This window comes from Hahella sp. CR1, assembly GCF_029813005.1.
Classification (GTDB): Bacteria; Pseudomonadota; Gammaproteobacteria; order Pseudomonadales; family Oleiphilaceae; genus Hahella.
Window position 1 is genome coordinate 519,045 of the sequence record NZ_JAPELK010000002.1, and the last position, 57,671, is coordinate 576,715.

The 57,671-nt window shown below is 53.9% G+C and carries 46 protein-coding genes and 1 tRNA gene (2 of these 47 cut by a window edge); 14 read left to right on the forward strand and 33 right to left on the reverse strand.

Annotated features, from left to right (window positions below; translation table 11 throughout):
- Positions 1-168, forward strand: the end of a protein-coding gene (locus ONV78_RS07845) for a CBS domain-containing protein (RefSeq protein WP_279502375.1). It extends 408 nt beyond the left edge of the window; the window shows 168 of its 576 coding nt (coding positions 409-576); its start codon lies beyond the left edge, outside the window; it ends in the stop codon at positions 166-168.
- Positions 169-181: 13 nt separating this feature from the next.
- On the opposite strand, the gene ONV78_RS07850 is transcribed toward ONV78_RS07845, so the two are convergent.
- The 4 genes from ONV78_RS07850 to smc all read right to left on the reverse strand — a co-directional run bounded on the left by ONV78_RS07850 (position 182) and on the right by smc (position 10,311).
- Positions 182-2,866: a hypothetical protein gene (locus ONV78_RS07850; RefSeq protein ID WP_279502377.1), complete on the reverse strand. Its 2,685-nt coding sequence runs from the start codon at positions 2,864-2,866 to the stop codon at positions 182-184.
- Positions 2,867-3,112: 246 nt separating this feature from the next.
- Complete coding sequence (gene ligA / locus ONV78_RS07855; RefSeq protein WP_279502379.1) at positions 3,113-5,164, reverse strand: NAD-dependent DNA ligase LigA; 2,052 nt, start codon at positions 5,162-5,164, stop codon at positions 3,113-3,115.
- A gap of 178 nt (positions 5,165-5,342) precedes the next feature.
- Positions 5,343-6,701, reverse strand: a complete 1,359-nt coding sequence (zipA, locus tag ONV78_RS07860) for a cell division protein ZipA (RefSeq protein WP_279502380.1) — start codon at positions 6,699-6,701, stop codon at positions 5,343-5,345.
- Positions 6,702-6,822: 121 nt separating this feature from the next.
- Positions 6,823-10,311, reverse strand: a complete 3,489-nt coding sequence (gene smc / locus ONV78_RS07865; protein WP_279502382.1) for a chromosome segregation protein SMC — start codon at positions 10,309-10,311, stop codon at positions 6,823-6,825.
- A 251-nt stretch (positions 10,312-10,562) separates the two neighbouring features.
- Between smc and ONV78_RS07870 the strand changes: the two genes are divergently transcribed.
- Positions 10,563-10,760 (forward strand): DUF6316 family protein, encoded by a 198-nt coding sequence (locus ONV78_RS07870; protein ID WP_127969476.1) that lies wholly within the window; start codon positions 10,563-10,565, stop codon positions 10,758-10,760.
- Positions 10,761-10,779: 19 nt separating this feature from the next.
- Here ONV78_RS07870 and ONV78_RS07875 read toward each other — a convergent pair whose 3' ends face one another.
- Positions 10,780-11,445 carry a GntR family transcriptional regulator gene (locus ONV78_RS07875; RefSeq protein WP_011398496.1) on the reverse strand — a complete coding sequence of 222 codons (666 nt, stop codon included), beginning with the start codon at positions 11,443-11,445 and terminating at the stop codon, positions 10,780-10,782.
- A 178-nt stretch (positions 11,446-11,623) separates the two neighbouring features.
- On the opposite strand from ONV78_RS07875, the gene ONV78_RS07880 reads away from it, so the two are divergent.
- Positions 11,624-12,745, forward strand: coding sequence for an alkane 1-monooxygenase (locus ONV78_RS07880; protein WP_279502384.1), 1,122 nt, complete (start codon positions 11,624-11,626; stop codon positions 12,743-12,745).
- Positions 12,746-12,907: 162 nt separating this feature from the next.
- The gene (locus tag ONV78_RS07885) at positions 12,908-13,948 is read left to right on the forward strand and encodes a GGDEF domain-containing protein (RefSeq protein WP_279502386.1); all 1,041 of its coding nucleotides are present in this window, start codon (positions 12,908-12,910) and stop codon (positions 13,946-13,948) included.
- 19 nt (positions 13,949-13,967) lie between these two features.
- On the opposite strand, the gene rluB is transcribed toward ONV78_RS07885, so the two are convergent.
- From rluB to sdhC, 13 genes are all read right to left on the reverse strand, one after another.
- Positions 13,968-14,939, reverse strand: coding sequence for a 23S rRNA pseudouridine(2605) synthase RluB (gene rluB / locus ONV78_RS07890; protein ID WP_216737750.1), 972 nt, complete (start codon positions 14,937-14,939; stop codon positions 13,968-13,970).
- 35 nt (positions 14,940-14,974) lie between these two features.
- Positions 14,975-15,604, reverse strand: coding sequence for an SMC-Scp complex subunit ScpB (scpB, locus tag ONV78_RS07895; RefSeq protein WP_279502389.1), 630 nt, complete (start codon positions 15,602-15,604; stop codon positions 14,975-14,977).
- Positions 15,594-16,472, reverse strand: coding sequence for a ScpA family protein (locus tag ONV78_RS07900; protein WP_279502391.1), 879 nt, complete (start codon positions 16,470-16,472; stop codon positions 15,594-15,596). The genes scpB and ONV78_RS07900 overlap by 11 nt, the downstream gene beginning before the upstream one ends.
- Before the next feature lie 2 nt (positions 16,473-16,474).
- Positions 16,475-17,689 carry a tryptophan--tRNA ligase gene (locus ONV78_RS07905; RefSeq protein ID WP_279502393.1) on the reverse strand — a complete coding sequence of 405 codons (1,215 nt, stop codon included), beginning with the start codon at positions 17,687-17,689 and terminating at the stop codon, positions 16,475-16,477.
- Positions 17,690-17,905: 216 nt separating this feature from the next.
- Positions 17,906-18,781, reverse strand: coding sequence for a succinate--CoA ligase subunit alpha (gene sucD, locus ONV78_RS07910; protein ID WP_216737754.1), 876 nt, complete (start codon positions 18,779-18,781; stop codon positions 17,906-17,908).
- Positions 18,781-19,947, reverse strand: coding sequence for an ADP-forming succinate--CoA ligase subunit beta (gene sucC / locus ONV78_RS07915; RefSeq protein ID WP_127969468.1), 1,167 nt, complete (start codon positions 19,945-19,947; stop codon positions 18,781-18,783). Before sucC ends, sucD begins: the two co-directional genes overlap by 1 nt.
- Before the next feature lie 319 nt (positions 19,948-20,266).
- Complete coding sequence (gene lpdA, locus ONV78_RS07920) at positions 20,267-21,700, reverse strand: dihydrolipoyl dehydrogenase (protein WP_127969467.1); 1,434 nt, start codon at positions 21,698-21,700, stop codon at positions 20,267-20,269.
- 113 nt (positions 21,701-21,813) lie between these two features.
- On the reverse strand, positions 21,814-23,049 hold the full coding sequence (gene odhB / locus ONV78_RS07925) for a 2-oxoglutarate dehydrogenase complex dihydrolipoyllysine-residue succinyltransferase (protein WP_216737755.1): 1,236 nt from the start codon (positions 23,047-23,049) through the stop codon (positions 21,814-21,816).
- A 31-nt stretch (positions 23,050-23,080) separates the two neighbouring features.
- A complete protein-coding gene (locus ONV78_RS07930) occupies positions 23,081-25,921 on the reverse strand; it encodes a 2-oxoglutarate dehydrogenase E1 component (protein ID WP_216737756.1) in 2,841 nt (946 codons plus the stop codon).
- A gap of 292 nt (positions 25,922-26,213) precedes the next feature.
- On the reverse strand, positions 26,214-26,918 hold the full coding sequence (locus tag ONV78_RS07935; protein ID WP_216737757.1) for a succinate dehydrogenase iron-sulfur subunit: 705 nt from the start codon (positions 26,916-26,918) through the stop codon (positions 26,214-26,216).
- Positions 26,919-26,939: 21 nt separating this feature from the next.
- Positions 26,940-28,712, reverse strand: a complete 1,773-nt coding sequence (gene sdhA / locus ONV78_RS07940) for a succinate dehydrogenase flavoprotein subunit (RefSeq protein WP_216737758.1) — start codon at positions 28,710-28,712, stop codon at positions 26,940-26,942.
- Positions 28,713-28,715: 3 nt separating this feature from the next.
- Positions 28,716-29,063 (reverse strand): succinate dehydrogenase, hydrophobic membrane anchor protein, encoded by a 348-nt coding sequence (gene sdhD / locus ONV78_RS07945; protein ID WP_216737759.1) that lies wholly within the window; start codon positions 29,061-29,063, stop codon positions 28,716-28,718.
- Entirely contained in the window at positions 29,057-29,431 is a 375-nt protein-coding gene (gene sdhC, locus ONV78_RS07950) for a succinate dehydrogenase, cytochrome b556 subunit (protein ID WP_216737760.1), read from the reverse strand. Before sdhC ends, sdhD begins: the two co-directional genes overlap by 7 nt.
- 617 nt (positions 29,432-30,048) lie before the next feature.
- On the opposite strand from sdhC, the gene gltA reads away from it, so the two are divergent.
- Together gltA and ONV78_RS07960 are read left to right on the forward strand one after the other, a co-directional pair.
- Positions 30,049-31,323: a citrate synthase gene (gene gltA / locus ONV78_RS07955; RefSeq protein WP_216737761.1), complete on the forward strand. Its 1,275-nt coding sequence runs from the start codon at positions 30,049-30,051 to the stop codon at positions 31,321-31,323.
- A gap of 105 nt (positions 31,324-31,428) precedes the next feature.
- Positions 31,429-32,316 carry an NAD(P)-dependent oxidoreductase gene (locus tag ONV78_RS07960; protein WP_279502399.1) on the forward strand — a complete coding sequence of 296 codons (888 nt, stop codon included), beginning with the start codon at positions 31,429-31,431 and terminating at the stop codon, positions 32,314-32,316.
- Positions 32,317-32,407: 91 nt separating this feature from the next.
- On the opposite strand, the gene topA is transcribed toward ONV78_RS07960, so the two are convergent.
- Complete coding sequence (gene topA / locus ONV78_RS07965) at positions 32,408-35,023, reverse strand: type I DNA topoisomerase (RefSeq protein WP_279502401.1); 2,616 nt, start codon at positions 35,021-35,023, stop codon at positions 32,408-32,410.
- Between the two features lie 224 nt (positions 35,024-35,247).
- Here topA and ONV78_RS07970 point away from each other — a divergent pair, with 224 nt between their 5' ends.
- The gene (locus ONV78_RS07970) at positions 35,248-35,946 is read left to right on the forward strand and encodes a hypothetical protein (protein ID WP_279502402.1); all 699 of its coding nucleotides are present in this window, start codon (positions 35,248-35,250) and stop codon (positions 35,944-35,946) included.
- A 119-nt stretch (positions 35,947-36,065) separates the two neighbouring features.
- Here ONV78_RS07970 and fadA read toward each other — a convergent pair whose 3' ends face one another.
- Positions 36,066-37,241 carry an acetyl-CoA C-acyltransferase FadA gene (gene fadA, locus ONV78_RS07975; RefSeq protein WP_127969457.1) on the reverse strand — a complete coding sequence of 392 codons (1,176 nt, stop codon included), beginning with the start codon at positions 37,239-37,241 and terminating at the stop codon, positions 36,066-36,068.
- Positions 37,242-37,275: 34 nt separating this feature from the next.
- Positions 37,276-39,423 (reverse strand): fatty acid oxidation complex subunit alpha FadB, encoded by a 2,148-nt coding sequence (gene fadB, locus ONV78_RS07980; protein ID WP_279502404.1) that lies wholly within the window; start codon positions 39,421-39,423, stop codon positions 37,276-37,278.
- 564 nt (positions 39,424-39,987) lie between these two features.
- On the opposite strand from fadB, the gene ONV78_RS07985 reads away from it, so the two are divergent.
- Complete coding sequence (locus ONV78_RS07985) at positions 39,988-40,818, forward strand: hypothetical protein (protein ID WP_279502406.1); 831 nt, start codon at positions 39,988-39,990, stop codon at positions 40,816-40,818.
- A gap of 46 nt (positions 40,819-40,864) precedes the next feature.
- On the opposite strand, the gene ONV78_RS07990 is transcribed toward ONV78_RS07985, so the two are convergent.
- A complete protein-coding gene (locus ONV78_RS07990) occupies positions 40,865-41,341 on the reverse strand; it encodes a hypothetical protein (protein WP_279502408.1) in 477 nt (158 codons plus the stop codon).
- Positions 41,342-41,542: 201 nt separating this feature from the next.
- Here ONV78_RS07990 and ONV78_RS07995 point away from each other — a divergent pair, with 201 nt between their 5' ends.
- On the forward strand, positions 41,543-41,971 hold the full coding sequence (locus ONV78_RS07995; protein WP_279502410.1) for a universal stress protein: 429 nt from the start codon (positions 41,543-41,545) through the stop codon (positions 41,969-41,971).
- Positions 41,972-42,008: 37 nt separating this feature from the next.
- Here ONV78_RS07995 and ONV78_RS08000 read toward each other — a convergent pair whose 3' ends face one another.
- The 7 genes from ONV78_RS08000 to ONV78_RS08030 form a co-directional block, all read right to left on the reverse strand.
- On the reverse strand, positions 42,009-42,698 hold the full coding sequence (locus ONV78_RS08000) for a hypothetical protein (protein ID WP_216737769.1): 690 nt from the start codon (positions 42,696-42,698) through the stop codon (positions 42,009-42,011).
- A gap of 143 nt (positions 42,699-42,841) precedes the next feature.
- Positions 42,842-44,737: an ATP-binding cassette domain-containing protein gene (locus ONV78_RS08005; protein WP_279502411.1), complete on the reverse strand. Its 1,896-nt coding sequence runs from the start codon at positions 44,735-44,737 to the stop codon at positions 42,842-42,844.
- A 68-nt stretch (positions 44,738-44,805) separates the two neighbouring features.
- Positions 44,806-45,615, reverse strand: a complete 810-nt coding sequence (locus ONV78_RS08010; RefSeq protein ID WP_279502413.1) for an MOSC domain-containing protein — start codon at positions 45,613-45,615, stop codon at positions 44,806-44,808.
- 187 nt (positions 45,616-45,802) lie between these two features.
- The gene (locus tag ONV78_RS08015; RefSeq protein ID WP_279502416.1) at positions 45,803-46,735 is read right to left on the reverse strand and encodes a chemotaxis protein CheV; all 933 of its coding nucleotides are present in this window, start codon (positions 46,733-46,735) and stop codon (positions 45,803-45,805) included.
- Between the two features lie 170 nt (positions 46,736-46,905).
- A tRNA-Gly gene (locus tag ONV78_RS08020) sits at positions 46,906-46,981 on the reverse strand.
- Between the two features lie 158 nt (positions 46,982-47,139).
- Complete coding sequence (locus ONV78_RS08025; RefSeq protein ID WP_279502417.1) at positions 47,140-47,853, reverse strand: TetR family transcriptional regulator; 714 nt, start codon at positions 47,851-47,853, stop codon at positions 47,140-47,142.
- A 198-nt stretch (positions 47,854-48,051) separates the two neighbouring features.
- Positions 48,052-48,657 carry a DUF924 domain-containing protein gene (locus ONV78_RS08030; protein WP_279502418.1) on the reverse strand — a complete coding sequence of 202 codons (606 nt, stop codon included), beginning with the start codon at positions 48,655-48,657 and terminating at the stop codon, positions 48,052-48,054.
- A 161-nt stretch (positions 48,658-48,818) separates the two neighbouring features.
- Between ONV78_RS08030 and ONV78_RS08035 the strand changes: the two genes are divergently transcribed.
- Together ONV78_RS08035 and ONV78_RS08040 are read left to right on the forward strand one after the other, a co-directional pair.
- Positions 48,819-49,223 (forward strand): CbiX/SirB N-terminal domain-containing protein, encoded by a 405-nt coding sequence (locus ONV78_RS08035; protein ID WP_279502420.1) that lies wholly within the window; start codon positions 48,819-48,821, stop codon positions 49,221-49,223.
- A gap of 210 nt (positions 49,224-49,433) precedes the next feature.
- Positions 49,434-50,327, forward strand: a complete 894-nt coding sequence (locus ONV78_RS08040) for a TIGR01777 family oxidoreductase (protein WP_279502421.1) — start codon at positions 49,434-49,436, stop codon at positions 50,325-50,327.
- Between the two features lie 152 nt (positions 50,328-50,479).
- Here the strand turns inward: ONV78_RS08040 and ONV78_RS08045 are convergent, their stop codons facing one another.
- The gene (locus ONV78_RS08045) at positions 50,480-51,133 is read right to left on the reverse strand and encodes a TetR/AcrR family transcriptional regulator (protein WP_253938430.1); all 654 of its coding nucleotides are present in this window, start codon (positions 51,131-51,133) and stop codon (positions 50,480-50,482) included.
- 162 nt (positions 51,134-51,295) lie between these two features.
- Entirely contained in the window at positions 51,296-51,706 is a 411-nt protein-coding gene (locus tag ONV78_RS08050) for a PaaI family thioesterase (protein ID WP_011398530.1), read from the reverse strand.
- A 328-nt stretch (positions 51,707-52,034) separates the two neighbouring features.
- Here ONV78_RS08050 and ONV78_RS08055 point away from each other — a divergent pair, with 328 nt between their 5' ends.
- The 3 genes from ONV78_RS08055 to ONV78_RS08065 all read left to right on the forward strand — a co-directional run bounded on the left by ONV78_RS08055 (position 52,035) and on the right by ONV78_RS08065 (position 55,096).
- On the forward strand, positions 52,035-53,759 hold the full coding sequence (locus ONV78_RS08055; protein ID WP_279502424.1) for a proline--tRNA ligase: 1,725 nt from the start codon (positions 52,035-52,037) through the stop codon (positions 53,757-53,759).
- Between the two features lie 11 nt (positions 53,760-53,770).
- Entirely contained in the window at positions 53,771-54,394 is a 624-nt protein-coding gene (locus ONV78_RS08060) for a lytic transglycosylase domain-containing protein (protein WP_216737779.1), read from the forward strand.
- A 129-nt stretch (positions 54,395-54,523) separates the two neighbouring features.
- Complete coding sequence (locus tag ONV78_RS08065) at positions 54,524-55,096, forward strand: NUDIX hydrolase (RefSeq protein WP_279502425.1); 573 nt, start codon at positions 54,524-54,526, stop codon at positions 55,094-55,096.
- Between the two features lie 6 nt (positions 55,097-55,102).
- On the opposite strand, the gene ONV78_RS08070 is transcribed toward ONV78_RS08065, so the two are convergent.
- Positions 55,103-55,327, reverse strand: a complete 225-nt coding sequence (locus tag ONV78_RS08070) for a DUF2835 domain-containing protein (RefSeq protein WP_279502427.1) — start codon at positions 55,325-55,327, stop codon at positions 55,103-55,105.
- Positions 55,328-55,425: 98 nt separating this feature from the next.
- Positions 55,426-57,671, reverse strand: the final stretch of a protein-coding gene (locus ONV78_RS08075; RefSeq protein ID WP_279502429.1) for an NAD-glutamate dehydrogenase. It continues 2,617 nt past the right edge of the window; only the last 2,246 of its 4,863 coding nucleotides appear in the window; the start codon falls outside the window, past its right edge; the stop codon is at positions 55,426-55,428.

Here is a 57,671-nt window from a genome sequence, read left to right on the forward strand (position 1 = left end):
CTGATGGTCGGCGACGACGCCGATCTACGCCGGATCTCTCTGGTCCTGGTGGAGAGAGATCTGGACGGCGCGTTGGTGCGCAATGTTCAGGGCGATGTGATTGGCGTACTGACCGCCACCGACATCCTGAAAGCCATCGCCCATTTCGAGGTGGAAGCCTGGGCTTAACCCAGGCCGACCATCAGCAGTCTCCGTTAGGGTCCGCCCGGCAGGCGGCGTTCAAGTCCACGCCATCGACAATGGAGAGCGGCTTCAGGGTTACCGTCACGCCGCTGTCAGTCTGGGCTTCTTCCACCGAGATCAACTTAGCGCTGCCGAAGGTAGCCAGATTAGAAAGCTTTTCGTTAGCCGCCGCGCCGCGCTGGAAACGCCAAATATTCTTCAGCTTGTTCACCTGCTCGCCTTCGCCCGGCTCTTCCCCGTCATCCAACACTTCTTCTTTCACAATGTCATAACGGGCCAGCCAGCCGTCATCGCCGCCCTGAGCTGCGCCAGCGTCAAAAATATCCCCCGCCGTCACGCCGGACACATACACTTCATTGCCCAGGGACTTAACATCCAGCACAGAGTCCGCCGCCGCGCCGCCGATTTGCGCATAGGCCGTAATCTCACTGGCGTTTTGATGGTAGGCGAGGTAGCCGTCCTGGCCGCCGCGATTGCTCTCTCCACTAACCAGCACGCCATGGGTGTAGCCAGCGGAGACGAAACCTTTACTCACCGTACTGACATCAAGCGCCGCATCGTTAAAGCTGGAGCCGATCTGCGCCACACGGCGAGGATCGCCATCGTCGTTATAGGACACAACAACGGCGTCATAGCCGCCAAGACTGGAGCCGTTATCCTCCACCGCGCCATCGCTGAAACCGACGACATTATGATTGGAGGAAGACTCTGGGGACGCTCCCAGCAACACATCGTCACCAGAAGAGCCAAAGGTTTTGGCGAACATGAGAGCGCCGTTTTTATCAAACTTAATCAACATGGCGTCGCGACGCCCGGAGTTTTCCCCTTCGCCAACCAAGCCTGACGTTGCGCCGACTACCAGCACTTCCTGACTGAGGTCGACAGACAGAGCGCCGGGCTCGTCATCCCAAACGCTGCCAATCTGCTTGGCCCACTGTAGTTCGAAAGCGCCGACATTATTGATGCGCTGATACTTCTGCACCACCACATCCTTACCGCCCAGGTCGCTTTCCTGCAGCGGCTCCACGGGAGGCGCGAACAAACCGCCCACTTCCAGTAGCGCGTATATATCCTGGGTGATCTCATCCTCGTTGGCCGGATTGATCTTCTCATACAACCAGATGTCTTTGATGTGCACGGCGTAGGTCGCCGCTTCCAGCTTAATGCTCTGATGCAAGACGCCAAAGCGGTCATAGATCATGATGTCCGAGTTAACAGGTTTGCCGCTCTCTTCACCATTCACTCGTGCGAGAAACAGTTCCGACTGCGACCCCGAAATCGCCTCGGAGACGCTCGCGCCGCTATTGAGCGGCAACTCCACCGCATTCAACCATTGGTTTATGTAGACAGCCAGAGGCTCTTCGCCAGGATTCACCGTGCCGCTGCGTCGCCAATTAAAGGTCACTTTCTCATCCCGCAACGTAGCGTCGCCATTCGCCGTCGCCTGCAGCTTGACGGTTTTACTAGTTTCGCCCGCCTCAAAAGGCACGCTGACGCCGTCCGTAATCAGGCTGCCTGCCCCACCGTCCCCGGTATAAAGACGCAAATCCGCATCTGCGCCTTCAAAGTCGCCGTCGCTGTTATCCGCATCCACGACAAACTCTGCATAAACCGTCTGTTCCGGCTCCTTATCCAGCGTCACTTCCACATTCAGATAATTGCCTTCCGACACCGACGCCTTGGACACCTTAAAGCTGGCGACAGGCTCATTGTCCGTGATGGAGATAGTGGTATTGACCGGATCAGCGAACTCAAGCAGCCCACCTTCGTAGTGAGTGATCGACACCGCAATGTTCTCAGTTTTTTCCGCATCGCGATCGTCATTAATAAATACCGGAATATGACAGTAACGCACACCCGGATCATAGGTCAGAAAGCCGTCCGCAACAGGGACAACCAGCCCGTCTTTTCTCGCTGTCTCAACAAGAAAGTCGCTTCCCGGCGTCGCGCCGTCGCCGGAACCGCTGGTCAAAGAGTAGCGCAGTATGACGCGCTGAACCGAGGGTTGCTCCAGAAATACCGGCAGGTAGTGGAGCTTGGGACGCACCGCCAGCGAATCATCCTGCTGACGCTGTTCAAAGAAAGCGATGTCTTCCTCAGAGAACAGCGGCGTCCCTTCCGCGTCGGTGAAGCACAGCGGAATGACTTCCTTTTCCTCGCCCTCGTCTTCCCGACCGTTATTGTTAGCGTCGATCAACTTCGAGGGACGCTCGCCAACGTCGTTTTCCGCGACCGTCAGCGCTTCCGATTCATAGGTATTGGTGTCGACGAAAATAGAAAAGCGGGTCTCTCCTACACTGGAGCCGTCAGACACCGTCAGCGAAACTTCCTGCGCCTCGCCAGGCGTCAGCGCGTCTTCCGCCGTTCCGCCTCCATTAACGCCGGGAATCCCCCGCATAATAATGCCTTTGCGGAAGGTATTGTCGACGTACTCCAACGCCAGCCAGCGCGGCTGGTTGGTCATGGAAAAGTCCACCAGCCCATCGCCGCCGTCCACACCAAACTCATAGGTGTATTCAACGCCCAGATAAGCGGTTCCCGGTGGTTTTCCCAATATGCGAATGGCTTCGGGCGGCGCGGTATCGCTGCCGCAGGAGGCGAGTAGTAGAGAAGTGATAACCAGCGCAGGCGTTTTCAGCGCCAACTTAACTCCGCTGCGCTGGGCCAGACCCAGGTGACCCATAGATGTGCATTCCACGCTTTATTATTCAAGTTTTACAAAATCTTATAAAACTTTGTTTTTTGTAACCACAGCAGGGGGTCAGAAACCCAACCGGGATCACACTGCCGCCTTTTTATTTGCATCCTATTATTTGTATCAGGCAGATAATTCTATTTCTTTGAAAGCGACTAGCCCTGTGCTTATCAGCCCCTGGAATGCAAAACGGCCGCAGATGCGGCCGTTGCAGAAAATCAAAGGTCAACGGAATCAGGCGTCGCCGCCCAAATGCGCTTGATGCTCTTCCAATAGCTGCTTGAATGCGTCTTCATCCAGCACCTTCACGCCAAGATCCTGCGCCTTGGTGAGTTTGGAGCCCGCCTTCTCTCCCGCCACCACAAAACCGGTTTTGGCGGACACGCTACCAGACACCTTGGCGCCGAGACGGGTTAATAAATCCTTCGCTTCGTCACGGCTATAATCCGCAAGCGTGCCGGTAACCACAGCGGTTTGACCGGACAGCGGCAGCGTCTCAGTGCTGCGCACGACCACTTCAGGCCAGCTCACGCCCTGATTCAACAGCGCATCGATCGTTTCCAGGTTATGCTCCTGTTGAAAGAAGGAACGAATATGGCCGGCGCTGATAGGACCAATATCCGGCGCCTCCACCAAATCCTCCTCCGTGGCCTGCTTCAGCAGATCCAGGGTTGGGAAATGTTGCGCCAACACCTTGGCCGTGGCTTCTCCCACTTCCCGGATGCCCAAAGAATAAATGAAGCGGGCGAATGTCGTCTGTTTGGAAACTTCAATTGCATTAATCAGGTTTTGCGCCGACTTGTCCCCCATGCGCTCCAACCCGGCTACATCCGGCGCTTTCAGCGAATACAGGCTGGCGGGTGAGTCGATAAGCTCTTTCTCCACCAACAACTCAACCAGTCGGTCGCCCAAGCCGTCGATATCCATGGCTTTGCGGGATGCAAAGTGCTTGATCGCCTCCTTCCGCTGCGCAGAGCAATAGAGCCCGCCGGAGCAACGGGCGACCGCTTCGCCTTCCAGTTGCAGCACGTCGGAACCGCAAACCGGGCAATGCTCGGGACGATCCACTGGAACGGCGTTTTCCGGGCGACGATCCTGCACCACACTGACCACCTGGGGAATGACATCCCCCGCGCGGCGAATGATGACCGTATCGCCCACATGCACGTCCAAGCGGCGAATTTCATCCATGTTATGCAAGGTAGCGTTGCTGACCGTGACGCCGCCGACAAATACCGGTTTCAAACGCGCCACTGGCGTCACGGCGCCGGTTCTGCCAACCTGGAAGTCCACCGCCAGCAGCTCGGTCATTTCCTCGTGGGCGGGGAATTTATGCGCGATAGCCCAACGCGGCGCCCGCGAAACAAACCCCAACTCCTGCTGCAGATCAATACGGTTAACCTTGAACACCACGCCATCGATTTCGTATGGCAATTGGTTACGAACGTTCATGATATGACGGTAGTAATCCAGGCACTCCTGCGCCCCTGACGCCAACTTCATCTGGCTGTTTATCTTCAGGCCCCACTGCTGCAGTTGAGTGAGGATATCGTGCTGCGTACCCGGCAATTCACCTTCGAAATAGCCTACGCTGTAACAACACATTTCCAGCGCCCGCTTGGCGGTGATGCGCGGATCAAGCTGGCGCAGACTTCCCGCCGCCGCGTTACGCGGGTTAACGAACGTTTTCTCGCCCTTCGCCGCCGCGTCTTTGTTGATGGCGTCGAAAGCGGCCTTGGGCAGATAAATTTCACCGCGCACTTCTAATTCTGCGGGATACCCTTCCCCACGCAATTTAAGCGGAATATTTTTTACCGTCTTAACATTGGCGGTAATGTCTTCACCTGCAGAACCATCGCCGCGAGTCACGCCACGCACCAGGTATCCGTCGCGATACAGCAGGCTGATAGCGATGCCGTCCAGTTTCGGTTCACAACAGTAGTCAATGCGCACGTCTTCCGCTTCCTTGAGGCGCTCACGCACGCGACGATCGAAGTCCAGCAGATCCTGCTCTTCAAACGCATTGTCCAAAGACAGCATGGGCAGACGGTGAGATACGGTCTCGAAGCCATCCGCGGGCGCAGCGCCCACGCGCTGAGTCGGCGAGTCCGGCGTAATCGTCTGCGGAAATTCCGCCTCGATTTCGCGCAGCCGACGCATAAGACGGTCGTACTCCGCATCGGGAATCGAGGGGTCATCCAGTGTGTAATAACGGTAGTTATGATCGTTGATGGTTTCGCGAAGCGTATTCAGCTCTTCCTGAATGGCGGCAGGGACTTCCGACATGAGTTCATTCTTCCGAGGCAGATTATTGAATAATTATCAGACGACTCCGCCGCACGGGAACCCCAATGCGGCGGAATTGCTAAGTCTTTGATTCGGATTAAAGTATAGCGAATATAACGACAGCATTTTTCGTTACAAGCCAATACTCCGGGACATTCCCGAAAGCGGCGCCCCGGGTTTATACCCGGGACGACAACATGCGACGCTCAAACTCCCTGACGCGTTGACGGCAGTGCTCAATAGTCTGCGCCGTCATGACGCTGCGATTTTCATCCTTGAGTTCGCCGCCCAGATTACGCACCAGGCATTGCGCGGTTTCCACCATGTAGTCGAAGGCGCGCATACTGTTATCCGGTCCAGGCAAGCGCACAAAGAAGCAGACGCCAGGAAAGCGCTGCGACGCCATGTCTTTTCCGAATACGCCGGGCTCCATAGCGTTCGCCATACTGAACTGGACAGGACCCTCATCGAAGTCATGTTCGTAACGATGAAAGATCGCCATATCGCCCATCTGCATGCCGCAGGCCTCGACCAGATTGCGTAACGCAACGCCTTCGAAGCCTTCTTCGTCCTTGCTCAGCACATTGATCACCAGTATCTCTTGAAGCGTCTTGGACGACTTTCCTGGCGAGCCTGCCCTGCCTCCTTTCTCCTCACGACTTTTCGGCGCTTCATCGCTACGCGGGGTTCCTGCGTGGAGCCCAGTCTGTTGCTGAATCGCGCTGATTTTCTTCAGAAACTTGTCTTTAAACGCAAGCATAGGTTCATGTTGGGATTCCTCATGGGCGACCGGCCTGTCTATCGGCTCCGCATGCAGATCCTCTTCCTTTTCAACTTCATCCTGTGGCTCTTCCTGCTCGAACTCCACCTCAGGCTCTGGCTCATGTTCATGCAGACTGTCGTATCCGCCCTGATATCCCTGCACGCGGAAATTATCCCGCTTCAGAAACTCTTTATAGGGGCTGTCTCTGTATGGGCCGTCGTCATCCGCTTCCGCGTCTTCTTCGACGTACTCCTCTTCATACTGTTCATCCCTAACCTGCTCGAAGCGTTGATAAGGCGAGAAGCTTTCCTGCTCTTCCGGCAGGCGCTCTTCTATCTCGTCCTCTTCCACAAACTCCGGCTCTCTGCGTCCATAGCCCTGATTTGACATGGACTCTTCCAACCCCTCATCCACTTCCAGAATCGGCGGCTCCGCCATGTCCTGGTCGTAGGGCTCTTCGTCCTGCCGACGCTCTCTTTCTTTAAGCTTCTCAGAGGGTTTGAAGGTAGGTTTGTATTTGACTTCCTTAATCGGCCGAGTGTAGTTCTGCTCCGCAGCTGGCTTGCCGTCTTTGATCACCCTGAAGCCACTGCCTGGCAGTTCTGGATTAAAGTCATCATCGATAGGCGTATTTTCGAAGTTGCCTCCCATACCCTGGGAGATTTCCAATGAATCCTTGCGCGCTCTTCTGACTCGGCGAAAACCATCTATAACCACGCCCAGGATTATGAGCAGGCCTATCATGATCAGCCATTCACGCAAACTGATATCCATTAATCTAATATCCCCAACTAAACATCATCATGGTATTCGCCAACCTGATCCCGCCTGTATTTCTTATCGATTGGCGAGTTAATTTATTCAATTCGCCGCTGCTTTACAATCCAGCGCGCCCTTACAACGCAGCCATTGCGGCCGCTTCTTCAACATCCACGGAAACCAGTCTCGACACGCCGGGCTCATGCATAGTAACCCCCATCAAGTGATCCGCCATTTCCATGGCGATCTTGTTGTGGGTAATGTAGATGAACTGCACCTGACCCGACATTTCTTTCACCATTCGAGCATAGCGCCCCACGTTGGCGTCGTCCAATGGCGCGTCCACTTCGTCCAACATACAGAACGGCGCGGGGTTGAGCTGGAAGATGGAGAAGATCAGCGCAATGGCGGTAAGCGCTTTCTCTCCACCCGACAACAAATGAATGGTGCTGTTTTTCTTGCCCGGAGGCCGCGCCATAATGGCGACGCCGGTTTCCAGCAAGTCTTCCCCGGTTAACTCCAGATAGGCGCTACCGCCGCCAAAGACACGGGGAAACAAATTCTGCAGACCTTCGTTGACCTGATCGAAGGTTTCCTTGAACTTGTTGCGGGTTTCGCGATCGATTTTGCGAATCGCGTTCTCCAAGGTCTCCAATGCTTCCTGCAAGTCCTCATGCTGACCATCGAGATAGACTTTACGTTCGGACTGGGCTTCATATTCCTCAATCGCCGCCAGGTTGATCGCGCCGAGACGCTCCACTTTACCGACGATTTGCTCAATGTCCCGTTGCAACTGTCCTTCGTCCGCATCTTCCGCCAGCAGTCCGATCACATTCTCGAGGTCGTACTGATCCTCCGCCATCTGGTCCCGTAAGGCGTTTTTACGAATATCCGTTTCCCGATGCTGCATGCGTAAAGATTCAATCCGGCTGCGCATGTTCTGGATCACCATTTCATTACGCTGCCGAGACGACTCATCGCCCTGCATCAACTGCTCCAAATCCGCGAGGCGGTTACGTTCGCGGGTCAGGATGTCCTCTTGTTGCATGCGCAACTCAAGATAACCTTCGAGACGCTCCTGCAGTGCGTCATCCGGATCTTGCAGAGTCTGCAGACTTTCTTCCACCCACTGCATGCGTTCACGGTTGCGCCGCAAGTTGGCGTCGCTTTTTTCCAGCGCCTGCCGTATCGACTCTCTCCGCGTGCTGAGCGCGCTGGCGCGCAACTGCATCTGGTGCGCATGCTCTCGATCCAGACGCGCCTGAGTGCGCAGACCATCCAGTTTCTGCCGGACGTCATCGCGGCGATTGAGCAACTGCTCCTTCTTTTCCACGCTGCCTTCCAGGTCCATCAAGGCGGCGTTCCACACGCCTTTGCTTTCCTGCAGCCCCATCTGTTCTTCGTCGATCTGGAACTGAATCTCCGCAATCTCTGCGGCGATGGACTCCACCCGGCGCTGGACCTGTTCGCGTCGCGCTTCTTTAGCGCTCAAATCGGATTTGGTCTGCAACAATTGCTTGTTGATCTCAACCGATTCCTTTTGCAGCGTTTCCCTTTCTTCATCAAAACGACTCAGGGCCGCGTCAATGGTTTCCTTATCCTGAGACAACGACGCCAACTGCGCCGCCACCTCTTCCATTTCCTGCTCGATTTCCGCCAACCGACGATTGCGCGCGAGCAGGCCGTCGCCAGTCTGTTTCGCCGGCGGGGCCATGATCCAGTCCCGGCCGACCTGCATGCCGTCTGGCGTCAAAAAGAAAGCGCCATCAGACAGCTCAGAACGACGACCAATCGCCGCAGCAAAACTGTCGGCGGAACGAACGCCGTCCAGCCACGCCGCCACCGCACTGTTGACGGAGCTGGCGCTGGCGAACCGCAATGCCTCGCTGGCGACCTCGTCCTCACACACCAGCGCCACGCCTTTGGGCGGGGCATCCTGCAGGCGAGTCAGAAATTCACGGCTGACCACGCGCGCGGACAAGCGAGCGCCCAGCACCGCTTCAAGCGCTGGCTCCCATTGCACCGCAACGCTCAACCGCTCTCCCAGCGTCGGCGCGTTATCAATTTCATGCAGCGCCAGCCACTCCAGCGCCTCCTGTCGGGAAGCCTGGCTATCGTGCTTTTGCAATGCCAACAGCGACGCCTGTTCGCCCTTCAGGGTTTGTTCACGGGTACGAGCGTCATTGATTCTGGCGTTGAGCGATTCTTTACGTTCCTGCTCTCCCTGCTCACGCACCCTCATTTCCTGATGAGACAGCGCCTGTTGATCCGCATGCATTTCCAGCTCCAGCATGCGTTCGCGCAAAATCTCCAAATCTTCATCATCATGAGCGCCGCCGATGAGGCTTTGCTCATCCGCCAGCTTACGCTTGCGCTCCATCAACTGCTGAACCAGTTTCTCCGCCTGCTGAATACGGGACTGCTCCACTTCCGCCGTTTTCTGCAGGTGCGCGGAGCTACGGGAAAAGTCATCCCACTCCTGTTGCCACAATTGCATGGCGTCTTCAGCCTGGGCCAACAATTCCGTGGACTCTTCTGATTTGGCCAGATGCTCTTCCAGCTCCGGCTCAATCATCATCAACTCTTCTTCCAGCTCCTGAAGATGTTGCTGCTCGCGCTCCAACTCTTCATTCAGTTCGCGATTGGTTTCCTGCAACTGCTGCATTTCCGCCTGCAATTGCTGCTCGCGTTCTTTCGCGTTGCGAATCTGCTGTTCCAGTTTGGCGATCTCCGCGCCGCTGCCGTAATAATCCGCCTGCGCCCGATTCACCGCTTCATTGGCGTCCGCCCGTTTCTCACGAAAACCTTCCAGACGGCTGTCGAGAGAGGTGCGTTCGTACAGCAGGCGCTCCAGCTCAACCTCTTGGCCGCGCAATTCTTCCTGCACGCTGGTGGCGTCTTTATCCAGCGTTCGCCATTTCAGAGCATTTAACAGCGCACGCTTGTCGCGTTCTTCCGCCTTCAACTCTTTGTAACGCTCCGCCGCCTTGGCCTGACGATGCAGATGCTGCAGCTGTCGATCCAGTTCTTCCCGAATATCAGAGAGCCGCTCCAGATTTTCCCGCGTCCGCTTCATCCGGGACTCGGTTTCCTTGCGTCGCTCCTTATACTTGGAGATCCCCGCCGCCTCTTCTATAAAAACCCGCAACTCTTCCGGCTTGGATTCAATCAGACGGGAGATCATGCCCTGCTCGATAATGGCGTAACTACGCGGCCCCAGACCGGTGCCTAGAAACAGATCCGTAATGTCTTTACGACGACATTTGTTGCCATTGAGGAAATAGAGTGACTGCGCGTCACGGGTGACTTTGCGCTTGACGGAAATTTCGTTGTAGCTGGAGAACTCGCCCTGCAGCACGCCACCGGCGTTATCGAAGATCAGCTCGATGGAAGCCTGTCCCACCGGTTTTCGGGTGTTGGAGCCATTGAAAATGACGTCCGTCATGGACTCGCCGCGCAGGTGCTTGGCGGAACTCTCCCCCATCACCCAACGCACAGCGTCAATAATATTAGATTTGCCGCACCCATTAGGTCCCACCACCGCAGCCATATTGCTGGGGAAATGCACGGTTGTCGGGTCTACGAACGACTTGAAACCGGCAAGCTTGATGGATTTTAGTCTCATGATGCGGAGGCTGCAGGAGCTGTCACAGGGTTTGTCCAGATATGGAGCGGGAGTTTAACGGATTAAACCCGGGCGGACCAGCGCGAAGCGCAGCGCTCCCGCGGCTCTAGGCTAAGCGCTTGTATCCGCTGAAGTTGTGATGTGACAAGGGCTCAGCAGCAATGATGGGACAGAGCGTCGCAAAAATTATTGATTGAAAATCAGCCAACATGTCACTAAATTAATCTTTAGTCGAACAGGAGTTGTACGCAATGGAAATCAGCAAACGTAGTAACGACCAGCAATCGAACAAACATCACCGCTCAGACCGCTTCTTCGCTGTGGAAGGCAAGTGGTACTACCGCACGCGGGAAAAAATCCATCTAGGGCCTTATGAGGCGCTGGAGGAAGCGGAAGACGGCCTGATCGCCTATCTTCGCTATCTGCATGTAGCGGAACGCAGGGAGTAGTTCGCCCAGGTATCGGGGGTCAGGAAGATTCCTGCAGGATACTGATCACCAGATTCTTTTGATGCTCCGCAAAGCTCTCGATAACCAGCTTCACACCGGCGAAGTCCCGCTGCTGCACGGCTTGTAATAAGCCGTTGTAGAAGTTCATTGATTGGTAAAGCTCCCCTTTCTTGCGCCTGATCGCCAAATGGTAAGTGCGACTAATCGCCGGGCGCAGATTTTCCAGAATTTCCTCAAGATAGGGATTGCTCACCAGCGTCAGGCAGTAACTCATCACCGAAAAACCACTGTCGATGACCGATTCGAATGACGCCTCCTCATTCATCACTGCCCGGTTGATTTGCTGCACTTGGTTCATAACCGGGGCCAAATCGCTCTCCCGCCAGCTCTCCGCCACTTTACGGGCCAGCATCACCAGCAATGACGCATACACGTCATACAGACTTTCCACCTGATTGACGGTGAGGTCCGACACCACTGCGCCACGACGCGGATAAATTTCGATTAAATGACGACGCTCCAGAATCAACAATGCTTCGCGCACTGAGCCGCGACTGACTTCCAGGTCGCCAGCCACCTTAAGCTCCTGAATACGCTCATTGGCCCGCAACTCTCCAGTAATGATCAATCGACCTAAATGTTGCGCAATTTGTTCGGCCAAGCTTTCCGGCGCCTGAAACTTCATATCGGTGTGTTCCTAAAAACTCAGTTTAAGCAAAGAGTTGCGGTAAGAGACACGATTCTAGCATACCCCCGCCCAATGAAAATGGAGGAGTAAAAGTAAAAACCTCTTGATCAAATTGTTTGATTGTCCAACAATAAAACAGAAATCACCCCTCAAATAACAAGAAAAGGAGCCTCCTATGCCTGGACCTATTCGTCCACAACTTATGCTACAAATAAAGAAGTGGGGGTATCTGATTTTCATGATCCCCCTGGGTCTCCCTATTCTGAGCTGGGCGCTGACTTCCCATTTCGGCCTGGGTGACGCAAGCGCCTGGATGACGATATTGTTCGTATTTGGCATTGTTCCGGTTTTGGACACACTTATTGGCAAAGACGCCAGCAACCCGGATGAACAACTTCACACGCCCCATTTGGAAAAAAGTCTGTACTATCCCCTACTGACCTTATCCTGCGTCCCCGCCTATCTATTCCTGATCATTTGGGGAGCGCACATATTCAGCAGCGATCTCTATCACTGGGCGGGAAAGATTGGATGGCTGCTTTCCATTGGCGTCGTCGGCGGACTGGCTATTACGGTCGCTCATGAGCTGATCCACAAAAACTCCGTCCTGGAGCAAACAGCAGGCGGCTTACTACTCGCTATGGTAGGTTATGGCGGGTTTAAGGTGGAGCACATTCGGGGACACCATGTAAATGTCGCCACTCCGGCGGACGCCTCGTCATCCCGTTACAACCAGTCCCTCTACCATTTCCTGCCTCGCGCCATTTTCTACAATGTCAAAAATGCATGGTTGCTGGAACAACGGCGGCTGGCCAGGAAGGGTCTGTCGCCACTCTCTCCTTACAACGAGTTGATCTGGTGGTATGGCGTCTGCGCAGCCTTGTTGGCGGGTTTTACTTTAGTTTGGGGACTGATGGGCGCGCTGTTCTTTGTGGGTCAGGGATTGGTCGCCATCTTACTATTAGAGACCGTCAATTATCTGGAGCACTATGGTCTGCATCGGCGCGCCAAAGACGATGGGGGCTATGAACGCGTCACCCATCAGCACTCATGGAATTCCAACTACCTGCTCACCAACCTGATGCTGTTTCAGCTGCAGCGGCACTCAGATCATCACGCCAACGCCAAACGCCGCTATCAAGCCCTGCGGCATTACGACGAATCTCCGCAACTACCGGCCGGCTACGCCACTATGGTGTTGCTGGCGCTGGTTCCGCCACTCTGGCGTAAGGTTATGAACCCCAAAGTGAACCATTACTATCAGCAGGACACAGGCGCAGCGGAGAATCCTCAATAAAGTTAAGGTTTTTCACTCTCTTGCGGCCGACAACAATTTGACGCCTGTTGCCGGTCGCCCCCTTCTTAGCGCCGAATCCCCGTCACACCGGCAAGTTCCTGCCTAGGTTCAATTGACTACATATTGCTGTTTTTCAAAGAATTAAAATCCGCTGGCATTGAAATGGCAGAGTTAGCCTTGCAAGCGCCGTTTTCGCCGTTGACGGCGGATATCTCAAGGCATAAGCAATACGCATGTAGTATCTATCGACGGGAGCATTCCATGTCCAACCTGACCACAGAACGAATGAGCGCTGATAACAAGGTTGTTGCCCTCGCCACTTCCAATGACTCGCTGACTCTGCGGCTGGAGCACGTCGCCGGGACAATGCTGCGCAAGCTGCAAACGACGCTTGAAGTTGAAGAGTTACTGCAGATTTTCGTGGGTGAAGCCAGCGCGCTGGTCGCCATAGACGGCTACTCCCACATTTATAACAATCGTACTTGCGGAGCGCGTAAACGGGGAACGCCGCATCAATTGAATTATCGCCTCACGCTGGCGGAAGAAGCCTTGGGAGAAATCACTTTCTATCGGGGCGAGCGCTTTACAGACAGCGATATCCATATCATCGAAACATTGCTTGGCAGCCTGGTGTACCCTCTGCGCAACGGTTTGCGCTACCAGGAAGCCATGAACGCCGCGTTGTCCGACTCCCTGACCGGCGTCGCCAACAAACGGGCTTTTGACTATCAGTTACATAGAGAAGTGTCTCTGGCGACCCGTTACAAATACAAGCTGTCGATGCTGTTTTTCGATATCGACTACTTCAAGAAGGTCAACGACACCTATGGGCACGCCGCTGGCGATGCATTGCTGCAACAGTTGGCCAAAGTGGTTCAGGATAATTGCCGTGATTCGGATCTGTGCTTCCGTTTCGGCGGCGAAGAGTTCGCCATGTTGCTGGCCAAAACGGAATCAGAGGGCGCCTACGCCATTGCAGAGCGTCTTCGTGAGGCCGTTGCAAACACCACATTTCAACATGAAGGCCATGATATTTCCTTCACGATCAGCATTGGCGTAGCGACCTACGATGGCGTTGAGAATCGGAATGACTTTCTGGAACGGGCGGATCAGGCCCTGTACGACGCCAAGCATGCGGGCCGCAACAGGACCAAAATTGCGCTTCAGGATCAAGAAGAAGCGCTGACCCAGGCGGCGAACTGAGTTCGCCGCCATTCAACCCTTACTGAGGTTTACGTCTGCCAGGGCCTGGTTTACGACCCGTTGTTTGACGTGAGGGCGCCGATCTGCGCTCATCCGAAGCGGCGGCCGGTTTGCGCGCAGGGGCGCGAGTTCCAGTACGGCCATTGGAGGGTTTAGGCTTGGAAGCGCCGCTCTTGCCCTGCTGACGCTGCAATTTTTCCTTTGTATGCGGCGTCAGAGACGCAATCGTCTTCGGCTGCATTCCCGCCATTTCATACAGTACATTGACGTCTTTTTGTCCCGCCATCTCCCAATTGCCCAAGCGAACACGGCTGGGCAGGAACATGTACCCATAGCGCACCCGCTTCAAACGACTGACGGTAACGCCTTGGGACTCCCAAAGGCGACGCACTTCGCGGTTGCGGCCTTCCTGTAATACGACGTGAAACCAACGGTTGCTGCCGCTACCGCCGGCTTCCTTGATATCCGAAAATTTGGCGAGGCCGTCTTCCAGCAGCACGCCGTCCTGCAGTCGGGCCACCATTTCTTCAGTCACTTCGCCATGTACGCGCACCGCGTACTCACGGTCAATCTGTGAAGAGGGATGCATCAATCTGTTGGCGAGTTCGCCGTCTGTCGTGAAGATCAACAAACCCGTGGTATTGATGTCCAGACGTCCTACCGCCACCCAGCGGCCGCTTTTCAGCTTAGGTAAGCGCGCAAATACGGTGGGACGACCTTCCGGGTCCTTGCGGCTGGTGACCTCACCTTCCGGCTTGTTGTATACCAGCACCATGGTTTCCTCAGCGTCCACCATGGAGATCTTGTGGCCATCGACCGAAATCTTGTCCTCAGCGGTGACGCGGTCGCCCAAATGCGCGACTTTGCCGTTGACGCGAACGCGACCGCCGCTGATCCACTCTTCAGCCTCTCTACGGGAGGCAAGCCCTTGCCGGGCGATCACTTTCTGAAGTTTCTCGCCCTGCGCCTTTTCACCGGAAGGTTCTATCATCTATTTCGCCTTAACTGTAATCACCAACACCCTCATCAATGCAATGTGGCGTCGGAGGATGGCGGATCGGCTTCCATCGTTTCGGAAGCGTCCGCCGCATTTGCTTGCAGATCCAGTTCCAGAGCCCGGCCGATTTCCTCCAGGCTTCTGACCTCCGCCAAGGGCGGCAACTGATCCAATGTCTTTAAATTAAAATAGTCGAGAAATTGTCGCGTGGTGGCGAATAGCGCCGGTCTGCCCGGCACGTCCTTATGACCAACGACGCGCACCCATTCTCTTTCCTGCAGTGTTTTCATGATCTGGCTGCTGACCGCCACGCCGCGAATGTCTTCAATGTCGCCTCGCGTAATGGGCTGTCGATAGGCGATGATCGCCAACGTTTCCAGCATAGCGCGGGAGTATCGCTGTGGACGCTCTTCCGTCAGGCGCCCCACCCAGGGCGCGAACTCATCGCGCACCTGGAATCGATAACCGCTGGCCACTTCCACCAGGTTGACCGCACGCTTGGCATAAGCCGCCGTCAATTCTTTTAGCGCAGCCTTAACCTCATCCCGTTGCGGCGGCGTAAAGTCCTCGACGAACATCGTCATCAACTGATCCACCGTCAGGGGTCTATCACTGGCGAACAGCATCGCCTCGATCAACTGCGTCAGATTAACCGCCATCGTCACCTTCGCTCGTTTCCACCTCAGGTTCGTTCTCGATTTCACCCCGGGCGCGCACATGAATTTCGCCAAACATTTCGGTTTGGACCAATTCCAACAAAGACTCTTTTACCAGCTCCAGCACCGCCAGAAACGTCACCACCACACCTAATTTTCCCTCATCAAAGGGAAACAGATCCGTAAACAGGGTGAAGTGGTCCGCCGACACTCTTTCCAGCACCTGGGTCATACGCTCCCGGGTGGAAAGCCTTTCTTTTTCAATCTGGTGATGCTCAAACAGCTCTGAGCGTTTCAGCACTTCCTGCAGCGCCAATAAAACTTCCGTCAACGACACATCCGGGTGCTTTTTTTCCCGCTGCAGTGTGGGTATTTCCGGGTTGGCCGTATAGAAATCGCGATCCATGCGCGGTAATTCATCGATACACTCCGCCGCTGTTTTAAAACGCTCGTACTCTTGCAAGCGTCGAATCAATTCCGCGCGTGGGTCTTCCTCTTCCTCATCATCGTCCTTGCGCCGCGGCAACAGAAAGCGGGATTTTATTTCCGCCAGCATCGCCGCCATCACCAAATACTCCGCCGCCAACTCGAAGCGCATATCCTCCATCACCCGAATGTAATCCATGTACTGACGGGTGACGTCCGATACGTTGATATCAAGGATATCCATATTCTGCCGACGGATCAGATACAGCAACAAATCCAGCGGGCCTTCAAACGACTCCAGGAAAACTTCCAGTGCGTCCGGTGGAATATATAGATCCGAAGGCAGCTCGGTAAACGGACTGCCCCCCACCATCGCCAAAGGCAGTTCCTGCTGAACCGGAAGCTGCTCTGTCTGGCTGTCCGAGGGGGCGTCGGCGTTTTGCATTATCAGTCGTACGCCAGACCTATGGCGCTGCGAACTTCTTCCAAGGTGGCCTTAGCGGCGTCTCTCGCGTGATCGCAGCCTTCTGCGATGATGCTACGCACCAGTCCAGGGTCTTCTTCGTAGCGTTTGGCTCGCTCACGCATTGGACGTTGTTCTTCTATGATGGCGTCGGCCACCGGCTTTTTACACTCAATACAGCCGATACCGGCGGAGCGACACCCTTGCTGCGCCCAGGACTTAGTGGCTTCATCGGAATACACTTGATGCAACTGCCACACCGGGCATTTATCTGGATCGCCAGGGTCTGTGCGACGCACCCTCTGTGGGTCCGTCTGCATGGTGCGGATTTTTTCCGAAATACTGTCCGCGTCTTCGCGCAAACCAATCGTATTGCCGTAGGACTTGGACATCTTTTGACCATCCAGACCCGGCATTTTCGCTTCGGGGGTCAGCAATGGCTGAGGTTCGGGCAGAATAACTTTGCCCCCGCCTTCAAGGAATCCGTATAAACGCTCTCTGTCGCCAAGTGATATATTTTGCTGATCACGCAGCAGCGCCCGTGCTGTCTCCAGCGCCTCACCATCGCCCTGCTCCAGATAGCGCTTGCGCAGGCTCTCGTACAGTTTGGCTGTCTTCTTGCCCATTCTTTTGATCGCCGCTTCAGCCTGCTCTTCAAAGCCCGGCTCACGACCATAAAGATGGTTGAAACGCCGCGCCACCTCGCGCGTCATCTCTATATGCGATACCTGATCCGCTCCTACCGGCACCCAGCCCGCGCGATACACCAGAATATCCGCGCTTTGCAGCAGCGGATACCCCAGGAATCCATAGGTGGCCAGGTCTCTTTCTTTGAGTTTTTCCTGCTGATCTTTATAAGTCGGCACTCTTTCCAGCCAACCTAAAGGCGTGATCATGGAGAGAAGAAGATGCAGTTCCGCGTGCTCCGGCACACGTGACTGTACAAACATGGTGGCGGAGCCCGGATTAATGCCCGCGGCCAGCCAGTCTATCACCATTTCCCACACGGACTGTTCAATGTCGTAAGGGGTTTCGTAGTGAGTGGTCAGAGCATGCCAATCGGCGACGAAGAAGAAACATTCGTACTCATGCTGTAACTGCACCCAGTTTTTCAGCACTCCATGGTAATGACCCAGATGGAGTTTTCCCGTCGGTCGCATTCCCGACAACACACGACGCTGCGAATCCACAGAGGCCAAGTTATTTCCCCAAGTTTTTATTAAAGCAACCAGTTGTGACGGCGTCAGAAATTACGCCAAAAATGAGTCTAATTGCGTGGGATTATAGCGTTAAAAGGGCGGGAGTGAAATTTGGGAGTAGAATGCCGGCCTTTATACCGACTGGGTTGAAGGCGATAACCATCTGCGAAAAATAGAAAAGCCGCCCTATGGCGGCTTTTCAGACAGGCGGAAAACTTATTTCCAGCCAGTCACTTCAGCCAGCGCCTTGCCGATATCGGCCAGACTTCTAACTGTTTTAACGCCAGCCTGCTCCAGCGCTGCAAACTTTTCAGCCGCAGTGCCTTTGCCGCCCGCGATGATCGCGCCAGCGTGGCCCATGCGCTTACCAGCAGGCGCTGTTACGCCTGCAATGTAAGAAACAACAGGCTTGGTGACGTTGTTCTTGATGTACTCAGCCGCTTCTTCTTCCGCAGTGCCGCCGATTTCACCGATCATAACGATCGCTTCAGTCTGAGCGTCCTTCTGGAACATTTCCAGAATGTCGATGAAGTTGGAGCCAGGAATCGGGTCGCCGCCGATGCCCACGCAAGTGGACTGGCCGAAACCGAAGTCAGTGGTCTGCTTAACGGCTTCATAAGTCAGGGTGCCGGAACGGGAAACGATACCGACTTTACCTGGCTTGTGAATGTGACCAGGCATGATGCCGATCTTGCATTCGCCAGGAGTGATAACGCCTGGGCAGTTAGGTCCGATCAGACGCACGCCCAGCTCGTCGCACTTCACTTTCGCATCCAGCATGTCCAGAGTAGGAATGCCTTCAGTGATGCACACGATCAGTTTGATGCCTGCGTTAGCCGCTTCCAGGATGGAGTCTTTACAGAAAGGCGCAGGAACGTAGATAACAGACGCTTCCGCGCCAGTTTGCTCTACAGCTTCTTTAACTGTGTTGAACACAGGCAGACCCAAGTGAGTCTGACCGCCTTTACCAGGAGTCACGCCGCCAACCATTTTGGTGCCGTACGCAATTGCCTGTTCAGAATGGAATGTGCCCTGGGAGCCAGTGAAACCCTGGCAGATGACCTTGGTATTTTTATCGATCAAAATACTCATTATTTACCCTCCGCTGCTTTAACCACGGCTTCAGCAGCATGAGTCAGACTTTCCGCTGCGATAATGTTCAACCCGCTGTCGGCAAGTTTCTTAGCGCCCAGCTCGGCGTTGTTGCCTTCCAGACGTACGACCACAGGAATCTTGACGCCAACTTCTTCTACAGCGCCGATGATGCCGTCAGCAATCAGGTCGCAACGAACGATGCCGCCGAAAATGTTGACCAGAACCGCTTTTACGTTGTCGTCGGAGAGAATGATTTTGAACGCTTCAGTCACGCGCTCTTTAGTCGCGCCGCCGCCTACGTCCAGGAAGTTAGCGGGCGCGCCGCCGTGCAGCTTAACGATGTCCATGGTGCCCATGGCCAGGCCTGCGCCGTTAACCATACAGCCGATGTTGCCTTCCAGCGCAACGTAGTTCAGTTCCCACTTGGCTGCATGAGCTTCGCGCGGATCTTCCTGCGAAGGATCGTGCATGTCGCGGATGCGCGGCTGACGGTACAGAGCGTTGCCGTCTACAACCACTTTCGCATCCAGACAGTGCAGGTTGCCGTCTTTAGTGATAACCAGCGGGTTCACTTCCAGCAGCGCCAGATCCAGGTCTTGGAACAGTTTCGCCAGGCCCAGGAAAATTTTAGTGAACTGCTTAACCTGATCGCTGTTCAGACCCAATGCGAACGCCAGTTCACGCGCTTGATAAGGCTGTGCGCCCACCAGCGGGTCGATAACTGCTTTCAGGATTTTTTCAGGAGTCTCTTCAGCGACTTTCTCGATTTCAACGCCGCCTTCGGTAGACGCCATGAACACGATGCGACGCGTGCCGCGATCCATTACCGCGCCCAAGTACAGTTCCTGATCGATGTCCGTGCAGGACTCAACCAGAATCTTGTTAACAGGCTGACCTTTCTCGTCGGTCTGATAGGTTACCAGGTTATGACCAAGCCACTTCTCAGCAAATGCCTTAATCTCTTCCTTGGAAGATACTAACTTAACGCCACCCGCTTTACCGCGGCCGCCTGCGTGAACCTGCGCTTTAACCACCCACTGGCTTCCGCCAATGGAGTCAGCGGCAGACATGGCCTCTTGTGCGGACTCACAGGCAAAGCCCTTGGAGACGGGCAGACCATAGTCCGCAAAGAGTTGCTTAGCTTGATACTCATGAAGATTCATAACGTTTTCCGCTTTTTAGTCAGCTTTCGACTTATTTACCACCGTGCAAACGAGCACAACGTTTCACGTTCTCGCGAGCAGGCTTCCAGCATGAGACTCAAACTTCTCAGCCTGCGCGCAAAACTGCGCCATGTCCGCTTAGGTGACCTCTCTAACACACTCTTTAAATCGAGAGCCCAGTTTTGGCGCCCTGTCTCTTCAACGGCGGCCAGCCAGACGCTTTGACGTCTCACCTACGCCGCATTCGCCGAAGGGGCGGTCGCGCTCCTTCCCGACGCTCTCAAAACAAAAGGAGGGGCAATCCCCTCCTTATTCAGCCTTAGCGCTTCTTGCGCTGGGCAATGTGGATGGCTTTGCCTTCCACCGCCAGAGCCGCTTCGTGCACCGCTTCGGAAAGCGTTGGGTGCGCGAATACAGTCATGGCCAAGTCCTCGGAGCTGGAGCCGAACTCCATCGCAATCACGCCCTGAGCGATCATTTCTGACGCCTGTGGGCCTACGATATGCACGCCAAGAATACGGTCAGTGTCCTTATGAGCCAGGATCTTTACCATACCCATGGTCGCGTTGGCGGCCATAGCGCGACCGCTTGCGGCGAATGGGAATGTGCCGACCTTGTACTCTTCGCCTTCCGCCTTCAACTGCTCTTCTGTCTTACCAACCCAGGCGATTTCCGGATGAGTGTAGATAACCCAGGGAATGCAGTCATAGTTGACGTGACCTTTGTGGCCAGCGATACGCTCCGCCACAACGATGCCTTCTTCAGACGCTTTGTGCGCCAGCATAGGGCCGCGTACGACATCGCCGATAGCCCATACGCCCGGCATATTGGTCTTGCACTGATCATCAACAAAGATGAAGCCGCGCTCGTCCAGGTTTACGCCAGAATCAGCGGCCAACAGATTGTCGGTGTTCGGCGCGCGGCCGACTGCGACAATCAACTTGTCCACTTTCAGTTCGTGGTCGCCTTTGGTGTCGCTGTAAGACACTTTCACTACGCCACGCTTCACTTCAGAACCAGTCACCCGGGCGCGCAGACGAATGTCCAGACCCTGTTTGGTGAACTGCTTGAGCGCTTCTTTAGCCAGTTGCTGATCCACTGCGCCCAGGAAAGTATCCTGCGCTTCCAGAACCACGACTTCAGAACCAAGACGCGCCCAGACGCTGCCCAGCTCCAGACCGATAACGCCGGCGCCGATCACACCAAGACGCTTGGGAACTTCGCTGAATTCCAGCGCGCCGGTAGAGTCGACAACATGCTCGTTAAGCGGAGTAGGAGGAATTTCGACTGGACGGGAGCCCGTTGCGATGATGACGTTTTCTGCGTCATATACGGTAACATTGCCCGCGTTGTCAGTGACTTCCACTTGCTTGTTGGCCAGCAGCTTACCTGCGCCATGAATGGAAGTGACGCCATTCGCCTTGAACAGAGAGGCGATACCCTGAGTCAGGTTCTTGACGATGTTGTTCTTGCGACCCTGCATTTTGGCTACGTCGACCGTTACGTCTTGCGCCATGATGCCGTGGGTTTCAAAGTCGTGTTTGGCTTCTTCAAATTTGTGTGAAGACTCCAGCAGCGCTTTGGAAGGAATACATCCCACGTTCAGACAGGTGCCGCCAAATACTGGCTTGCCTGCTTCGTTGCTCCATTTTTCCACGCACGCCGTTTTCAATCCGAGCTGCGCCGCGCGTATCGCAGCGACATATCCACCGGGACCCGCACCGATGACGATTACGTCGAATTTATCTGCCATATTACTTTCCAATTCTTAGTTATAGGTACATAAAAGGTTTCCCGACAATGCCCCTCCGCAACCGCGCGGAGGGAGCATGACGCGCCGGAAAACTCGGCGGCGAATGTGCTGGATCAGATATCCAGCAGAATCCGCGCAGGATCTTCCAGCAGATCCTTAATAGTCACCAAAAACTGTACCGCTTCCTTACCGTCGATCATGCGGTGGTCGTATGACAGCGCCAGGTACATCATCGGCAGAATCACCACTTGGCCATTTACAGCCATCGGACGCTCCTGGATTTTGTGCATACCCATAATAGCGGTTTGCGGCGGGTTCAGGATCGGCGTGGACATCAATGAACCGAAAACCCCGCCATTGGAAATGGTGAACGTTCCGCCAGTCATGTCTTCGATTGACAGCTTGCCGTCGCGCGCTTTCTTACCGAAGTCGCCGATGGTGGATTCAATTTCCGCCAAGCCCATTTGATCCGCATCGCGCAGGATAGGCACAACCAGACCGCGCTCGGTGGATACCGCTACGCCAACGTCCTGATAACCGTGGTAAACGATGTCGTTACCATCGATAGAAGCGTTCACAGCGGGGAAACGCTTCAACGCTTCACAGGCCGCTTTAACGAAGAAGGACATGAAGCCCAGCTTCACGCCGTTATGACGCTTCTCGAACAGATCTTTGTATTGCTTACGCAGATCCATGATCGGCTTCATGTTGACTTCGTTGAAGGTAGTCAGCATTGCAGAGTTATGCTGAGCATCCAGCAGACGACGCGCGATGCTGGCGCGCAGACGAGTCATCGGCACGCGTTTCTCTGGGCGCGCTCCCGCTGGAGATTCAATAGCAGGCATAGCCGGCGCCGCTGCAGGTTGAGCGGAGGACTTCACTTCAGCAGTAACGCTGGTAGTGTTGGAAGACAAGTGGTTCATCACGTCTTCCTTGGTCACTCTACCGCCTTTACCTGTGCCCTGAATGTCGGAAGGATTCAGATTGTTCTCTTCCGCCATTTTGCGCGCGGATGGGCTCAGAATCGCTTCCTGACCCGCCTTGGCTTCAGTCGCCGCAGGCGCAGCCTGTGGCTTTTCTTCCGCAGCGGCAGGCGCCGCCGTTCCAGCCGCGCCTTCTTTAAATACTGCAATAACTTCTTCGCTAAGCACCGTCTCGCCTTCGCCTTTGAGAACTTTCTCAATGACGCCGGCTGCGGGCGCTACAACCTCGAGCACCACTTTATCCGTCTCGATATCGACCAGTAGCTCGTCCCTAGCCACGGATTCCCCAGGTTTTTTATGCCAAGTCGCCACTACGCCGTCCGCGACGGACTCTGGGAAAGTAGGAGCTTTAATTTCGATCGCCATCTTTTATCCTTTGTACTAACTAAGCGCCTGTTTAAATAGTAAAGGCATCGTTAACTAATTTAGCTTGCTCTTCCGCATGGACATGGCCATAGCCCGCAGCAGGAGCGGCGGAGCCCGGACGTCCAGCGTACTCGAGATAGAGTTTCGGGTGCGTCTTCGCGAGGACGTTACGCATATGGTGCTGACTGCAGTACCAGGCGCCCTGGTTCATTGGCTCTTCCTGACACCAGACGATATTGGTCAACTTCTTGTACGCAGACAAAACTTCTTCCAGATCGTCTTCGGGGAACGGGTACAACTGCTCTATGCGGATAATCGCCACGTCCTGTATGTTTTCATTACGACGCTTATCCAACAAGTCGTAATACACCTTACCGCTACACATAATGACCCGACGAACCTGCTTCGGATCGATATGGTCGTCGATCTCGCCAAGGACTGTGTGGAAGTGACCTTCGGCCAGCTCCTCAACCGTAGACACCGCGTCTTTATGGCGCAGCAGACTCTTCGGACTCATAGCCACCAGAGGTTTACGCAGCGGACGCTTAACCTGACGACGCAGCATATGGAATACCTGCGCAGGCGTGGTCGGCACGCAGACCTGGATATTGTGCTCAGCGCACAATTGCAGATAACGCTCCAGACGCGCTGAAGAGTGTTCTGGTCCCTGCCCTTCATAGCCGTGCGGCAGCAACATGGTCAGACCGCATAAACGGCCCCACTTGTGCTCGCCACTGGTGATGAACTGATCGATAACAACCTGAGCGCCGTTAGCGAAGTCGCCGAACTGAGCCTCCCAAATCACCAGAGTTTTCGGGTTAGTCGTGGCGTAGCCATATTCGAACGCCAACACCGCCTCTTCAGAGAGGTAGGAGTCGTAGATGTCGAACACGGACTGTCCTTCCGCCAAATGCTGCAACGGAATATGCAATCCGCCGTCCTTCTGGTTATGAAGAACCGCATGTCTATGGGAGAAGGTACCGCGACCAACATCCTGACCGGTCAGACGTATGCTATGGCCTTCATGCAACAAGGTTGCATACGCCATAACTTCTGCATAACCCCAGTTCACCGGCATAGCGCTTTGGGTCATTTTCTTGCGGTCTTCCAAGATTTTGGAGACCTGACGCTGAGGCACGAATCCGTCAGGCAGCACATCCATTTTCCGGCCGAGCTTCTGCAGCGTTTTAAGATTGATGCCAGTCTTGCACTTGGCTGTCCATTTGTGGCCCAGGTAGGGAGACCAGTCAACAAACAACTCTTTATTAGGCTCTTTCACCAAGCTTTTAACGACGTGATCGCCTTTATCCAGCAGATCGCGATATTCGTTTTCCAGGCGAGCGGATTCTTCTTCGGTGATGACACCTTCGTTAATCAACCGCTGAGCGTAAATCTGACGGGTGGTTGGCAGGCTTTTGATGCATTGATACATCAACGGCTGAGTCGCAGAAGGCTCATCCGCTTCGTTGTGACCACGACGGCGGTAACACAACAGGTCGATTACCACATCTTTCTTAAAGGTGTTGCGGTAATCCATCGCTACCTGTGTAACGAACAGAACCGCTTCCGGATCATCGCCGTTAACGTGGAAAATGGGCGCTTGAACCATTTTCGCAACGTCGGTGCAATACTCGGTGGAGCGCGCGTCTTCACGGCGATGAGTAGTGAAACCAACCTGGTTATTAATGATGATGTGGACAGTGCCGCCAACGCCGTAACCACGGGTCTGGCTCATCTGGAACGTTTCCATGACAACGCCCTGACCTGCGAACGCAGCGTCACCGTGCATAATCACAGGCACAACCGCATCACCGGCAGTATCGTCACGACGATCCTGGCGCGCTCTTACAGAGCCTTCCACTACCGGAGAAACGATTTCCAGGTGTGAAGGGTTGAACGCCAACGCCAAGTGAACTTCGCCACCCGGGGTCAGAACGTTGGAAGAGAAGCCCTGGTGATACTTCACATCGCCGGAACCTTCATCCGACAGACGCTTGCCTTCAAACTCGTCAAACAACGCTTTGGGGTTTTTACCCAGTGTGTTGACCAGCACGTTCAAACGACCACGGTGCGCCATACCGATAACGATTTCTTTGGCGCCGTAGCTTCCCGCTCTCTGAATCAATTCATCCAGCAAGGGAATCAAGCTCTCGCCGCCTTCAAGGCCAAAGCGCTTGGTGCCTGGATAACGTGAAGATAAGTATTTTTCGAGACCTTCCGCCGCGCTCAATCTTTCTAACAGGTGATAGCGACGCTCTTTCTCATATACAGGATGCGAGCGCACTGATTCAAGACGCTGCTGAACCCAGCGCTTTTCTTCAGTGTTAACGATATGCATGTACTCGGCGCCGACGGTATCACAGTAGGTAAACTCTAAACCGCGAATGATCTCGCCGAAGGTCATGGTCTCTACGCCGAAGCACAATGAACCAGTCTGGAATACAGTATCCAGGTCCGCCCGGGTCAAGCCGTGATATTCCAACTCCAAGTCCGCGACATGCTCGCGCACCATCAGGTTGAGGGGATCCAGTTTGGCTTTCTGATGTCCACGAAAACGGTAGGTGTTAATCAGCTGCAGCACCTTGACCTGTTTACGTTCATGCTCAGTGCTGACCAATGATGTTGGACTGGCTTCGACAGCCGCTGCGCGTCTGCGCGACAGTTTCAGGAACTGCTCTTTAATGACGGAGTGAGGAATATCCTGACTGGGCAGCCCTTCCTCTTTTGGCAGTTTGTCGAAATACTCACGCCAGGCCTGGGGTATGCCGTTAGGATCGGTGAGATAGGTCTCATAGAGTTGCTCAACATAGGCAAAGTTCCCACCTGCCAAATGGGAAGTCCGCCACAGCTGCTCCATCGTGCTTTCGTGCATATAGCTCGCCTTGGTTGCATCAGGGAACTATCTGCTTAAGGCCACTGATTACGGCTCGTTCCAGCGTCGCAAAGGCGTGCCAAACCACAGATAGCGCAGAGGACATCTGCATAACCCCGTAGGTTTACAACAGTAAACCACCCCGTCCTTAAAATAGAGGGAGTGGATTTCCTACCAGTTCAGTTTGTTTATGTCGCGCGCATGTTCTGCAACACGCGCGCGCTATTAGCTTCTTAGTATAGACAGCTAATTCAGCAACGACCGTAACAGTGTAATTTTTTAAATTATAGTTTTAAGTAGCACGCTGTAAGAGCATATTGCGTATGTGACCGATGGCTCTGGTTGGATTCAGGCCTTTCGGGCAAACGCTTACACAATTCATGATTCCCCGGCAGCGGAATACGCTGAACGGGTCGTCGAGATTCGCCAATCTTTCTTCGGTAGAAGTGTCGCGACTGTCAACCAGGAATCTGTATGCCTGCAACAAGCCAGCGGGACCAACGAACTTATCTGGGTTCCACCAGAACGACGGGCATGAAGTAGAACAGCACGCACAAAGAATACATTCATACAGGCCGTCCAGCTTTTCACGCTCTTCGGGTGACTGCAATCGCTCAATCGCCGGAGGCGGATTGTCATTCACCACGAATGGCTTAATTTTCTCGTACTGCTTGTAGAAAATCGCCATATCCACAACCAGATCGCGAATAACCGGCAACCCTGGCAACGGACGCAAAACCAGCTTGTTGTTTTTCACCACCTGAGAAAGAGGAGTGATGCACGCCAAGCCATTTTTGCCGTTCATGTTCATGCCGTCGGAGCCGCACACGCCCTCACGGCATGAGCGACGATACGCCAAGGTCGGATCTTTCTCTTTCATCAGTCCCAGCACGTCCAGAACCATAAGGTCCTTGCCCGCAGGGACTTCCAGCTCCACATCCTGCATGAAGGGAGCTTCGTCAACTTCCGGATTATAACGATAGATGCTTACCAACATAACTCTGTCTCCCCAACGACACTAGTAACTACGAGCTTTCGGAGGAAATGGCTCCACAATTTTAGGCGCGAAGTTTACTTCCCGCTTGCTTACCCGCTTGTCCACAGGGAAGTAAAGAGAGTGCTTCAGCCAATTGTCGTCGTCCCGTTCAGTGTAGTCGTTACGGGCGTGCGCTCCGCGGCTTTCCTTTCTTTCTTCAGCCGCAACAGCCGTCGCATAAGCGACCTCGTACAGGTTATCCAGCTCTAAAGCTTCGATACGAGCGGTATTGAACGCCATGCTCTTGTCTTCAAGAACCGTGTTCTTCACACGTCCGCCCAATTCTTCCAGCAGCTTCAGACCTTTCTGCATGCTTTCGCCATCGCGGAACACACCGAAATATAGCTGCATAGTGTTCTGCAGGTCTTTACGTACTTCCGCCACTTTTTCAGAGCCGGAGCCGCTGTTCAGTCTGTCCAGACGCGCCATGGTTGCGTCGATATCGGATTCAGATGCGTCATCCACACCGTAACCGTCTCTCAGCATCTTCTCAATGTGAAGTCCTGCTGCGCGACCAAATACAACCAAATCCAACAGCGAGTTGCCGCCCAGACGGTTTGCGCCGTGTACGGATACGCATGCAGCTTCGCCACAGGCGAACAAGCCGTCGATGACTTTGTCGTTACCGTTTGCGTCCTGAGTCAGCGCCTGACCGCCGATGTTGGTCGGAATACCACCCATCATATAGTGACAGGTTGGAACAACCGGAATAGGTTCTTTTGCAGGATCTACGTGCGCGAATGTTTTCGACAACTCCACAATGCCAGGCAAACGCAGGTGTAGCGTTTCTTCACCCAGATGATCCAGCTTCAGCAATACATGGTCTTTGTTGGGGCCGCAACCACGGCCTTCAAGGATCTCCATAATCATGGAGCGGGCGACGACGTCACGACCAGCAAGGTCTTTCGCGTTCGGCGCATAACGTTCCATGAAACGCTCGCCTTCGCCATTGATCAGATAACCGCCTTCACCACGACAACCTTCCGTCACCAGTACGCCAGCTTCAGCGATACCAGTTGGGTGGAACTGCCACATTTCCATGTCCTGCGCCGGGAAGCCAGCGCGAAGAGCCATACCGACGCCGTCGCCAGTATTGATCAATGCATTAGTGGTGGATGCATAGATACGGCCTGCGCCGCCAGTAGCCAGAACTGTCGCCTTGGCTTTGACGTAAACAGTTTCACCAGTTTCGATGCAGATAGCCGTTACGCCAACTACCGCGCCAGACTGGTTTTTAACCAGATCAACTGCATACCATTCATTTAAAAAGGTAGTGCCGCCGCGCAGGTTGCCTTGATAAAGAGTGTGCAGCAGCGCATGACCAGTACGGTCCGCCGCCGCGCAGGTACGAGCAGCCTGGCCGCCCTTACCGAAATCTTTGGACTGACCGCCAAAAGGACGCTGATAGATGCGCCCTGTCTCCGTACGGGAGAAAGGCAGTCCCATGTGTTCCAGTTCAAATACTGCTTGAGGACCTACCGAACACATATATTCGATTGCATCCTGATCGCCGATATAGTCCGACCCCTTGACGGTGTCGTACATGTGCCAACGCCAATCGTCATTCGGGTCCGAACTGGCAATGGCGCAGGTGATCCCGCCCTGAGCGGAAACAGTGTGAGAACGGGTTGGGAATACTTTGGTGATACAAGCGGTTTTCACGCCGGACTGCGTCAACTGCAGCGCCGCGCGCATCCCGGCGCCGCCGCCGCCGATTACGATGGCATCGTAAGAAAGAGTTCTAAGTTTAGACATGGATTACAGCCCCCACAAAATTTGCACGCCCCAGATGAAGTAAACGAACATGATGGTTCCGCACGCGGCCTGCGCAACGAAACGGACCACGCCGTTTTTCATGTAGTCGGTGGTAATCGTCCACAAACCGATCCACGCGTGCGCACCAAGCGCCACCAGCGCAGCCAGGGAGAAAATTCTCATCCAAGTCTTGGCGAACAGTGCGCTCCATACTTCATAGGTCAGATCCGGCGTAAACACCAGGACGCCAACCATAAATGCGGTATAAAGAGCCAACACGACAGCGGAGACCCGCTGCACCATCCAATCATATGCGCCGCTACGGCCTAAATTGGTGACGCTGGTTACCATATCCAAACTCCCGCCAACAGAATGAGCACAACAGACACGGCTATCACAACCTTCGCTGCGATCTGCCCGCCCTTCAGGGTTTCACCGAAACCAGCATCCATAATGAGGTGCTTGATGCCAGCGACGAAGTGATAGAACAATGCGGCGAGAATGCCCCAAAGAATTAATTTTGCAAGAAAACTATCCATGACTGACTGAAGGGAAGCAAAACTTTCCTTGCTCGCCAGAGATGCGTCGAGCCCCCACAACAGGAACGCTATTGCAATGAAGATAATTACACCTGATATCCGATGCAGAATAGATGTAATTGCGGGTAGAGGAAAATGGAATTTCGTCAGATCTAGATTAACAGGTCTTTTGCTATTCACAGCTTCACACTCGATTATAGCCATACAGGCGGATTATTTAAGAATGGACCTATTTGGCGGCGGGAATCCTTATGAGGCCTCCGCTTACGGGTTGCAGATTATAGTTTCCCACCTGGTAAATTACAAACGCAACAACCGTTTATAGCCCACTTAATTTAGCGCCGGACATGAGCTTTTCTGATTTGGGCCGGCAATTTATTCTTTCATACGCAGTGTGAAGCCCCTCGGCTCAATACCCGGAAGTATTTTTTACGTATTCGAAGACTCCGTTTTCTTTACTGATAAAGCAACGCCCCTCCTCTTTATAAGCTATTTTAATTGGTGTTTTTTAAACACCATCGGCAGTATTTTCATTACAAGGGCTTAAAAAAAGTCGGTCAGACCATTATGATGACCTCGCTTTTTATTAAGCCGACCTTGTATAAAGCCAGAATAAAGGCTGAGAGGCCACTGACGAGCGTCAGTCTCCGCCCGCCGGTCCTAACCGGCGCCGGTTGTGATTGACGCCATTGCGCAAACAACGTCAGACCTACTTAGAAGTCGGCCTGTAAACACGACCGGGCGTCTATGCCCGGTAAACACGTACGCATCACTTTAAGTCGATATAGGAGAGCACCATGACTGACAAGAAAGCGACGTTATCGGTCAATGGTAAAACAATCGAGCTTCCGGTTTATTCCGGCACCACCGGCCCAGACGTCATAGATGTCAGAGGATTGGTTGAAGAAGGTTTGTTTACCTACGATCCAGGCTTCGTATCAACCGCAGCCTGCGAATCGCAAATCACTTATATAGATGGCGCCAATGGCGTACTACTACACCGTGGGTATCCTATAGAACAGTTGGCCGAAAAGTCCGACTATCTTGAAGTCTGCTACTTACTGATACACGGCGAACTGCCTACTGCGGAGCAGGCGGAAGAGTTCCGTAGCACGGTAAAAAATCACACTATGATCCACGAGCAGCTGAGAAACTTCTTTAACGGTTTCCGGCGCGACGCTCACCCAATGGCGATCATGTGCGGCGTTGTCGGCGCCCTGTCCGCGTTCTATCACGACACAATGGACTTCTCCGACGAGCACCATCGCGAAATCGCAGCATTCCGTCTGATCGCGAAAATGCCCACCCTGGCGGCGATGTGCTACAAGTACTCCACCGGCCAGCCGTTCATGTATCCCAGAAACGATCTGGACTATGCGGGCAACTTCCTGCACATGATGTTCGGCACTCCTTGCGAGCCCTATCAGGTCAACCCTGTAGTCGCCAAGGCTATGGACCGCATCTTTGTTTTGCATGCGGACCATGAACAAAACGCCTCTACATCAACCGTACGTCTGGCTGGCTCCTCCGGCGCCAACCCCTTCGCCTGTATCGCTTCCGGTATTGCTGCGCTATGGGGACCCGCTCACGGCGGAGCCAACGAAGCAGTGTTGAACATGCTTCTGGAAATCGGCGACGAATCCCGTATTCCAGAATTCATTCAGCGCGCCAAAGACAAGAGCGATCCTTTCCGCCTGATGGGCTTCGGACACCGGGTCTACAAGAATTTCGACCCACGCGCCAAAGTCATGAAGCAGACCTGTGACGACGTACTGAAAGAGCTTGGCTGCGAAAACGATCCATTGTTCCGCATCGCACGCGAACTGGAGCGTATCGCCCTGGAAGACCCCTACTTCGTAGAGAAAAAACTCTACCCCAATGTGGACTTCTACTCCGGCATCATCCTGCGCGCCGTCGGCATTCCGGTCTCCATGTTCACCGTCATCTTCGCCATGGCGAGAACCATCGGCTGGTTCTCTCACTGGCACGAAATGGTGAGCTCTTCTTACCGGATCGGTCGTCCGCGTCAGCTGTACACCGGACACACCTCCAGAGACTACCCAAGCAAATAAATAGTTTGCCGGTTGACTTGCAAAGGCCGCTTATGCGGCCTTTCTTTATTGGAGCAACCCGCGCACTATTAACCCATTGGATTTAACCACTCCAGGAAGATAAACATGGAATCAACTGAAACCGCCGCATTAGGAAGAATTTGTTTCATCGGCCTCGGCGTCATGGGATTCCCGATGGCCGGCCATCTCGCCAACAATGGCCACCAGGTCACCGTTTACAACCGCAACGTCGAAAAGTCGGAACGCTGGCTGAAGACCCACACTGGCAAGTTCATCCGCAAGCTGCGGGACGCCGCCCAATGCGACGTCATCATCTCTTGCGTCGGCGACGACAACGACCTGCGCAGTATCTACTTGGGCGAAGAAGGCCTGATCAATCAGTTACGCAAAGGCTCTCTGATCATCGACCACACCACTGCATCAGCCAGTGTCGCCAAAGAGCTGTTTGAAGCCGCCCAAGAGCGCAACATCGGCTTTCTTGACGCTCCCGTATCCGGCGGACAACAGGGCGCCGAGAACGGCGCGCTAACCATAATGTGTGGCGGTGAAGAAAAAGACTTTGCGAAGGCGGAACCCCTCCTTAAACATTACAGCCGCGCAGCAACCCTGATGGGACATGCAGGCAGCGGCCAGTTAACCAAAATGGCCAACCAGATCGCTATCGCAGGGTTAGTACAGGGACTGGCGGAAGCGCTGCACTTCGCAGAACAGGCTGACCTGGACCCGCAGCAAGTGGTGAACGTCATATCCAAAGGAGCCGCGCAATCCTGGCAAATGGAAAATCGTCACAAGACCATGATCGCCGGAGACTACGAACATGGCTTCGCGGTAGACCTCATGCGCAAGGATTTATCCATCTGCTTACGCGAGGCCTCAAACAACAAGGCTCGACTCCCCATCACTGCTCTCGTCGATCAATTTTACGCCGAAGTACAATCCATGGGCGGGGGACGCTGGGATACATCCAGCCTGCTGGCGCGCCTAAAGAGATAACCCAGCACATTTATCTCAAAGCGCCGACTCAAACATCGGACAACAAAAAAGGGCGGTGATCAAACCGCCCTTTTCTTTTCGCACTTACAGACTACTTGTCTTTAGCCGCCCACTTTCCATCTTTATAGAAAGCCGACCAGCCAGTGGGCTTACCACCCTTCTCCGACATGACGTACTGCTGCTTGGTCTTGCGACTGAAGCGGATAATCGCCGGATTTCCTTCTGGATCACGAGTAGGCGCATCCAGCAGGTAGTGATATTTAGGGTCAATTTCCTTCTTATGAGGAATCAACTCCTCCACCAGAGGCGCTCGTGTTTCACGATTTTTGGGAAACTTACTCGCTGCCAGGAACAAACCCGAAGCGCCATCACGCAGGACAAAGATATCGTCAACTTTGTCGCACGCCAGCTCAGGCATGACTACCGGCTCCATCTTGGGCGGCGCAGGCTCGCCATTCTTCAACAGTTTGCGGGTGTTGCCGCAAGTTGAACTGGTGCAGCCGAAGTACTTCCCAAAGCGGCCGGTTTTAAGCTGCATTTCAGCGCCGCACTTGTCACACTCCAGTGTCGGCCCATCGTAGCCAGCCACCTTAAACTGCCCGCCTTCGACCTCATAACCTTCACAGTCTGGATTATTACCACACACGTGCAGCTTGCGGGTCTCATCGATGACATAGCTATCCATGGCGGTATCACAGATCGGGCAACGCTTTTTCGCGCGCAGCGCATTCGCTTCGCCTTCTTCATCGTCCGCGCGAATTACCTCATCGCCAGGGATCAGGTTAATCGTCGTCTTGCAACGCTCTTTCGGCGGCAACGCATAGCCGGAACACCCAAGGAACACGCCAGTGGACGCAGTGCGAATCTGCATTGGACGCGAACAGGTCGGACACGTAATTTCCGTCTGCACCGCCTGATTAGCACGCATACCGCCTTCCATGTCCGCCCTTTCCAGCTTTTTGGCGAAATCGGAGTAGAAAGCATTAAGAACCTGTTTCCAGCCCTCGCTGCCAGAAGCGATCTCATCCAGCTGACCTTCCATCTTCGCGGTAAAGCCGTAATCCATCAGATCTGTAAAGGCTTCCGTCAAACGATCCGTCACGATATCGCCCATCTTCTCCGCATAGAAGCGCCGGTTGGCCAGCTTCACATAGCCGCGCTCCTGAATGGTGGAAATGATTGACGCATACGTAGAAGGACGCCCGATACTCCGCTTCTCCAGCTCCTTAACCAAGGTCGCTTCCGTGTAACGCGGCGCAGGCTTGGTGAAGTGCTGAGTCGGCTCCAGTTTATCCAGATCCAACTGATCATTAATTTCAAACGCGGGCAATTCCGCCTCATCATCCTTCTTCGCTTGCGCAGGCAGCACTTTAAGGAAGCCGTCGAATTGCAAAAGCCGACCACGGGTTCTTAATTCAAAGTCTCCCGCCTGCACTTGAATACTGGTGCTAAGGAAGCGCGCATTTTCCATCTGACAGGCCACGAATTGACGCCAAATCAGGTCATACAGCTTCTCGGCGTCTTTTTCGAGACCGGAAATCTGGTTGGAGCCTACATTGATATCAGAAGGACGTATCGCCTCGTGCGCTTCCTGGGCCCGCTCTTTACTCACGTAAGTTTTCGGGTTTTCAGGCAGATATTTATCACCAAACTTCTTGCCGATAAATTCACGGCAGGCGCTCACCGCATCCGCGGACAAGTTGGTGGAGTCCGTTCTCATATAGGTGATATAGCCCGCCTCGTAGAGACGCTGCGCCAACACCATGGTCTTCTTAACGCTAAACCCTAAACGGGTGCTCGCCGCCTGCTGCAAGGTAGAAGTGATAAATGGCGCCGGCGTCTTGGTGACAGAGGGCTTATCCTCACGATTGACAACCTTGAACGCCTGCGACTCCAGCAACGCAGTCAGCTTCTCAGACTGCTCTTTGTTGGTGGGCCGATAATTCTCACCCTTATATTTGGCGACCTGGAATTTAGCCTGCTGCTTACTCTTGGATAGCAGCGCATGCAATTCCCAGTATTCTTCCGGCGTAAAGGCGCGAATTTCACGCTCACGCTCGACAATCAAGCGAACCGCGACGGATTGCACCCGCCCTGCGGACAAACCACGCGCAATCTTGGACCACAGCAGCGGCGACACCATATAGCCGACCACGCGGTCAAGGAAGCGGCGCGCCTGCTGGGCGTTTACGCGGTTGTAATCAAGTTGACCGGGACTTTTGAACGCCTCCGTTATGGCGGATTTTGTGATCTCGTTAAAGACCACGCGACGATAACGGGAGTCATCGCCGCCAATAGATTCTTTGAGATGCCAGGCGATAGCCTCTCCTTCGCGGTCCAAGTCCGTTGCGAGATAGATCTGGTCGGCGCTTTTCGCCAGACGCTTCAGTTCTTCAACGACTTTTTCTTTACCTGGAAGGATCTCGTAGCGGGCCGCCCAATCATTTTCAGGGTCGACGCCCATACGAGAGATCAGCTGATCCCGGGCTTTACGTTTCTTGATGCTTTCGCGCTCTTCAGCAGGCAGCTTGCGCATTTTCGCCGCTTCCGCCGCACGCTCTTTCGGAGATGATGCTTCCTTACCTCCACTGGTCGGCAAATCACGAATATGCCCCACACTGGATTTGACTACATATTCCGAACCAAGATATTTGTTTATGGTTTTTGCCTTTGCAGGGGACTCCACGATTACCAGCGATTTACCCATAGCGGATGGTTCTTTGCTCCTAGTTGAAATAGCCGTCATATATTAGAGGTTGTAGTCGACGGGTCAAGTGATTGCCAGAAAATCTGGTATTTAATGTAAAAATAGGCGGCCAGGCCCGGTTTGTCGGCGTCTATTTAACTCCGATAACTTGCCCTACCCCACAATGTCGTTAACACTTAATAAGAACGACACATAAATTTATAAATGCTTCCGCCGCCTTTTATATGACAACTTTAATCGTCTTGCTCGCTATTTTCATAACCGCCTCGATTATCGTCAGCGGCGTTATGTACTCGCGACAGCAGGCGTTAGCTTACCGTCAAAGCCAACTGAAATCGTTAAAACAGAAATACGAAGAAATAAATTCGTTATTTCAGGTCATCATGCGAGTGGACGATTCCGCCAACATCGCCATCAGCCTCAACCACGCCATGATTGAAATCGCCCAGTCCATGACCAAAATGGACCGCAAGTCGGAAGAGCTGCGCATCCTTTTAGACAACCTGAAACAAAGGGAGCGCGACTTGAAAACCGGCGTTCTTCTTCCCCAGGCGCAGAAAACGGTGACCAGCGACGCAGCGGTCGCCGCCATCCAGCGCTCTCTTTCTGAGTGCCTGCAAAAGCTGCAACGCTTCAAACTGCGCGGCTCACTACCCGTCCCTCTTTATGAGGAATACAGCCACCACCTGCGCGAGATGGCGCTTGACGTGGAAGTCGGCAGCCAACTACAAATGGCGGAAAGCCTGGTGGCTCAAAACGACAAAGCCGGCGCCGAGAAGCATTTCAAACACGCTCGCGAGGCGCTCAAGCGCACACGCCTGGAAATCCCCAACAAGAACGACCAGATCAAAGAGATATCCGACAAGATCAAAAGCCTGATGCGAGACGGCGAAACCCAGAATCGTTCTCAGGAAACCCAGTAAAAGCCTGGCGCTAATTCCAGGCTATCCAGCATCATCCATAAAAAAATCCGGAGCCCCTTACGGGACGCCGGATTTCATTGCTTCCGATTCAGGTTCCCCCAAACCGAAGCCTCAACGTATTAGATACGCTCCCAAACGGTCGCAATACCCTGACCCAGACCGATACACATGGTGGATACGCCCAGCGTACCGCCTTTAGCGGCCATGACATTCAGCAAGGTAGTGGAGATACGCGCGCCAGAGCAACCCAGAGGGTGACCCAAGGCGATAGCGCCGCCGTTCAGGTTAACTTTCTGGTCAACCACGTCCATAAGCTTCAGATCTTTGATAACTGGCAAAGACTGTGCGGCGAACGCCTCGTTCAGTTCCCAGAAATCAATATCTTCCACTTTCAGGCCTGCGCGCTTAAGCGCTTTCTTGGTCGCCGGCACAGGACCATATCCCATGATGGCGGGATCGCATCCGGCAGTAGCCATGGAGCGAATTTTCGCCATTGGCGTCAGACCCAATGCCTGAGCCCGCTCAGCAGACATCAGCAGCATAGCGGAAGCGCCATCCGTCAATTGAGAAGACTGACCCGCTGTCACTGTGCCGCTCTTAGGATCAAAAGCAGGACGTAGCTGCGCCAGACTTTCAGCTGTGGTTTCAGGACGAATCGTTTCGTCATTCTCGATCAGCGCGGGGAAGCCGTCGTCGTCATGCCCTAAAATAGAGATGATTTCGTTACGGAAGCGCCCTTCCAGCGTGGCTTCGTGCGCCAAACGGTGAGAGCGAGCGCCAAACTCATCCTGCTGCTGACGGCTGATGCCGTGCATTTTCGCCAGCATTTCCGCCGTCAGGCCCATCATGTTGGACGCTTTAGCGGAATACTTACTTGCGGCCGGGTTGTGATCGAAACCTTGAGTCATGGGCACGTGCCCCATGTGCTCAACGCCGCCCACCACAAACACGTCGCCATTGCCCGTCATGATCGCCTGCGCCGCAGTATGAATTGCGGACATGGCGGAACCACACAAGCGGTTTACTGTTTGCGCTGACGAAGTATGCGGAATGCGGGTCAGCAGGGAAATCTGCCGCGCCACGTTGAAGCCTTGCTCCAGGGTCTGATTTACACAGCCCCAGATCAGATCTTCAACTTCCGCAGGGTCCACTTTGTCATTGCGGTCGAATAATGCGTCAATCAACGTCGCTGACAGCGTCTCTGCGCGCACGTTGCGGAAACAACCCGCCTTGGCGCGCCCCATCGGGCTGCGAACACAGTCGATAACGACAACGTCTCTTGGATTCAGACTCATATCATTTTCTCCGTCGGGAATTCTCTATCAGCAATTAGCCAAAAAACTTCTTGCCGGACTTAGCCATGTCGCGCAGCCCTTGGGTCGGATGATACAGAGCGCCCAGATCCGCATATTTATCAGCGATCTTGCAGAACTCTTCCACGCCCAGAGAGTCAATGTAGCGCAACGCGCCCCCACGGAACGGAGGGAAACCGATGCCGAAGATCAAGCCCATATCCGCTTCCGCCGCAGTCTCGACGATGCCGTCTTCCAGGCAGCGAACAGTTTCAATGCACAAAGGCACCATCATGCGCTCGATGATTTCCTCTTCAGAGAAGTCGCGCTGAGACTTCTGCACAGACTTAATCAGTGCGTCAACGCTGTCATCGACAATTTTCTTCTGCTTGCCTTTCTTATCCAGCTCGTATGCGTAGAAGCCCTTATCGCTCTTCTGACCGTAACGACCTTTATCGAACATGACGTCGATAATAGTTGTTTCGGAGTAGCTCATGCGATCAGGGAAACCTTCCGCCATCACGTCGCCGGCGTGCTTCGCTGTGTCCATACCCACTACGTCAAGCAGGTAAGCGGGACCCATCGGCCAGCCGAAACGCTCCATCACTTTGTCGACCTGCTGGAAATCGGCGCCGTCGCGCACCAAACCAATGAAGCCGCCAAAATAAGGGAACAGGATGCGGTTAACCAGGAATCCAGGGCAGTCGTTCACAACGATAGGCGTTTTACCCATCGCTTTGGCGTACGCCACAGTAGTCGCGACAGCTTTTTCACTGGTTTTCTCGCCACGGATAACTTCTACCAAAGGCATCATGTGCACTGGGTTGAAGAAGTGCATGCCGCAGAAGTTTTCCGGACGCTTCAGATTTTGCGCCAGACGATTGATGGAGATAGTAGAGGTGTTGGAGGTCAGGATAGTGTCCTCACGCACCAGATCTTCCACTTCACGCAAAACGATGTCTTTGACCTTAGGGTTTTCAACAACCGCTTCAACCACCAGATCCACCGTTCCGAAATCGCCGTAGCTCAATGTCGGAGCGATGCGGTTCAGCACATCCGCCATTTCACTCGCATTCATGCGGCCTTTGTCGACGCGCTTGGTCAGCAGTTTCTTGGCTTCTTTCAGGCCCAGATCGATACCGGACTGATTGATGTCCTTCATCAGGATGGGCGTGCCTTTCAGCGCGGACTGATACGCCACGCCGCCGCCCATGATGCCCGCGCCCAATACCGCCGCCTGCTTAACTTCGCCGGCTTTAGGCTCCAGGTCTTTCGCTTTTTTCTTCAGCTCCTGATCATTCAGGAACAAGCCGATCAAGCTGTGCGCCACAGAAGTTTTCGCCATTTTCGCGAAACCTTTGGCCTCTACTTCGATCGCCTTGTCGCGAGTCATGCCCGCGTGCTTTTGCATCACCTTGATGGCTTCAACAGGCGCTGGATAGTTACGTCCAGCCTGGCCCGCCACGTAGCCTTTGGCGGTTTCAAACGCCATCATGCTTTCCATCGGGTTCAGCTTCAGCTTGCCGGTTTTCTCTTCCCGACGCGCTTTGTAGTCCAACTTGCCTTCGATCGCCTGACGCAACACAGACAAGGCTGCATCCATCAATTTCTCAGGGGCGACCGCTGCATCTACAGCACCTTCTTTCAGGGCCTGTTCCGCTCGTTTCTCGCCACTGGCGCAGATCCACTCGATCGCGTAGTCGGCGCCAACCAGACGGGATAAACGCACTGTTCCGCCGAACCCGGGGAAGATCCCCAGTTTTACTTCCGGCAGACCCACTTTCGCGCTGGTGGACATGACGCGGAAGTCAGTGGAGAGACACATCTCAAAACCGCCGCCCAGAGCGATACCGTTAATAGCGGTCACAGTGGGGAATGGCAGATCTTCAACGGCGGAGAAAATCTTATTGGCTTCCAGGTTGTTGGCGACCAACTCTTCTTCGGAGCCGGCAAACAATTCCTGGAATTCAGTGATATCAGCGCCAACGATGAAACAATCTTTGTTGCTGGTAACGACAAGGCCAGTAATGCCTTGTTGACTTTGTAGTTTCTGGGTCGCTTCCGCCAACTCAGTCAGCGTCAAGCGGTTAAATTTATTAACAGACTCGCCTTGCAAATCGAAAGTTAGTACCGCGATACCATCCTCGATCTCTTTGACTGTGATGGCTTTACCTGCGTAAATCATCAACGGATCTCCAAGCATTGTTTAGCACTGGTTTATTGCCCTATAAACGGGTCCCAACGGACGCCTTGCCGGGCCGCCCTTCTCCGGAGCTTCGGAATCAAAGCCGATGCATCGAACAACAATTCATACGCTCGTTTGAATCAGGTCGCAACAACATGGATAATTTTGGCCCGTTTGTCAATCTCTTCCAAAAAATTTGGCGGCGATTTTTGTCAATAATTGCTTACACTTATGACATTTTCGGCCGCTTTAAAAATTTTTAAGATTTATTTTTCATGAAATTATGCAGTATATTTCACCTTACTTTTTAAGTTAGGCGTCCTCTGAATGCGCCCTGAGCGCATTCGCATAATAGGACAATAAGCTTATAACTTTTTGACTAGCGCAGGCATTTCCCCTATTTTTTCTACTTATAAACCGGCGGTTGGTAGCTAGGCCGGCCATTGAAGGCGTCGTTGGAAATAATTTTAAGAATATAGTGGGAAGCCGCACCGACAAGTCGGAAACATAATTATAAAAATAGCAGGTGGCCTTCTGCGCCCAAATTTCCTGGAGAGCGTGTCTATGAGCCAATCGGGTATACACCGGAATCCTCTCTGGTGTTGTTTTCTTGCACTTCTCGCCCTGTATTCGTCACATTCCTTTGCGCTGAACAACGCGCAGGCTGAAGCCATTCTCAAGCATTTGCACGATGTGCAGACGCACTCCTATCAGACCATTAATGCGTATTACAACTTCACTTTGAATCCTGGCGACAAGGACATCCAGTCCGAGGTGAACCAGGAAATCGGTTTTATGAATGCGACTTTCAAATCGCTGGAGTCCCAAGACGGCATCGTCGAAGTGCAGGGAGAGTTGAGCGTTATGAGCGCCACCTGGCTCAAGTACAAGGAACTGCTGAACACCAATATGAACGACATTGTGAAGGTGGGCTACCCTGACCTGCGGCTGGTGGGCGACATGGCGCAGGTAAATATCGACCTGGTTGGCGCGACAGAGAGAACCTACGACAAGACCATGGAAATTTCAGGCCACCGCCCCCCAGAGGTAATTGAGCTGGTGCGCAACTCCAAAATCATCCTGGAAAGCATGCTGACCAAGTATTCCGCCCGTAGCGCCTCCAACGTGACGCAAATATTCCAGGGAGCCAAAAGCGAAGAGCCCATGGACGTCCAGGCGATCAGTTTTGACAAGAACATCGCCCGACTCCTGGCGTCACAGCAAAACACCGACGCCACGCGCAAGACTTTGGACGCCATTTCCACGAAATGGGAGTTCATCAAGAACTCTTATATCAACTACAACGAAAACAACGTTTCCTACGTCGTGAATCTGTATTCAAAAAGGATCATCAGCGATCTGGACAGTCTCGCCAAAGCCTACAGCGGCGCTTAGACACGCCGCTGCATAGCTCACATCAACTAGATTCGAGGGCGCGCCATTAACGCGCGCCAGCAGCTACAGCCACCTTGTTGACGCACTGCAGCATCTGCTCCAAATCCTCAGACGTTCCCCGCTCTTCCCACAGGAAGCCCACTTCATGTCCTGTGATCTGAACTGCTTTAACCTGGGATGACAGCTCACGCAGATCCTCATCCGAAAGCAGCTCATGAGGAAAGTTTCCACTGATGGACAGCTGTTTCAATTCACCCCCCTGATTGGCGTATAACGCCCTGCGAGGCGTGCGCGACGCCGGGATGGCCTTGTAGTAAAAGTGGGTGCGCCAAGCGTCCGCCTCCAGTTTTTTCAAAGCGTCGTCCAGCTTTTCCGGCGTAGTCTGTCGCACTCTAAACCCCGCCGCGAGCGCCTGCTGCCGCAAACGCATGCGGCGTCGCTCTTCCGGGCTAGGCAACACCCAGAAAATTGAGCCGCCGACGATTCCCACCACACAAAAAATAATAATCAAAGCTGTCGTCATTCGTCGTTCATCCTGTCCAAAGACCACTCAAAGCGTGTCAGCGCCTACGAAACCAGGAAACACTTTTTCACCTGATTTTGTCCGCTGTCATCTCAACGCATGTTTCATTAGCATTAAGCTGTTTTCAGTTTTGCGGACACTACCGAAAAGTTACACACTTGGAAAACACTTTCGGAACTATGCAGCCAAAAGGAGCACACCATGTACAAGAATATTCTCGTCGCCCTGGACCTGAGCGATGAAGGCGAACAGGTCATCACCAAGGCCCTGAAAATGCAACAGGCGACCCAGGCCCGCCTGCATCTGGCGCACGTTATCGAGCCCATCAGTTACGCCTATGGCGGCGACATCCCGTTGGACCTGGGCGATATTCAGCAGCAACTGCAAAAGCACAGCGAAGAAAAACTGCAAAAACTGATTGAAAAGCACACGTTGACCAATAGCGCCGCAGCGGTGCTGGTGGGACGCCCAGAGGGAGAAATCCATCGCTACGCGGAAGAAAATGATATTGATTTGGTCATTGTCGGCAGCCACGGCCGCCACGGGCTGCAGTTATTGCTGGGCTCCACGGCGAATGGTGTATTACATGGCGCCAAATGCGACGTTCTGGCGGTCCGCATCAGCGACTAAGCATTCAATAGAATAAAATCCGGAATGATGCGCTCCGCTACAGCGGAGCCACCCACTCTCCTGACTCAAACGACTTGCGCAGCTTCTGCAACTGCGTCTCTAACGAGAATGTGACGCTCGACGCCAACGAAAAAAAGCTCAATAGCGCCTTCAAGTTGGAGTCGCCATCACAGGCGGAGTGAATCCGTTGCCACAACGCCTGATTCACCAGCTGCAGACGACGGTTGCGCTCCACCAGCCCTTTAAGCTCCCAGTCAGGCTTCTCACCATCGCGAAACATAAAGTACTGCTGCACCAGATAGATGGAAACAGATCGGAGAATGAATTCTTCGCCGTTGGAAAACGGCATGTGATGAATAGCCATAGGCCTTAACTCGCCGAGTATGGGGCAATGACTGGTCGCCATCACCAACCCCATCAACGAGCGCAGCGCCTCTTCCAGACCAGTGCGCTTGTGGTAGTTGCGCTCTTTGGTGAAAACGGTGACCTCGACTTTCTGAAAAGCCGGTTCGGAGCGAAAGTCCGCCACAATCTTTTGCATATCGAGAGCGGCGGGACAATAGCGTTCAGCGTCCTTCTTGAGAGGGCAATTCGAGCACTGACAATTCTTCAGCTCAGTCCACTCGGCGGGCGGCTCTGAGTGCATGCTCTTATCTTCTCTCTCCGTTTCAATGATGTAGTCCAGCACTCGGTTATCATCGAAACGGAATTCGTAACGCACCCGCATAAGGCTTTATCTCTCCGTAATCAATTGAGGCGACAGAAGACTAACACTTTCTCAACGGAGTCCGTCGGCTGCTGAAGTTACTCCTTTATTCTCAAGTGTAGCGGATTTGCGGATGCCGATATTTTTAAATTTGTAACCCTCGATCAGCCCCCGCCCGCCATTTCTTCAAGCTCCATCCACCTTTCCATGGCCTTCTCCAGAGTTTGCTCCAACGCGGTCAGAGAGGTGAGCGCACGATTCACATCCTCATGGGGACGACTATAAAAGTCAGCGGCGGACACCTCTTCCTGCATAGCCGCCACTTCCGCTTCCAGTCGCTCGATTTCCTTGGGTAAAGCGTCCAGTTCGCGTTGCAGTTTGTAGCTTAACTTGGCCGCCTTGCCGCCGTCCGACGCTGTTTTCGGCTTAGCAGCCTGAGCCTTGGCTTCAGCGGGCTTGGCTTCGGCCTTGACCACCGGGCGTTGCGCCAACCAGTCGTTATAACCACCCGGATATTCGGATATCTTGCCATCTCCCTCGAACACCAGCGTGCTGGTCACAACGTTGTCGATGAAGAAACGATCGTGGGACACCAGCAGAATGGTGCCGTCAAACTCCGCCAGCAGATTTTCCAGCAGATCCAGCGTATCCATATCCAGGTCGTTGGTAGGCTCATCCAGCACCAGAAAGTTCGCCGGCATGGTAAACAGTTTGGCCAACAACAGCCGGTTAATTTCACCGCCAGATAACGCCTTGGCCGGAGTACGCAATCTTTCCGGGGAAAACAGGAAATCTTTCAGGTAGCCGGTGACGTGAACGTTACGACCGCCAACCTCGATAAAGTCTTTTCCTTTGGCGACGTTATCCCAGACGCTCGCTTCCGGATCGATTTGCCCTCGCAACTGATCAAAATAAGCCACCTGCAGCCGGGAGCCCCGTTTAATGACGCCCTCCGTCGCCTCCAGGCCGCCCAGGATCAACTTTATAAACGTCGATTTGCCACAACCGTTAGGACCCAATAAGCCCACACGATCTTTGCGCATCAACTGCCAGCTCAGATCCTTCACCAGATTGGGCTGGTCTGCGTAGCCAAAACTGACATTTTTCAGCTCCGCCACCAAGTTACCGGAGCGCTCCTCGGAATCCACTTTCAAACTCACCTGTCCAACACGGTCGCGTCGCTGCCTGCGCTCATCACGCAGTTTCTTCAGCGCCCTGACCCGCCCCTCATTACGAGTGCGGCGCGCCTTGATGCCCTGGCGAATCCAAACTTCTTCCTCCGCCAGCTTCTTATCGAAGCGCTCCCACTCTTTTTCCTCCGCCGCCAACTGCTCCTCTTTTTTGGCCAGATAGGCTTCATAAGGCGCCGGCCAGCTCGACAATTTGCCGCGATCCAGCTCAATGACGCGCGTCGCCAGACGGTCGATGAACGCGCGATCATGAGAAATAAACAGTACACTGCCGCCGAACTGCAACAGCTCTTCCTCCAACCAGGTAATCATGTCGATATCCAGATGGTTGGTAGGCTCATCCAGCATGAGCAGGTTCGGCTCCTGCACCAGCGCGCGGGCCAGAAACACACGCCGACGCCAGCCTCCAGACAATTCGGAGATAGACTTGTCGCCAGACAGTTCCAGACGCTGCATCACTGCCTCGACCTTCTGCCGCAAACGCCAGCCGTCATGAGTTTCGATCTTGTTGTGCAGACGCTCAAGCTCCGCCACATTACCTTCGGCGCCTTGCTGAGTCAGCGCGTCGTAGGCCGCGAGCCACTCCCCCACTTCCGCCAAGCCTTCCGCCACCACCGAGCGCACACTGGCGTCACCCCGCTCTGGAAGCTCCTGCGGCAGATAGGCCATTTTCAGATCCCTGCCTCTATTTATTTCACCGCCATCCGGCTTGATTTCACCGGCGCACACTTTCAAAAGCGTGGATTTACCTGCGCCGTTGCGACCGACCAGACAAAGCCGCTCTTGAGACTCAATCACCAAGTCCGCATGATCCAGCAACGGAGCCATTCCAAACGCCAGGGAAACATCTTTCAGCCGTAGCAACGCCATCGTAACCTTCTAAAATCTAATAGTTTCTGAATTCGTTCTTTGAAAAGAGAGCGCCTCGGCCCGACCGCTTAGTCGAGCAACTCCACTTTATCGCCAACGCAAATGATCCCCTGATTCAATTGCACCAGGTTTTGCCCAAAAATTGCACCAAGCTCCGTCTTGCGATAAGACGCCAGAGTGCGCAACGGCTCAGTGTCCGGGGATTTCTGACCCGTAGCGGGATCAATCGTCGTAAAAACACACCTGGAGCAAGGCTTGACCGCCGCAAACTCCACTTCGCCTATACTCAACCGACGCCAATGATCTTCCGCGAAGCTGTCCGCGCCAGCCACCACAATATTCGGGCGGAAATGCGTCATTTTAACAGGATTTTTTAAGCGGCCATTCAGATCTTCCAACGAGGACTCAGAAGTCGCCAGAACAGGGTAGCCGTCCGCAAAGCTGACTTTTTGCGGCGCGTCGTAATAGGCCTGATCCACTTGCCGGAAACTGCGCTCGGGAATATACACGAGACGCGCCTGCTCACCCAAGAACTCACTGAACCAGGCATCTGCGCGCGTATCGACAGACAACGCAGACACCTCGTCTTTCCATACTTGCACAGCCTCCAGAGCGCCTCCCTCTTGATCCGGCGCCTCAATATACAAGCCATTCATACCCGGCGCCGACAACATCAGCCCCTTATCCGCAGTAACCGCCTTCACCAACACCAGCCGATGATGCTTTCTCGCCGTAATGAATTTGCCATTGGCATCCACCAGCATAAAACGGCGATCGCGATCCGCCCCCCAATTCGTAATCGCCACTTTGCTAAGGCTAACGCCCGCACAGGATTTGATGGGGTAAATATTTAACTCGGTAACTCGGATATCCGTCATAACTCTCTCCTAAGCGCGCACTCGCCTCAACGCAGGCGTAGCGCACGGGGCATACAGGGAAGGGACAAAATGCGTGGGTCGTCGACGCGAAAAACTAAAACAGCCTACTCTAAGCAGGCGGAAACAGGCAGTCTAATTAGGTCTACATCGGAGGACAAGGGTCGAGACAAGCGCTCTTTGCGACGCTCTAGCGAGCCGCCAATGAATTAAGCCGCGATTGCACCAACGCCGCCAATTCATCCGGCTGGAACTTGGACAAGAAGTTATTACACCCTACCTTTTCCACCATCGCCTTGTTGAAGCTACCGCTTAGAGAAGTATGCAGCACCACGTACAGGTCTTTCAGGCGGGGATCGTTACGAATCTCCGTAGTCAGCCTGTAGCCATCCATCGCCGGCATTTCAGCATCGGTCACAACCATTAGAAGCTTTTCAGGCACATTGACGCCTTCGTCGGCCCACTTCTTAAGAAGGTTATAGGCTTCCAGGCCATTTCTGGCGGTAATCACTTTCAACCCGACTTTCTGCAAGGTCCCGATCGCCTGACTGATCGCTACCGGAGAATCATCCACCAACAACACTTCCCTGCCTTGAGCAACTTTTCGAATATTTTCCGTCAGCGCCGTGTCGGAAACGTCAGTGGAGTACGGACGAATATCCGCCAACACCCGTTCGACGTCGATGATCTCAACAATCTGATCGTTGTAATGGGTTATAGCCGTCACGTAATGAGAGCCGCCCGCCCCTTTTGGCGGAGGCAAGATCTGCTCCCAGGTCATATTGACGATACGATCAACGCTGGCCACCAGAAAAGCCTGCACGGTGCGGTTGTATTCCGTCACGATGATGGTGGAATCCTTGTCCGGCTGTAGTGGCCGAAATCCTATCGCCTGAGACAGGTTAATCACCGGCACCGTGGTGTCGCGTATATGACTAACGCCACAAACGACAGGATGACGATGTGGCATTTGCGTCAAATTGGGCAGTTTGAGGACTTCCTGAATTTTGAACACATTGATCGCGAAAATCTGTCTCATCCCCAGCTTGAACAAGAGAAGCTCCAAACGATTCTCGCCCACCAGTTTGGTGCGCTGATCAACAGAGTCCAAAACACTCGCCATAACCTAATACCCCAGGATAGATACCGACTTACAGACCATATAGGCCTGCTTGGCTTTAAGTTTAGACGATGGTTGAAGAAAACGCCGAAAATCCAGATAAGCCAACAGGAGACTGGAGATAAAACCCGGATTATTTGAAAGGATTGGAATGAAAACTTGAAGAGAAAATTTGGAGCGGGAAACGAGACTCGAACTCGCGACCCCAACCTTGGCAAGGTTGTGCTCTACCAACTGAGCTATTCCCGCTTAAAAGATCAAGCTAATCATGATGTTAGCTTGCTTTTCAGCTTCTTTAGAGGTGCTCCTCAACAGAAGTGGGCGCATTATAATTAGCGTTCTCCAAGCGCGCAACCCCTATTTTGATTTTTTTTCATCTCGTTAAACAAAAGCAGGGGAACCGGGACTTAACGTATATCCAGCATCATATAAAGAAGGCGCCGCCAGACCCTGCGCACCTTATCTTCATCAATGCTGCCGCCCTGAAGCGCGCCCTCCTGCTCCAGATTGCCCACCATTCCCATAATAATGGCCGCATCCTCAATATAGGTCTCGTAGCCAAGCGACTGCATAAAGTCCACCAACCCGGACAACCAGGCGTCCTTATAGCGCCGAGCCAGCGCACTCAGACTCTCATCCCGCACAGACTCCATTAAAAACGCCTGCTCCGACATGAGTTCAGACTTATGGTGCCGGACCTGACCCAGCACGTAGTTTGTCCCCATCTCCACCAACGCATTGGCGAATTCGCGCCTGCGCCCTTCATCTTCCATAACGGAGACTGCGTCATACTCATCCGCAAGACGGCGCAATTCAGAATAGAAGAACTCCAGCTTCTCGCGGCTTTTTTCCGCAAACAGCATGAAGGCGTCGGTAATTAACTCATTGATGTCTTTGAAGTAATAAGTGGTGGAGGCTAACGGGACACCCGCCTCTTTCGCTACGGCACGATGCTTGACTCCTTGCACGCCCTCCTTCGCCACTATGCGTAAAGCGGCTTGCAATATTTCTCGGCGTCGCTGCTCGCTTTTGACCCTTGAGGCCTTTCTTCCCTGATATTGAATCGATTCACATAAGGACTGATCTACAGCGGGAAAGTCCAATTCAAGGCTACTAGACATAACTAACTCTTATTACTTCCAGGCTCCAGACGTCACTCAGGAGCCGTTGACGCAAAGTCCAGGAAACTGTGACGAACCCCGCATGTTAACAAAGGGGGATACAAGGCTCAGCCAGCAAAGGTCAACATTGTGACCCAGGAGACAGAAAATCCTCACAGGTGAACAGCGTTAGAATAAGAAATTAGCCGTCAGGCTGGATCAATCGTATACGGCTGGATAAGAGGCCAAAAACTCGACCTCCTCTGGTCTGCTCGCACGCTTCAGTATCTTGTTTCTGTGGGGGAAACGCCCAAATTGGCGAATAACGCCCCGGTTCGTTTCCGCCATGCTTGCGAAACCACTGACAAAATCCCTTAACGGACCCGCCTCGCAGGTCGCAGCGAGCTGTCGATACAACGCGACCGACTCCTCTTGATCGGACACTCTCTCCGAATGCAGAAGCGGCAGGTAGAAGACGACTCGGTGAACCGGCTCCAGCCTGACGTCCAACGCCTTTTTAAGCCCTTCCTGCGCTATTTTTCTGGCCTCTTTGTCCTGATCAAACGCCATGGAGCTGCCGCGAAAGATATAACGCGGAAAAACATCCTGCAGTAGAATCAAGGCCAGTACGCCATCGGATCTGTCGCGCCAATGCCGCAGTCCCTGCTCAGAAGCCAGAACAACCGTCGTTAAAAAGCGCCGGCGAATTTCACGATCATAGCTCTTCGCCTCGGTAAACCAGCGCCGGAGATTTTCCTGTGGCGGCAACCCACTCTCATCCTGCTCGCCAAACCAATAACGTAAAATTTCGCTGTCCGACCACATCCCCCCTCCCTCATCATCGACACAAAACGCAGCGCAAAAACCAAGATGGATATTCGTTTCGCGCCTAAAACTGAGTAAGCTCTCGATTATAGGCGTCCAAGTCAAGAAAATAGGCCCCGTATAAAGAAAGCGGCAAACCAAACCGGCCTTATCGGCGTATCATGCACAAATTAGAGATTCGGCAATTCACTATGACTTTCGACCATACGATACTTCTTGCTCACGGCAGCCGTGACAACAATTGGCTGCAGCCTTTCATCGCACTGACGGAACGCCTTTCCCAAAGCGCCACTCAGGTTTCCCTGGCGTTCATGGAGCTTGCGGAACCCACTTTGGAACAAGCCGTAATACAAGCACGAGATCAAGGCGCGCAATCCATCGCCGTACTGCCTCTTTTTTTCGCCGCCGGCAAACATCTGCGAGAAGACGTTCCCACCATGATTGCCGGGCTAACCGAAGAGTCCGGCGTCGACATCACCCTGCTGCCGCCCCTTGGCGAGCACCCTCTCTTCATCGCCACCGTAGAAGGCATTGTTCGCGACCTTCTTCAGTCCAATGCACGCTAACACGGCCGCCAGTATTTGCGAGAGGCCACTAGCCATCTTTTTAACTTGCCACGACTATATTCTGAACTGAGCGAGCTAAGCCCAGGTTATTGAACAACTTATTGTATAGCCGCCCGAATAGGCACAAGATAACCTCATCGCCACTGCGCGCACCCGCGTAAAGTCGGCAAATTATGTATTAATAAAGGAAGAGTTTAAGGAGATCCGAGCATGCACATCCTGGTGACCGGGGGCACAGGTTTTATCGGCAAACAACTGTGTCGGGCGTTATGGGCCAGTGGACACGACACCACGGTATTCAGCAGGAGACCAGAGCAGGTCGCCCACTTGGTGGGAGAGCGCTGCCGGAGTATCGGAGAGCTACGCGCGGATCTCATAGAAGCGCCTGTTGACGCCATCATCAATCTGGCTGGCGAACCCGTAGCCGACAGACACTGGACGCAAGCGCGCAAACAAAAGCTGAAGCAAAGCCGCACCGCCCTGACTCATGACTTGATTGACATGTGCAAGCAAATGGAAACGCCCCCCAAAGCCATGGTTTCCGCATCCGCCGTGGGCTATTACGGTGATCAGCAAGATTTATTAGTGACGGAGCAAACCCCACCCCACGAGGAATTCACCCATGAGCTGTGCAGCGAATGGGAAGCTGCCGCCCTTAGCGCGGAGAGCATTGGCATGCGCGTCGCTATCGCCCGTATCGGTCTGGTGGTGGGGAAAGAAGGTTTCCTACAGAAAATGCTGCCCGTTTTTAAGCTTGGCCTGGGAGGTAAATTTGGCGACGGAAGTCAATGGATGCCCTGGATTCATATTCAGGACCTGTTGAGAGTTCTACTGCATTTACTCGAAACGCCTACCTGCAGCGGCCCCTACAACGCCGTCAGCACTACGCCAGTCACTAACGCTGAGTTCACCGCCACTTTGGCGAAGCTGCTTCATCGCCCCGCATTCTGCACGGCGCCTGCATTTGCATTGAAGTTAGCGATGGGAGAACTATCAAGGATGTTGCTAACGGGACAAAAGGCGATTCCAGCCCGTTTATTGGAAGAAAACTTCAGTTTTCAATTCGATACGCTTGAGGAGGCGCTGAAAGACGTCATTGACTGACTCGCTTTCAGCCCTCCGGTAATACACCGTATGAAGACGCCGCCAAGTATTGGCGACAGGGATGACGCATGCTTATTTGCGGGACGTCTTCATTTGTGGGTTTCCGCACTCCCTGACTCCAGGCCCAATGCGGGGCAGCCGATCACACGACGTTACGCCGCCGCGTCCAGCTCACCTAAACGTTGACGCAAGTATGACTTCACCATCAACTTTAATTCCGTCAGCATGATTGACTCAGGCTTTTCTTCCATAGTCATGGCCAGCCTCAGGATAGCGCCGCAGGCTCTGGGCAGCATCACGCATATCAACCACAGACGCTCTTGTTCGACTTGCGGATACAGCAGTTTGGCGCGATTGGTAATGGCCTGGGCGTTATCGAACAGCTCACCGAGATCCAATTGCTGCAGCTCTGGCATCGCCTCTACGCCCGACCAGATTTCCTTATAACCCGGCTCGGACCGGTAGAAATGGGCGAAGGTGTCGATGAGCTTGTCAAACCCTTCCTCCAGATCAAACTCGTTTACAAATTCCTCCATGACGGTGCTCAGCGTTTTGATATGGCGCTCAGCCAAGGCCTTGACTATAGCGGCCTTGTTGGGGAAATAACGGTACAAAGACGCTAGGGAAATACCCGCGCGACGGGCGATTTCCGAGGTTTTCGCTCCCTGCACGCCAACTTCACTGATAAGAATGGCAGCTTCGTTTAATATCAGCTCGACTCTTTCCCGGCTGCGTTCTTGCACGGGCTGCCTGCGCTGTTCGAGCTCCTGCAGCGCTTCTGAGTTTTTACTGGCGGTAATGTTCATAGTCATAACTTCCTGTAGTTATTCCACGAGGTTAGTACTGATCGTTCTTGAGTTAGTACTCTGATCAAAGTCATTTCATTTGGTTTTTATTGTTGTGGGTACGGCTATTATTGCGGTACAGCAGTCTACTAGCTGCGACGCGCCTGGCGGGCTCCTCCCCCCTTACCGCGGCAACGCGTAACTTCCCGTTGCGTGTGCGACCAAACCATCGCTGTTCGGCGAGTACAGATTTACTTCACAAAATGCAATCCGGGAACCCAGTTTCAGCAGAGTCGCCTCCGCCAACAGGTCTTCCGGCTTGGGCCGTTGTAAAAAGTTGATGTTTAAATTGCTGGTGACAGCCATTTCCACACGCCCTAAAGTCGCCAGGATAATTGCATACATGGATGCATCCGCAAGCGACATGATGATGGGTCCGGAAAGGGTTCCTCCGGGGCGCACAAAGGTTTCTGAAAACGGGATTCTGGCGATAGCGTTCTTGCCTGAGACCTCATCAACCCGGAAATCGATGGACTCCGCCATCGGCACGCCGGTTCTGATGATGTTTTGAATTTCGTGCGCGGTCAGCATCATAGGCTCAACTGTATCATCGGACGCTGGTGAGTTTGCCTCATCGCCCCAGGGTTGCCAAGCAGGTATATGGCATAAACCATGAGGCCGGTTGCGTTCTCATGACAAACTGTTGTATGACGCGAAAAAAGGCCGCTTGGGCGGGCCGTTTTGGGGAAATCTGCGATAAATCCGATCGTCATGGCGGCCGTCGGGCCGCGCTCGGCGTCGTATTCGCAATTAATACAATCGCGCCTGTACGCAAGGAGTCATCGCTTCTACAATAGTGCGGCAGTAAAAATAAACCATTACCGGTAGTTAACCTTATTTATTTGTATTCTTGGGAAGATATATGCGCGCAAGTCGATACCTGATCGCCACCCTGAAAGAAACCCCTGCCGACGCGGAAGTCATCAGCCATCAGTTGATGCTGCGCGCAGGCATGATTCGCAAGCTGGCCGCAGGTCTCTATACCTGGCTCCCCCTTGGCTTGAGGGTTCTGAAAAAAGTTGAAAACATCGTCAGAGAGGAAATGGACCGTTCCGGCGCCCAGGAAGTGTTGATGCCGGCGGTGCAGCCAGCAGAGCTATGGATCGAGTCCGGCCGCTGGGAGCAATACGGCGGCGAGTTGCTGCGCATTCAAGACCGCCACAACCGTGATTTCTGCGTCGGCCCGACTCATGAAGAAGTCATCACCGACCTGATTCGCAATGAATTGAAAAGCTATAAACAACTACCGGCTAACTTTTATCAGATTCAGATGAAATTCCGCGATGAGCGCCGCCCTCGCTTCGGCATCATGCGCGCCAGAGAATTCCTGATGAAGGACGCTTATTCCTTCCATGTGAATCAGGAATCGCTGGACGAGACCTACATGGTCATGTACGACGCTTATACCCGCATATTCACCCGTTTTGGCCTGGACTTCCGTCCTGTGCAGGCGGACAGCGGCAGCATCGGCGGGTCCTCTTCCCATGAGTTCCATGTACTGGCCAACTCCGGGGAAGATTTGATCGCATTCAGCACTGAAAGCGATTACGCCGCCAACCTGGAAAAAGCGGAAGCTCTGACCACGCTTAAGCAAGCGCCTGCGCCTTCCAAAGACATGACCAAGGTGGCGACGCCCGAGCAACGCACGATTGAAAGCGTCTCCGCATTCTTGAACCTGCCTGCGGAACAAACCGTGAAAACCCTGCTGGTGCTGGGCGAAGCGGAAGAAGGCAAGCCTGCCCCAATCATCGCTCTGGTGCTGCGCGGCGATCATGTCCTTAATGAAATCAAGGCGGAAAAACTGCCTGGCGTGGCGTCCCCACTGACGCTCGCCAGCGACGAAGCCATTGAGGCGGCGGTAGGCTGCAAGCCCGGCTCCATTGGTCCCGTGAATCTGCCCCTTCGCACTATTGTTGACCACAGCGCAGCCGTGCTGGCGGACTTTGTCTGCGGCGCCAACGAAGAAGGCCAGCACCTCACTGGCGTTAACTGGGGACGTGACTGCGAAATCAAAGAAACCGCCGACCTGCGCAACGTCGTGGAAGGCGATCTCAGCCCAGATGGCAAAGGCGTTCTGGTGCTCAAAAAAGGCATCGAGGTGGGCCACGTATTCAAGCTGGGCGACAAGTACAGCTCCGCTATGAACGCCACCGTTCTGGACGAGAACGGCAAAGCCACTGTAATGCAAATGGGTTGTTACGGCATTGGCGTATCCCGCGTGGTCGCCGCCGCGATTGAACAGGGCCACGACGACAAAGGCATCATCTGGCCAGATGCCCTGGCGCCCTTCCAGGTCGCCCTGGTTCCATTGAACATGCACAAATCCGATGCCGTGCGCGAGAAAGCGGAAAGCCTTTATGCAGAACTGCTGCAGGCTGGCGTGGACGTTCTGCTGGACGACCGCAATGAACGCCCTGGCGTTAAGTTCGCCGAAATGGAGCTCATAGGCATTCCGCACCGCGTCGTCATCAGCGATCGCGGCCTGGCGGAAGGCAAAGTGGAATACAAAGGCCGCCGTGATACCGACAGCACAGATATGACAGTGGATACTGTTGTAAACTTCATCAAAGAGAAGTTGAAAAAATAGTCAGTTGAATCATGCAGTACAGTTATTCAGTACGCCCCGCCCTTGTTCGTGGCAAGGGCTTGTCTTTGCTATTCGGGATGCTCATGCTGCTGGCGCTTGCGCCGGCGGCCTCCTTCGCAGCAGGCCCTCAGGAACCGGACCCAGAGTTGCGGGCCGTATTGAAACGCACGGTCAATGAGTCCAAAAGCTTCATTGACCGCTTTGACGCCGAAGTGTGGCTGGTGGACATGTCCGCCCGTATGGAGAAATACATCAAGGACACCAACAAGCGCCTTGAGCTGCTGAAGCTGGTGCACCTGGAGGCTACTCGGGCCGGACTCAATCCGGAAATTGTCTTGTCGGTCATGCATGTGGAAAGCCGCTTCGACCCCTACGCCGTATCCAGCGCTGGCGCTCGCGGCCTGATGCAGGTGATGCCGTTCTGGATCGATGAAATCGGACGCCCGGAGGATAATCTCCATGATGTGGCCACCAATCTGCGTTACGGCTGCACGATTCTCAAGCACTACCTGGACAAGGAAAAAGGCAACCTGATTCGCGCCCTGGCCCGCTACAACGGCAGCCTGGGCAAAACCTGGTATCCAGAAAGGGTTCTGGTCGCCTGGGAACGTTACTGGTTCGTCAAACACTCCTGATTTCAACACCAGACTCAATCTACACCATCCAAAACGCCGGCGGAGTTTCTCCCCCGGCGTTTTTGTTATAAGTTTCCACTCACTCTTATTATTTCGAGCCACTGAGCTTTGTCGCACAAGGAATCCATTATGTCAGACTCCCCTGAAATCAATCCCTGGCGCACTCTCTCCAGCAATCAGGTTTATGTTAACCCCTGGATTCAAGTGGAGCACAGGGAGGTCATCGCCCCCACCGGCAAGCCCGGCATTTATGGTGTTGTGCATATGAAGAACAAGGCGGTCGGCATCATGCCGGTCGATGACCAGGGCTACACCTGGTTGGTGGGACAGTATCGCTATGCGACGGAGTGCTATTCCTGGGAGATCCCAATGGGCGGCGCGCCTCACGACGAATGGACGGCGGACGCCGCGCGCAGAGAGCTGCAAGAGGAGACCGGACTGGTTGCCGACGAGCTGTCGGAGTTAATGCGTCTGCACACCAGCAATTGCGTTACTGACGAACAAGGCGTGGTGTATGTCGCGCGCAAGCTTACGCAAGTCGGTTGGAATCCGGATGAAACGGAAGAGTTAAAAGTACGACGACTGCCCCTGCAAGAAGCCGTAGACATGGCGCTGAGCGGCGCAATTACGGACGCTATCAGCGTCGCAGCATTATTGAAAATTGCGCTTCAGCACCCGGACTGGCTGACGCGAAACGAATAAAGCCGGCTAGTAAGCCAATTGCTCAATGGAGTGAAATTTATTGGCGTCATCGAAAGTGATGACGAATGAACCCCGGATACCCTCCCGGGTTACGAAGCGCTGCAGGATATTGGCGGGGAATTGAACCCTGAGCCCTTCCCGGCTTATGGCGTTGACGTTTTTCGCGCTACCGCGATAAACGTTCAAATACTCCTCTGCGGATATATGGATGTCGACGATAATTTGCCGCATCTCCAGACCACTCTGCGGTTACTGATTAGTTCTCTAAAAATAAACCGGCGCAGCCCTCCTGCTCAAGTAGAGCGAAGCGCTGCGCCGGCGTTACGTTATCAGATCTTAGTGGTGACGTGCGAAGTGCTCTGCGCCAGATCCAACAATTCACGCAGGGCCACAGAGTACATGGGGAACTCTGGATCTTTTGTCGCTTTCAGCTCGGTCAACATACCGCGCCAGCGCTCGATCAGGTCCGTATTGCACTCTGACCAGGCGTCAATACGCTGATCAATATCTTCCGGCGCGTCTGTCATGCGCAGGATACCGACCGTCAGAGCACGCTGCTGCCAATCGAGATCCTCACGGAAGCTCTCTCTCGCCAGCGCCTGCCAATGCGTCGCAGGCTGCGCGATATTGAGCTGATGCCCGAACCACTGCATATCCAGCCTTTCGCCCATACGGAAGAACATACGCGCCACGTAATCCAGGCTGGCGTTGGTCTGCTCTTGCGCTTCAATGATGCCCAAAGCGGAGTACAGGTACGGCGTTCCCGCTACTGTCGCAGCCAGCTCATCCGGCACGCCAGCTTGACGATAACCATCATAGCGTTCCTGCCACAGCTTGAGCTGGTCGCCGGAGAGCAGTTCCTTAAAGTGGTGCGCGATATAGTCGATGCCAGTGGAGAATTTGTCCATGTTCTCCATGACATTCAGTTCGCTGCGACGATTTCTCAGGAACCAACGGGTCGCTCTGCGCACTAAGCGGATCAGTTCGGACATCATTGCGATCTGCATGCCGCTGCCGACTTTATAATCCAAGGCTTCGATCGCCGCCCACTGATTCTGCACCTGGAAGACATTTCTGGCGATGACGTACGCCTGAGCGATCGCCGCCACCGGCGCGCCAGTAGACTGACGCAGACGCTCCACAAAGGTAATGCCCATGTGGTTGACCATGTCGTTGGCGACCTGAGTGGCGATAATCTCGCGACGCAGGCGGTGATCGCGCATCTGACGACCAAACTTATCCACCAGCATCTGCGGGAACTCAGTGTGCAGTTCATTAGCCAGATACTCATGATCCACCAGATCGCTGTCGATCAAGGTCTCTTTCAACCAGCCTTTGACGTAGGAAATCAGCGTACAAAGTTCCGGTCTCACCAGACCGCGCTTCATGGATTTACGCTCGGTGATGGTTTCATCATCCGGAATAAATTCCAGGCCGCGATTCAGCTTACCAATAGACTCCAGGTGGTTGATCAAACGACGGTACTCTTCAATGCGGGTCGCCGCATCAGTCTCCGCAATACTCAGCGCCTGGGTCTGACGGTAGTTGTTCATCAACACCAGATCTGCGACGGAGTCAGTCATGTCCGCCAGCAACTTATTACGCTGCTTCATGGTCATGTCGCCGCCGGCGACAATCTCGTTCAGCAGAATCTTGATGTTAACTTCGTGGTCAGAACAGTCCACGCCGCCAGCGTTATCAATAAAGTCAGTGTTCAGGCGACCATAGTTGAGGGCGTATTCGATACGGGCCAACTGGGTCATCCCCAGGTTGCCGCCTTCGCCGATGACTTTCACCTGCAAGTCGCTCGCGTCGACCCGTAGCGCGTCGTTGGCTTTATCGCCTACGTCTGCGTGCGACTCTTCTGAGGATTTCACATAGGTGCCGATACCACCGAACCAAAGCAGATCAACTGGCGCCTTCAGCAACTGCGAAATCAGCATGTTGGGAGGCAGACGGTCCTGCTTGATGCCGAAGCGCGCCTTCATTTCAGGGCTGATCGGAATCGACTTGGCGTTGCGCGAGAATATACCGCCGCCCGCCGAAATCAGTTTGCTGTCGTAATCCATCCACGTGGAGCGCGGCAGTTCGAAAAGGCGCTTGCGCTCTGCGAAGCTGGACGCGGCGTCCGGGTTCGGATCAATAAAGATGTGCATATGATTAAAGGCGGCCACCATGAGAATATGCTCAGAACGCAACATGCCGTTGCCGAACACGTCTCCGGACATGTCGCCCACGCCCACCACAGTGAAGTCGTCAGTCGCTGTATTCACGCCCATTTCACGGAAGTGACGCTCAACTGAAACCCAACCGCCGCGAGCGGTGATACCCATTTTCTTGTGGTCGTAACCCTGGCTGCCGCCGGACGCAAACGCGTCGCCCAGCCAGAAGTTGTACTCTTCCGACAGAGAGTTAGCGATGTCGCTGAACGTTGCGGTGCCTTTATCCGCCGCTACAACCAGGTAATAGTCGTCTTCATCGTGACGCACCACGTCCAAAGGCGGAACCACTTCGCCACTGGACAGATTATCGGTGACATCCAACAAGCCGCGAATAAAGGTTTTATAGCAGGCGA

Bases quoted from the DNA above. Each gene is read 5' to 3' on its own strand.
- ONV78_RS07850 (WP_279502377.1), bottom strand. From the start codon at position 2,866: ATGGGTCACCTGGGTCTGGCCCAGCGCAGCGGAGTTAAGTTGGCGCTG.
- ligA (WP_279502379.1), bottom strand. From the start codon at position 5,164: ATGTCGGAAGTCCCTGCCGCCATTCAGGAAGAGCTGAATACGCTTCGC.
- zipA (WP_279502380.1), bottom strand. From the start codon at position 6,701: ATGGATATCAGTTTGCGTGAATGGCTGATCATGATAGGCCTGCTCATA.
- smc (WP_279502382.1), bottom strand. From the start codon at position 10,311: ATGAGACTAAAATCCATCAAGCTTGCCGGTTTCAAGTCGTTCGTAGAC.
- ONV78_RS07870 (WP_127969476.1), top strand. From the start codon at position 10,563: ATGGAAATCAGCAAACGTAGTAACGACCAGCAATCGAACAAACATCAC.
- ONV78_RS07875 (WP_011398496.1), bottom strand. From the start codon at position 11,445: ATGAAGTTTCAGGCGCCGGAAAGCTTGGCCGAACAAATTGCGCAACAT.
- ONV78_RS07880 (WP_279502384.1), top strand. From the start codon at position 11,624: ATGCCTGGACCTATTCGTCCACAACTTATGCTACAAATAAAGAAGTGG.
- ONV78_RS07885 (WP_279502386.1), top strand. From the start codon at position 12,908: ATGGCAGAGTTAGCCTTGCAAGCGCCGTTTTCGCCGTTGACGGCGGAT.
- rluB (WP_216737750.1), bottom strand. From the start codon at position 14,939: ATGATAGAACCTTCCGGTGAAAAGGCGCAGGGCGAGAAACTTCAGAAA.
- scpB (WP_279502389.1), bottom strand. From the start codon at position 15,604: ATGGCGGTTAATCTGACGCAGTTGATCGAGGCGATGCTGTTCGCCAGT.
- ONV78_RS07900 (WP_279502391.1), bottom strand. From the start codon at position 16,472: ATGCAAAACGCCGACGCCCCCTCGGACAGCCAGACAGAGCAGCTTCCG.
- sucD (WP_216737754.1), bottom strand. From the start codon at position 18,781: ATGAGTATTTTGATCGATAAAAATACCAAGGTCATCTGCCAGGGTTTC.
- sucC (WP_127969468.1), bottom strand. From the start codon at position 19,947: ATGAATCTTCATGAGTATCAAGCTAAGCAACTCTTTGCGGACTATGGT.
- lpdA (WP_127969467.1), bottom strand. From the start codon at position 21,700: ATGGCAGATAAATTCGACGTAATCGTCATCGGTGCGGGTCCCGGTGGA.
- odhB (WP_216737755.1), bottom strand. From the start codon at position 23,049: ATGGCGATCGAAATTAAAGCTCCTACTTTCCCAGAGTCCGTCGCGGAC.
- ONV78_RS07930 (WP_216737756.1), bottom strand. From the start codon at position 25,921: ATGCACGAAAGCACGATGGAGCAGCTGTGGCGGACTTCCCATTTGGCA.
- ONV78_RS07935 (WP_216737757.1), bottom strand. From the start codon at position 26,918: ATGTTGGTAAGCATCTATCGTTATAATCCGGAAGTTGACGAAGCTCCC.
- sdhA (WP_216737758.1), bottom strand. From the start codon at position 28,712: ATGTCTAAACTTAGAACTCTTTCTTACGATGCCATCGTAATCGGCGGC.
- sdhD (WP_216737759.1), bottom strand. From the start codon at position 29,063: ATGGTAACCAGCGTCACCAATTTAGGCCGTAGCGGCGCATATGATTGG.
- gltA (WP_216737761.1), top strand. From the start codon at position 30,049: ATGACTGACAAGAAAGCGACGTTATCGGTCAATGGTAAAACAATCGAG.
- ONV78_RS07960 (WP_279502399.1), top strand. From the start codon at position 31,429: ATGGAATCAACTGAAACCGCCGCATTAGGAAGAATTTGTTTCATCGGC.
- topA (WP_279502401.1), bottom strand. From the start codon at position 35,023: ATGGGTAAATCGCTGGTAATCGTGGAGTCCCCTGCAAAGGCAAAAACC.
- ONV78_RS07970 (WP_279502402.1), top strand. From the start codon at position 35,248: ATGACAACTTTAATCGTCTTGCTCGCTATTTTCATAACCGCCTCGATT.
- fadA (WP_127969457.1), bottom strand. From the start codon at position 37,241: ATGAGTCTGAATCCAAGAGACGTTGTCGTTATCGACTGTGTTCGCAGC.
- fadB (WP_279502404.1), bottom strand. From the start codon at position 39,423: ATGATTTACGCAGGTAAAGCCATCACAGTCAAAGAGATCGAGGATGGT.
- ONV78_RS07985 (WP_279502406.1), top strand. From the start codon at position 39,988: ATGAGCCAATCGGGTATACACCGGAATCCTCTCTGGTGTTGTTTTCTT.
- ONV78_RS07990 (WP_279502408.1), bottom strand. From the start codon at position 41,341: ATGACGACAGCTTTGATTATTATTTTTTGTGTGGTGGGAATCGTCGGC.
- ONV78_RS07995 (WP_279502410.1), top strand. From the start codon at position 41,543: ATGTACAAGAATATTCTCGTCGCCCTGGACCTGAGCGATGAAGGCGAA.
- ONV78_RS08000 (WP_216737769.1), bottom strand. From the start codon at position 42,698: ATGCGGGTGCGTTACGAATTCCGTTTCGATGATAACCGAGTGCTGGAC.
- ONV78_RS08005 (WP_279502411.1), bottom strand. From the start codon at position 44,737: ATGGCGTTGCTACGGCTGAAAGATGTTTCCCTGGCGTTTGGAATGGCT.
- ONV78_RS08010 (WP_279502413.1), bottom strand. From the start codon at position 45,615: ATGACGGATATCCGAGTTACCGAGTTAAATATTTACCCCATCAAATCC.
- ONV78_RS08015 (WP_279502416.1), bottom strand. From the start codon at position 46,735: ATGGCGAGTGTTTTGGACTCTGTTGATCAGCGCACCAAACTGGTGGGC.
- ONV78_RS08025 (WP_279502417.1), bottom strand. From the start codon at position 47,853: ATGTCTAGTAGCCTTGAATTGGACTTTCCCGCTGTAGATCAGTCCTTA.
- ONV78_RS08030 (WP_279502418.1), bottom strand. From the start codon at position 48,657: ATGTGGTCGGACAGCGAAATTTTACGTTATTGGTTTGGCGAGCAGGAT.
- ONV78_RS08035 (WP_279502420.1), top strand. From the start codon at position 48,819: ATGCACAAATTAGAGATTCGGCAATTCACTATGACTTTCGACCATACG.
- ONV78_RS08040 (WP_279502421.1), top strand. From the start codon at position 49,434: ATGCACATCCTGGTGACCGGGGGCACAGGTTTTATCGGCAAACAACTG.
- ONV78_RS08045 (WP_253938430.1), bottom strand. From the start codon at position 51,133: ATGAACATTACCGCCAGTAAAAACTCAGAAGCGCTGCAGGAGCTCGAA.
- ONV78_RS08050 (WP_011398530.1), bottom strand. From the start codon at position 51,706: ATGATGCTGACCGCGCACGAAATTCAAAACATCATCAGAACCGGCGTG.
- ONV78_RS08055 (WP_279502424.1), top strand. From the start codon at position 52,035: ATGCGCGCAAGTCGATACCTGATCGCCACCCTGAAAGAAACCCCTGCC.
- ONV78_RS08060 (WP_216737779.1), top strand. From the start codon at position 53,771: ATGCAGTACAGTTATTCAGTACGCCCCGCCCTTGTTCGTGGCAAGGGC.
- ONV78_RS08065 (WP_279502425.1), top strand. From the start codon at position 54,524: ATGTCAGACTCCCCTGAAATCAATCCCTGGCGCACTCTCTCCAGCAAT.
- ONV78_RS08070 (WP_279502427.1), bottom strand. From the start codon at position 55,327: ATGCGGCAAATTATCGTCGACATCCATATATCCGCAGAGGAGTATTTG.